Origin of the sequence: Kushneria indalinina DSM 14324 (assembly GCF_003385845.1) — a bacterium.
GTDB classification, from domain to species: domain Bacteria; phylum Pseudomonadota; class Gammaproteobacteria; order Pseudomonadales; family Halomonadaceae; genus Kushneria; species Kushneria indalinina.
Window position 1 is genome coordinate 285804 of record NZ_QRDJ01000008.1, and the last position, 56783, is coordinate 342586.

At 62.4% G+C, this 56783-nt stretch carries 52 protein-coding genes and 1 tRNA gene (2 of these 53 cut by a window edge); 31 read left to right on the forward strand and 22 right to left on the reverse strand.

Annotation, left to right across the window (positions count from 1 at the left end; genetic code table 11):
- The 4 genes from C8D72_RS12335 to C8D72_RS12350 form a co-directional block, all read left to right on the forward strand.
- Positions 1-482: the 3' end of a CitMHS family transporter gene (locus C8D72_RS12335; protein ID WP_115854730.1), read on the forward strand. Its footprint begins 886 nt before the window's first position; only the last 482 of its 1368 coding nucleotides appear in the window; its start codon lies off the left edge, out of view; the stop codon is at positions 480-482.
- A 463-nt stretch (positions 483-945) separates the two neighbouring features.
- A complete protein-coding gene (gene gltB, locus C8D72_RS12340; protein ID WP_115855118.1) occupies positions 946-5400 on the forward strand; it encodes a glutamate synthase large subunit in 4455 nt (1484 codons plus the stop codon).
- Positions 5401-5413: 13 nt separating this feature from the next.
- Positions 5414-6850 carry an FAD-dependent oxidoreductase gene (locus tag C8D72_RS12345; RefSeq protein WP_115854731.1) on the forward strand — a complete coding sequence of 479 codons (1437 nt, stop codon included), beginning with the start codon at positions 5414-5416 and terminating at the stop codon, positions 6848-6850.
- 161 nt (positions 6851-7011) lie between these two features.
- Positions 7012-7266, forward strand: a complete 255-nt coding sequence (locus C8D72_RS12350) for a hypothetical protein (RefSeq protein ID WP_115854732.1) — start codon at positions 7012-7014, stop codon at positions 7264-7266.
- Positions 7267-7333: 67 nt separating this feature from the next.
- Here the strand turns inward: C8D72_RS12350 and C8D72_RS12355 are convergent, their stop codons facing one another.
- Positions 7334-8530: an NAD(P)/FAD-dependent oxidoreductase gene (locus C8D72_RS12355; RefSeq protein WP_115854733.1), complete on the reverse strand. Its 1197-nt coding sequence runs from the start codon at positions 8528-8530 to the stop codon at positions 7334-7336.
- Between the two features lie 438 nt (positions 8531-8968).
- On the opposite strand from C8D72_RS12355, the gene C8D72_RS12360 reads away from it, so the two are divergent.
- The 10 genes from C8D72_RS12360 (at position 8969) to C8D72_RS12405 (ending at position 19172) form a co-directional block, all read left to right on the forward strand.
- Positions 8969-10282, forward strand: coding sequence for a solute carrier family 23 protein (locus C8D72_RS12360; protein ID WP_115854734.1), 1314 nt, complete (start codon positions 8969-8971; stop codon positions 10280-10282).
- Between the two features lie 142 nt (positions 10283-10424).
- Positions 10425-11141: a gamma-glutamylcyclotransferase gene (locus C8D72_RS12365; RefSeq protein WP_115854735.1), complete on the forward strand. Its 717-nt coding sequence runs from the start codon at positions 10425-10427 to the stop codon at positions 11139-11141.
- 85 nt (positions 11142-11226) lie between these two features.
- The gene (locus tag C8D72_RS12370; RefSeq protein ID WP_115854736.1) at positions 11227-11730 is read left to right on the forward strand and encodes a cupin domain-containing protein; all 504 of its coding nucleotides are present in this window, start codon (positions 11227-11229) and stop codon (positions 11728-11730) included.
- A 62-nt stretch (positions 11731-11792) separates the two neighbouring features.
- Complete coding sequence (locus C8D72_RS12375) at positions 11793-12953, forward strand: ATP-binding cassette domain-containing protein (RefSeq protein ID WP_115854737.1); 1161 nt, start codon at positions 11793-11795, stop codon at positions 12951-12953.
- Positions 12950-13585: an ABC transporter permease gene (locus C8D72_RS12380; protein WP_115854738.1), complete on the forward strand. Its 636-nt coding sequence runs from the start codon at positions 12950-12952 to the stop codon at positions 13583-13585. Before C8D72_RS12375 ends, C8D72_RS12380 begins: the two co-directional genes overlap by 4 nt.
- On the forward strand, positions 13585-14259 hold the full coding sequence (locus C8D72_RS12385; protein WP_211308847.1) for an ABC transporter permease: 675 nt from the start codon (positions 13585-13587) through the stop codon (positions 14257-14259). The genes C8D72_RS12380 and C8D72_RS12385 overlap by 1 nt, the downstream gene beginning before the upstream one ends.
- A gap of 111 nt (positions 14260-14370) precedes the next feature.
- On the forward strand, positions 14371-15339 hold the full coding sequence (locus C8D72_RS12390) for an ABC transporter substrate-binding protein (protein WP_245955246.1): 969 nt from the start codon (positions 14371-14373) through the stop codon (positions 15337-15339).
- Positions 15340-15596: 257 nt separating this feature from the next.
- On the forward strand, positions 15597-17090 hold the full coding sequence (locus tag C8D72_RS12395) for an NAD-dependent succinate-semialdehyde dehydrogenase (protein WP_170140592.1): 1494 nt from the start codon (positions 15597-15599) through the stop codon (positions 17088-17090).
- A gap of 6 nt (positions 17091-17096) precedes the next feature.
- Positions 17097-18197: a hydroxyectoine utilization dehydratase EutB gene (gene eutB / locus C8D72_RS12400; protein WP_245955247.1), complete on the forward strand. Its 1101-nt coding sequence runs from the start codon at positions 17097-17099 to the stop codon at positions 18195-18197.
- A gap of 27 nt (positions 18198-18224) precedes the next feature.
- Positions 18225-19172 carry a cyclodeaminase gene (locus C8D72_RS12405; RefSeq protein WP_115854742.1) on the forward strand — a complete coding sequence of 316 codons (948 nt, stop codon included), beginning with the start codon at positions 18225-18227 and terminating at the stop codon, positions 19170-19172.
- A gap of 32 nt (positions 19173-19204) precedes the next feature.
- Here C8D72_RS12405 and C8D72_RS12410 read toward each other — a convergent pair whose 3' ends face one another.
- Entirely contained in the window at positions 19205-20092 is an 888-nt protein-coding gene (locus C8D72_RS12410) for a LysR family transcriptional regulator (protein WP_115854743.1), read from the reverse strand.
- A 118-nt stretch (positions 20093-20210) separates the two neighbouring features.
- Here C8D72_RS12410 and C8D72_RS12415 point away from each other — a divergent pair, with 118 nt between their 5' ends.
- The gene (locus tag C8D72_RS12415; RefSeq protein ID WP_115854744.1) at positions 20211-20951 is read left to right on the forward strand and encodes an SDR family oxidoreductase; all 741 of its coding nucleotides are present in this window, start codon (positions 20211-20213) and stop codon (positions 20949-20951) included.
- A gap of 66 nt (positions 20952-21017) precedes the next feature.
- Here C8D72_RS12415 and C8D72_RS12420 read toward each other — a convergent pair whose 3' ends face one another.
- Positions 21018-21593 carry a hypothetical protein gene (locus C8D72_RS12420; protein ID WP_245955248.1) on the reverse strand — a complete coding sequence of 192 codons (576 nt, stop codon included), beginning with the start codon at positions 21591-21593 and terminating at the stop codon, positions 21018-21020.
- An 85-nt stretch (positions 21594-21678) separates the two neighbouring features.
- On the reverse strand, positions 21679-22848 hold the full coding sequence (locus C8D72_RS12425) for a zinc-dependent alcohol dehydrogenase (protein ID WP_115854745.1): 1170 nt from the start codon (positions 22846-22848) through the stop codon (positions 21679-21681).
- A gap of 230 nt (positions 22849-23078) precedes the next feature.
- Between C8D72_RS12425 and C8D72_RS12430 the strand changes: the two genes are divergently transcribed.
- The gene (locus C8D72_RS12430; RefSeq protein ID WP_115854746.1) at positions 23079-23969 is read left to right on the forward strand and encodes an NAD-dependent epimerase/dehydratase family protein; all 891 of its coding nucleotides are present in this window, start codon (positions 23079-23081) and stop codon (positions 23967-23969) included.
- Positions 23970-24096: 127 nt separating this feature from the next.
- On the opposite strand, the gene zwf is transcribed toward C8D72_RS12430, so the two are convergent.
- The 3 genes from zwf to argC form a co-directional block, all read right to left on the reverse strand.
- Positions 24097-25695, reverse strand: coding sequence for a glucose-6-phosphate dehydrogenase (zwf, locus tag C8D72_RS12435; RefSeq protein WP_115854747.1), 1599 nt, complete (start codon positions 25693-25695; stop codon positions 24097-24099).
- 111 nt (positions 25696-25806) lie between these two features.
- Entirely contained in the window at positions 25807-26622 is an 816-nt protein-coding gene (locus tag C8D72_RS12440; RefSeq protein ID WP_115854748.1) for an ion transporter, read from the reverse strand.
- A 71-nt stretch (positions 26623-26693) separates the two neighbouring features.
- Positions 26694-27650, reverse strand: a complete 957-nt coding sequence (gene argC / locus C8D72_RS12445) for an N-acetyl-gamma-glutamyl-phosphate reductase (protein ID WP_115854749.1) — start codon at positions 27648-27650, stop codon at positions 26694-26696.
- 326 nt (positions 27651-27976) lie between these two features.
- On the opposite strand from argC, the gene C8D72_RS12450 reads away from it, so the two are divergent.
- The 3 genes from C8D72_RS12450 to C8D72_RS12460 all read left to right on the forward strand — a co-directional run bounded on the left by C8D72_RS12450 (position 27977) and on the right by C8D72_RS12460 (position 30374).
- Positions 27977-28198 carry a hypothetical protein gene (locus C8D72_RS12450; RefSeq protein ID WP_115854750.1) on the forward strand — a complete coding sequence of 74 codons (222 nt, stop codon included), beginning with the start codon at positions 27977-27979 and terminating at the stop codon, positions 28196-28198.
- A 274-nt stretch (positions 28199-28472) separates the two neighbouring features.
- Positions 28473-29765, forward strand: coding sequence for a sensor domain-containing diguanylate cyclase (locus C8D72_RS12455; RefSeq protein ID WP_170140593.1), 1293 nt, complete (start codon positions 28473-28475; stop codon positions 29763-29765).
- 102 nt (positions 29766-29867) lie between these two features.
- Positions 29868-30374 (forward strand): copper resistance protein NlpE, encoded by a 507-nt coding sequence (locus C8D72_RS12460; protein WP_170140594.1) that lies wholly within the window; start codon positions 29868-29870, stop codon positions 30372-30374.
- A gap of 65 nt (positions 30375-30439) precedes the next feature.
- Here C8D72_RS12460 and C8D72_RS12465 read toward each other — a convergent pair.
- From C8D72_RS12465 to C8D72_RS12475, 3 genes are all read right to left on the reverse strand, one after another.
- Positions 30440-30529: transfer RNA gene (locus C8D72_RS12465), tRNA-Ser, on the reverse strand.
- Positions 30530-30630: 101 nt separating this feature from the next.
- Complete coding sequence (locus tag C8D72_RS12470; protein ID WP_115854753.1) at positions 30631-31368, reverse strand: DUF2076 domain-containing protein; 738 nt, start codon at positions 31366-31368, stop codon at positions 30631-30633.
- A 91-nt stretch (positions 31369-31459) separates the two neighbouring features.
- Positions 31460-32125 (reverse strand): HAD family hydrolase, encoded by a 666-nt coding sequence (locus C8D72_RS12475; RefSeq protein WP_115854754.1) that lies wholly within the window; start codon positions 32123-32125, stop codon positions 31460-31462.
- A 122-nt stretch (positions 32126-32247) separates the two neighbouring features.
- Here C8D72_RS12475 and kdgK point away from each other — a divergent pair, with 122 nt between their 5' ends.
- Positions 32248-33174 (forward strand): 2-dehydro-3-deoxygluconokinase, encoded by a 927-nt coding sequence (gene kdgK, locus C8D72_RS12480; RefSeq protein ID WP_170140595.1) that lies wholly within the window; start codon positions 32248-32250, stop codon positions 33172-33174.
- Positions 33175-33273: 99 nt separating this feature from the next.
- On the opposite strand, the gene dps is transcribed toward kdgK, so the two are convergent.
- The 3 genes from dps to C8D72_RS12495 all read right to left on the reverse strand — a co-directional run bounded on the left by dps (position 33274) and on the right by C8D72_RS12495 (position 36459).
- Complete coding sequence (dps, locus tag C8D72_RS12485) at positions 33274-33813, reverse strand: DNA starvation/stationary phase protection protein Dps (protein ID WP_115854756.1); 540 nt, start codon at positions 33811-33813, stop codon at positions 33274-33276.
- A 155-nt stretch (positions 33814-33968) separates the two neighbouring features.
- The gene (locus tag C8D72_RS12490) at positions 33969-35537 is read right to left on the reverse strand and encodes a sodium:solute symporter family transporter (protein ID WP_115854757.1); all 1569 of its coding nucleotides are present in this window, start codon (positions 35535-35537) and stop codon (positions 33969-33971) included.
- Between the two features lie 142 nt (positions 35538-35679).
- On the reverse strand, positions 35680-36459 hold the full coding sequence (locus tag C8D72_RS12495; protein ID WP_115854758.1) for an FCD domain-containing protein: 780 nt from the start codon (positions 36457-36459) through the stop codon (positions 35680-35682).
- 228 nt (positions 36460-36687) lie between these two features.
- On the opposite strand from C8D72_RS12495, the gene manD reads away from it, so the two are divergent.
- The 6 genes from manD to uxuA all read left to right on the forward strand — a co-directional run bounded on the left by manD (position 36688) and on the right by uxuA (position 43774).
- Complete coding sequence (manD, locus tag C8D72_RS12500; RefSeq protein ID WP_115854759.1) at positions 36688-37899, forward strand: D-mannonate dehydratase ManD; 1212 nt, start codon at positions 36688-36690, stop codon at positions 37897-37899.
- Positions 37900-38010: 111 nt separating this feature from the next.
- On the forward strand, positions 38011-39009 hold the full coding sequence (locus tag C8D72_RS12505) for a TRAP transporter substrate-binding protein (RefSeq protein ID WP_245955249.1): 999 nt from the start codon (positions 38011-38013) through the stop codon (positions 39007-39009).
- A 95-nt stretch (positions 39010-39104) separates the two neighbouring features.
- The gene (locus C8D72_RS12510; protein ID WP_245955250.1) at positions 39105-39698 is read left to right on the forward strand and encodes a TRAP transporter small permease; all 594 of its coding nucleotides are present in this window, start codon (positions 39105-39107) and stop codon (positions 39696-39698) included.
- Between the two features lie 4 nt (positions 39699-39702).
- The gene (locus C8D72_RS12515; protein WP_115854760.1) at positions 39703-40989 is read left to right on the forward strand and encodes a TRAP transporter large permease; all 1287 of its coding nucleotides are present in this window, start codon (positions 39703-39705) and stop codon (positions 40987-40989) included.
- Between the two features lie 45 nt (positions 40990-41034).
- The gene (locus C8D72_RS12520) at positions 41035-42534 is read left to right on the forward strand and encodes a mannitol dehydrogenase family protein (RefSeq protein ID WP_115854761.1); all 1500 of its coding nucleotides are present in this window, start codon (positions 41035-41037) and stop codon (positions 42532-42534) included.
- Positions 42535-42592: 58 nt separating this feature from the next.
- The gene (uxuA, locus tag C8D72_RS12525; protein ID WP_115854762.1) at positions 42593-43774 is read left to right on the forward strand and encodes a mannonate dehydratase; all 1182 of its coding nucleotides are present in this window, start codon (positions 42593-42595) and stop codon (positions 43772-43774) included.
- A gap of 30 nt (positions 43775-43804) precedes the next feature.
- Here the strand turns inward: uxuA and C8D72_RS12530 are convergent, their stop codons facing one another.
- On the reverse strand, positions 43805-44557 hold the full coding sequence (locus tag C8D72_RS12530; protein WP_115854763.1) for an adenine nucleotide alpha hydrolase family protein: 753 nt from the start codon (positions 44555-44557) through the stop codon (positions 43805-43807).
- A 265-nt stretch (positions 44558-44822) separates the two neighbouring features.
- Between C8D72_RS12530 and C8D72_RS12535 the strand changes: the two genes are divergently transcribed.
- The 5 genes from C8D72_RS12535 to C8D72_RS12555 all read left to right on the forward strand — a co-directional run bounded on the left by C8D72_RS12535 (position 44823) and on the right by C8D72_RS12555 (position 49945).
- Positions 44823-45401 (forward strand): NfeD family protein, encoded by a 579-nt coding sequence (locus C8D72_RS12535; RefSeq protein ID WP_115854764.1) that lies wholly within the window; start codon positions 44823-44825, stop codon positions 45399-45401.
- Positions 45402-45431: 30 nt separating this feature from the next.
- Positions 45432-46187 (forward strand): slipin family protein, encoded by a 756-nt coding sequence (locus C8D72_RS12540; RefSeq protein WP_115854765.1) that lies wholly within the window; start codon positions 45432-45434, stop codon positions 46185-46187.
- 94 nt (positions 46188-46281) lie between these two features.
- The gene (locus tag C8D72_RS12545) at positions 46282-46920 is read left to right on the forward strand and encodes a YceI family protein (protein WP_147301533.1); all 639 of its coding nucleotides are present in this window, start codon (positions 46282-46284) and stop codon (positions 46918-46920) included.
- A gap of 582 nt (positions 46921-47502) precedes the next feature.
- Positions 47503-49002 (forward strand): SulP family inorganic anion transporter, encoded by a 1500-nt coding sequence (locus tag C8D72_RS12550; RefSeq protein WP_115855123.1) that lies wholly within the window; start codon positions 47503-47505, stop codon positions 49000-49002.
- Between the two features lie 85 nt (positions 49003-49087).
- Complete coding sequence (locus tag C8D72_RS12555; RefSeq protein WP_115854767.1) at positions 49088-49945, forward strand: universal stress protein; 858 nt, start codon at positions 49088-49090, stop codon at positions 49943-49945.
- Positions 49946-50068: 123 nt separating this feature from the next.
- Here the strand turns inward: C8D72_RS12555 and C8D72_RS12560 are convergent, their stop codons facing one another.
- The 8 genes from C8D72_RS12560 to C8D72_RS12595 form a co-directional block, all read right to left on the reverse strand.
- Positions 50069-50536, reverse strand: a complete 468-nt coding sequence (locus C8D72_RS12560; RefSeq protein ID WP_115854768.1) for an excinuclease ATPase subunit — start codon at positions 50534-50536, stop codon at positions 50069-50071.
- A 96-nt stretch (positions 50537-50632) separates the two neighbouring features.
- Positions 50633-51232, reverse strand: coding sequence for a class I SAM-dependent methyltransferase (locus C8D72_RS12565; protein ID WP_115854769.1), 600 nt, complete (start codon positions 51230-51232; stop codon positions 50633-50635).
- A gap of 99 nt (positions 51233-51331) precedes the next feature.
- On the reverse strand, positions 51332-52054 hold the full coding sequence (gene fabG, locus C8D72_RS12570) for a 3-oxoacyl-ACP reductase FabG (RefSeq protein ID WP_115854770.1): 723 nt from the start codon (positions 52052-52054) through the stop codon (positions 51332-51334).
- 57 nt (positions 52055-52111) lie between these two features.
- Positions 52112-52573, reverse strand: coding sequence for a hotdog family protein (locus C8D72_RS12575; protein WP_245955251.1), 462 nt, complete (start codon positions 52571-52573; stop codon positions 52112-52114).
- Positions 52566-53744, reverse strand: a complete 1179-nt coding sequence (locus C8D72_RS12580) for a beta-ketoacyl-ACP synthase (protein WP_115854771.1) — start codon at positions 53742-53744, stop codon at positions 52566-52568. Before C8D72_RS12580 ends, C8D72_RS12575 begins: the two co-directional genes overlap by 8 nt.
- Positions 53741-54358 (reverse strand): DUF3261 domain-containing protein, encoded by a 618-nt coding sequence (locus C8D72_RS12585; RefSeq protein ID WP_115854772.1) that lies wholly within the window; start codon positions 54356-54358, stop codon positions 53741-53743. Before C8D72_RS12585 ends, C8D72_RS12580 begins: the two co-directional genes overlap by 4 nt.
- Entirely contained in the window at positions 54355-55656 is a 1302-nt protein-coding gene (locus tag C8D72_RS12590) for an NAD(P)/FAD-dependent oxidoreductase (protein ID WP_245955252.1), read from the reverse strand. The genes C8D72_RS12585 and C8D72_RS12590 overlap by 4 nt, the downstream gene beginning before the upstream one ends.
- A 4-nt stretch (positions 55657-55660) precedes the next feature.
- Positions 55661-56783, reverse strand: partial view of an MMPL family transporter gene (locus C8D72_RS12595; RefSeq protein WP_115854773.1) — the 3' end only. 1199 nt of this gene lie beyond the right edge of the window; the window shows 1123 of its 2322 coding nt (coding positions 1200-2322); its start codon lies beyond the right edge, outside the window; its stop codon occupies positions 55661-55663.

Below are 56783 nucleotides of genomic sequence, written 5' to 3' on the forward strand. Positions count from 1 at the left end.
GCCTGTCGGCGCAGTCGCGCGTGATCACGCAATACGCCCCGCAGGCCTTCAACATGGGCGCCATCATTGCCGCCGCCGGCGCCTTTCTGGGCATTCTCAACGGCACCGGCATGCTGGAAGCCATCGCTCTGGATGTAACGCGCATCCTGCCCGGTCAGGCCGTGGGTCTTTTGCACATTCTGGTCGGCATCATGGGCGTGCCGCTGGAGCTTCTGACCAGCACCGATGCCTACTACTTCGCGCTTTTGCCGGTCATTCAGCAGATTACGGGCAGTGCCGGGGTGGATCCGGTCTCGGTGGCGCATGCCATGTCGATCGGCAGCATCGTGGGCACCTTCATCAGTCCGTTTTCCCCGGCGTTGTGGCTGGCCCTCGGGCTGGCCGGCCTCGAGATGGGGCGCTATATCCGCTACGCCTTCCTCTACCTGTGGGGATTCAGTCTCATCATGATGGTATTCGGCTACCTGTTCGGCCTGTATTGAGTCGACGCATCAGACCGCTTTGATTCCTGTCGATGTCTGGCCCGGAAGTGACTTCCGGGCCTTTTGCCATCAATGGCACAGGCATGCGATCCGAAGGCAAGCCAAAAAAGGCATGGGTCATGCATAAACGGCATGGGGTGAGGCGCACTTTTACAGGGCGGCGAAGGCATTCCGGCGCCATTGCGGTGCAGACCTAACGTCTTGACAGGGTTGTCTTTTTTGGCAGGAAAGTGCTGTAACTCTTCGAAATTGAGTCGTTTTTTTCAAAATCAGAAGGGCGGCAGGGGGTTTGCCTCGCGAGCCGTCTATCGTATGCTCGAACCAGCTCTTTTCCCACCTCGGGCGCTCATGAGGCGCTGTCTGAAATAAAAATAACCGGGCAGAGTATCCTTCTTTTAGACCCATTACAACCGTGTCAATTTCTTGATGCTTCGCTTTCTAGCGTTTACGGAGAGGCATGTTCATGACAAGAGGTCTTCATCGGCCCGACGAGTTCCGTGACAACTGCGGTTTCGGCCTGATCGCCCATATGGAAGGGCAGTCAAGCCATGATCTGCTGGCCACTGCCATCGAATCCCTGACCTGCATGACCCACCGTGGCGGCATCAACGCCGACGGCAAGACCGGCGATGGCTGTGGCCTGCTGCTGGGCATGCCCACGGGCTTCATGCGCGATATCGCCCGAGAGTCCCTGCAGGCAGAGCTGGGGGACAACTTCGCCGTGGGCGTGGTGTTCTTCCCCGACGACGACGAGCGTGAAAGGAAGGCGCGAGGCGTTGTCGAGGAAGAACTCGCCGCCCGTGGCCTGGCCTTCCATGGCTGGCGCGACGTGCCCGTGGACGACAGCGTCTGCGGACCGCTGGCACAGTCCTGCCAGCCGCGCATTCGACAGATGTTCGTCTCCCCGGCCAAAGGCCGTGACAGCGATCTCGACTTCAACGTCGATCTGTACATGGCGCGCCGCTTTGCCGAGCAAAAGCTCAAGGGCGAGGAGGAGTTCTACGTCTGCTCGCTCTCCTCGAAAGTGGTCTCCTACAAGGGTCTGATGATGCCGGCGGATCTGCCGACGTTTTATCAGGACCTGGGCGATGAGCGCCTGGAAACCTCGATCTGCGTTTTCCACCAGCGCTTTTCGACCAATACCGCGCCGCGCTGGCCGCTGGCCCAGCCGTTTCGTTTTCTGGCCCACAACGGTGAGATCAACACCATCGAGGCCAACCGCAGCTGGGCCAATTCGCGCAAGGAGAACTTTGCGACCGAGCGGCTCAAGGAGATTGAAGGGCTCGAGGAGATCGTCAACACCACCGGGTCCGACTCCTCGAGCATGGACAACATGCTCGAGCTTTTGCTGACCGGCGGTATGGAGCTCTACCGCGCCGTGCGTTTGATGGTGCCGCCGGCATGGCAGAACGTCGAGACCATGGACAGCGAGCTGCGCTCGTTTTACGAATACAACTCTATGCACATGGAAGCCTGGGACGGCCCGGCCGGCATCGTTTTGACCGATGGCCGTCACGCCGTGTGCATGCTGGATCGCAACGGTCTGCGCCCGGCGCGCTGGGTGATCACCGACAACGGCTACATCACGCTGGCCTCGGAGATCGGCGTGTGGAACTACCCCACCGGGACGGTCGTGGCCAAGGGCCGCGTCGGACCGGGGCAGATCCTGTCGGTGGATACCCACACCGGTGAGGTCCTTCACACCGCCGATGTCGATGACCGCCTCAAGCGTGCCTACCCGTACAAGCGCTGGCTCAAGGAAAACGCCCACTATCTGGAATCGGCACTGACCGAGCTGGCAGAATTCCAGCCGGTGGACGAGCGTCAGCTGCTGGCGATGGAGAAGATGTTCCTGGTGACCAACGAGGAGCGCGATCAGGTACTGAGGCCGCTGGCCGAAACCGGTCAGGAAGCGGTCGGCTCGATGGGTGACGATACCCCCATGGCCGTACTGTCGCGTCAGCCGCGGCTTCTGAGCGACTTTTTCCGCCAGAAGTTTGCTCAGGTCACCAACCCGCCGATCGACCCGCTGCGTGAAGCGATCGTCATGTCGCTGGAGACCTGCCTGGGCGCCGAGCGCAGCGTGTTCGAGGCCACGCCCGATCACGCCCACCGCCTGATTCTGACCACGCCGGTGCTGTCCCCGCGCAAGTTCACCGCGCTGACCGAGCATGACGATCCGGCCTTTGCCAGCTGTCGTCTGCCGATGATGTATGACGGCGAGGCGATGAGCCTCAAAGAGGCCATCGTCCAGCTGCGCCAGCAGGCCGAAGAGAAGGCGCGCGCCGGCTGTGTGGTGCTGGTGCTCTCCGACAGTGGCCTGGAAAAGGGCCAGCTGCCGATTCATCCGGCACTGGCCGTGGGCGCGGTGCATCAGCATCTGGGTCGACTGGCGCTGCGCCCGCGCATCAATATCGTGGTCGAGACCGGTTTTGCCCGCGACGCTCATCAGATGGCGGTGCTTTTCGGCGTGGGGGCCACGGCGGTCTATCCGTGGCTGGCCTATCAGACCATGGCGGACATGTATCGCAGCGGCGAGCTGACCGGCAATCCGGCAGACGGGCGCGAAAACTATCGTCGCGGTCTGCAAAAGGGGCTTTTCAAGATCCTCTCCAAGATGGGCATCTCGCACATCGCCTCCTACCGCGGCTCGCAGCAGTTCGAGGCGGTAGGGCTGTCCTCCGAGATCATGGATCTATGCTTTCACGGCATGGCCTCGCGCATCGAAGGCACCGGCTTTGCCGAACTGCAGCTGCAGCAGGAGCTGCTGGCCCGGGATGCCTGGACGGCGCGCAAGCCGATCCGTCAGGGCGGCATCTACCGCTACGTGCACGGCCACGAGTACCACGCCTACAACCCGGACGTGGTCAAAAAGCTTCAAGAGGCCGTGCAGGAGAGCAGCTTCGAGAAGTGGAAGGTGTTTGCGGCGCTGGTTAACGAGCGTCCGGTGGCCACCATCCGCGACATGCTCAGGCTCAAGGCCGGCGCCGAGCCGATCGATCTGAGCGAGGTCGAGCCGGTCGAAAACCTGCTGCCGCGCTTTGACAGCGCCGGCATGTCGCTCGGGGCACTCTCGCCCGAGGCGCACGAGTCGCTGGCCCAGGCGATGAACGAGTCGGGCGGTCGCTCCAACTCCGGTGAGGGCGGTGAAGACCCGGCGCGCTACGGCACGATCCGCTCCTCCAAGATCAAGCAGATCGCCTCCGGGCGCTTTGGCGTGACGCCGGCTTATCTGGTCAACGCCGAGGTCATGCAGATCAAGGTCGCCCAGGGCGCCAAGCCCGGCGAGGGTGGTCAGCTGCCGGGTGGCAAGGTCAATGCGCTGATTGCCAAGCTGCGCTACGCGGTACCCGGCGTGACGCTGATCTCGCCGCCGCCGCACCATGACATCTACTCCATCGAGGATCTGGCTCAGCTGATCTTTGATTTGAAGCAGGTCAATCCGGACGGTCAGGTGTCGGTCAAGCTGGTCTCCGAGCCCGGCATCGGCACCATCGCCACCGGCGTTGCCAAGGCCTACGCCGATCTGATCACGGTGTCGGGCTATGACGGCGGCACCGCGGCCAGTCCGCTGACCTCGATCAAGCATGCCGGCTCGCCGTGGGAGCTGGGGCTGCCCGAGGTGCATCAGGCGCTGCGGATCAACGGCATGCGCGGTCGGATTCGTCTGCAGACCGACGGTGGCCTCAAAACCGGGCTGGATGTGGTCAAGGCGGCGATTCTGGGCGCCGAAAGCTTTGGCTTTGGCACCGCGCCGATGGTCGCGCTGGGCTGCAAGTACCTGCGGATCTGTCACCTCAACAACTGCGCCACCGGTGTCGCCACCCAGCACCAGGGGCTGCGTGACGAGCATTTCCGCGGCACGGTGGACATGGTCAAGAACTACTTCCGCTTTATCGCCGAGGAAGTGCGCGAGCTGATGGCCATGCTGGGCGTGCGCCGGCTCACCGACCTGATCGGGCGGGTGGATCTGCTCGAGAAGATCGAGGGCGAGACCCGCTCCCAGCGCGCACTCGAGTTCGAATCACTGCTGCATAACGACTTCGTGCCCGACGACGCGCCGCAGTTCTGCCAGGTGGAGCGCAACGTGCCCCACGACGGCGGCGAGAAAAACCTCGAGATCATGGATCTGACGCGTGAGGCGCTCGAAGAGAAAAGTGGCGGCGAGTTCCATCTCACCACCACCAACTGCGACCGCTCGATTGGTGCCACGCTGTCCGGCGCCATCGCCAAGCGCTACGGCGAGGCGGGCCTTGAAGACGCCCCGATCACGCTGCGTCTGACGGGCGTGGCCGGCCAGAGCTTCGGGGTGTGGAACGCTCGCGGGCTCAACATGTATCTCGAAGGCGATGCCAACGACTACGTCGGCAAGGGCATGAACGGCGGCACGCTGATCATCACGCCGCCGAAGGACAGTCGGTTTGAAAGCCGTCACACGGCGATCATCGGCAACACCTGTCTGTATGGCGCGACCGGCGGCACGCTGTATGCCGCGGGCACGGCCGGCGAGCGCTTTGGCGTGCGCAACTCCGGGGCCTTTGCGGTCATCGAAGGCGCGGGCGATCACTGCTGTGAGTACATGACCGGTGGGGTCATCACGGTGCTGGGCAGAACCGGGCTCAACTTCGGGGCCGGCATGACCGGCGGCTTTGCCTTCGTGCTCGATCTGGATCGCGAGTTCGTGGACAGCTACAACCACGAGCTGGTCGAGATCCAGCGCGTCAACACCGAGTACATGGAAGCCTATCGGCGCTATCTGCGTGAAACGCTCGAGGCGTATGTCGCTGAAACCGGATCCGCCTGGGGTCAGGAGATTCTCGAGGATTTCACCGAATTTGTTCGCTATTTCTGGCTGGTGAAGCCCAAGGCCGCAAGCCTTGGAACCCTTCTGGCTGAATCCCGCCGCCGGCCCGAATAAGGAGTGACGTCACATGGCAGAACAGCTCTCCAACGATTTTCAGTTTATCGATGTGGGTCGCCAGGACCCGAAGAAAAAGGAAGCGCACCTGCGCGTGCAGGAATTCGGCGAGATCTATGAAGAGTATCGCCCGCGCGACGCCGCAAGCCAGGCGCATCGCTGCCTGCACTGCGGCAATCCGTACTGCGAATGGAAATGCCCGGTCCACAACTATATTCCCAACTGGCTGAAGCTGGTCACCGAAGGGAACATTCTGGAGGCCGCCGAGCTTTCCCACCGCACCAATTCGCTGCCGGAAGTGTGCGGTCGCGTCTGCCCGCAGGATCGCCTGTGTGAAGGCGACTGCACGCTCAACGACGGCTTTGGGGCGGTCACCATCGGCTCGATCGAGAAATACATCACCGATACCGCCTTTGCGATGGGCTGGCGCCCGGACATGACCGGCGTGGAATGGACCGACAAGCGCGTGGCGGTCATCGGCGCAGGCCCGGCCGGCCTGGGCTGCGCCGATGTGCTGGTGCGCAACGGGGTCAAGCCGGTGGTTTATGACCGCTATCCGGAAATCGGCGGGCTTTTGACCTTCGGCATCCCCGAATTCAAGCTCGAAAAAAACGTCATGCAGCGCCGTCGCAAGGTGTTCGAGGAGATGGGCGTCGAGTTCCGCCTCGGCGTCAATATTGGCACCGACGTTGCCATTACCGATCTTCTGGGTGAATTCGATGCCGTGTTCATGGGCATGGGCACCTACAAGTACATGGAGGGCGGCTTCCCCGGCGAGCAGCTTGAAGGCGTCTACAAGGCGCTGGACTATCTGATCGGCAACGTGAACCACAATCTGGGCTTTTCGAACTCGGCCACCGACTTCGTGTCCCTCAAGGGCAAGCGGGTCGTGGTGCTCGGGGGCGGCGATACGGCGATGGACTGTAACCGGACTGCCCTGCGTCAGGGCGCCGACGAGGTGACCTGCGTCTACCGTCGCGACGAGGCCAATATGCCCGGTTCGCGTCGTGAGGTGAAAAATGCTCGCGAGGAGGGCGTCGAGTTTCTCTTCAACCGTCAGCCGATCGCCGTGATCGGCGAGAACGGTAAGGTCGAAGGCATCAAGGTCGTGCGCACCCGCATGGGCGATCCGGACGAGAACGGCCGTCAGCGCGCCGAGGTGGTGCCGGACTCCGAAGAGATCATCGAGTGCGAGGCGGTCGTGGTGGCCTTTGGTTTCCAGCCCCACGAGGTGGACTGGTACAGCGACCACCGCGTCGACATCGACGATCGCGGTCGCGTTCTGGCCCCGGAACAGGGCGACATGGAGATGAAGCGCTTTGCCTATCAGACCAGCAACGAGAAGATCTTTGCCGGCGGTGACATGGTGCGCGGTTCGGATCTGGTGGTGACCGCCGTGTTTGAAGGTCGCCAGGCCGCGGAAGGCATGCTGGACTATCTGCAGGTCTGATCAGGACCGCGCAGTACGCGAGGGCGTCGGCCATTGTGCCGGCGCCCTTTTTTGTTCTGAATCGGGGTGTGTTGGCGCTCGCGTCGGTGGTATGTGCGCCGCCAAATCTATACAGTGGCGCCCTCGCGACACACTGCAATGAACGAACAAGGGTAAAGAACATGATCAGGCTGGAACGCAATATTCTGGATCAGGCCAATAACCATATGCGTGAACTGGAAGATCATGTCATGGGCAACAATGACGGTGATCAGAACAAGGCGCTGGACACCAGCAGCCAGCTCAAGGCACTGCTGGCACTGGCCGAGATCCGTGACAGCGGCATGTCCGATGAGTGCGCCGGCATGCTCGAGGAAATCGAGCGCCGCTCGAAGCTTGTGATTTCAAAGCTCGAAGACAGCCGCCTGAGCCTCTAAACGTTGTACCGGGCCGTAAATCAACGGGCGCCCTGAGAACAGGGCGCCCGTTTTACGTTCCAGGGGCTCAGGCGATCCCGATGCGCCCCTTGAGCGTCTCTTCGCTCTGGGGTGACGTGTCGGCCAGCACCGCACGGGCCTTATCGAGCTTGTCCGGGTCCATGTTGAGCTGCAAAACGCCTTTTACCCTGCCGTCTTTCAGGTAATACACCACGCCCTGCTGCTGCGGGGTGGCCCAGTCCTCGACGGTTTCCAGCGAACTGTCGAGCGCACCGACGGCCTTGTAGGCCATGTCAAAGACGGTGGAGTAGAAGTACGGGGTATGATCGTAGCGCTCCTGACTGCCGGCCATGATATGGCCCACGGTGGTGCCGGACTGGTTGGCGTGATCCACGTGCTCGATGCGCTGACGGCCCAGAATCCGGTCCGGGTAGCGGGCAATGTCACCGGCGGCGAAGATGGCCTCGTCACGGGTCTGCAGCCGTTCGTTGACGACCACGCCGTCGTCGACCTCAAGGCCGGCCTGCTCGGCAAGCGCTACATTGGGCGTCACACCCAGCCCAAATACCACGGCTTCGGCTTCCAGCGTGCTGCCGTCATCCAGCGCCAGGGTGATGCTGTCACCATGGACCTGGCCGTTATCGACGCTGCGGCCGCCGAGCAGCCTGACGCCCTGGTCCAGATAGGTCTGGTGAAAGCGGCTGGCGAGCGACTTCGGAAACATTTTGCTGCCCAGCACCTCTTCGGGATAGATCAGTGTGACTCGGGTGTCGTTTTGCACCAGTGCCGCGGCGATCTCGGTGCCGATATAGCTGCCGCCGACGACCACGATATGGCGTTGCCCGCCTGAAAGTTCGCGCAGGCGGTCGTAATCGCGCACGGTGCGAAAATAGAGCACGCGATCGCCCGCCGGCAGGTCATCCAGCGTCACAACCGTGCCGCCGGTGGCCAGCAACAGCCTGCCATAGCCGTGCACTTCTCCCGAGGCCGTGGTCACGGTCTTTTCGTCACGGTTGATGCTTTCCACGCGGGTGTCGGTGTAGAGCGTGGTGTGCTCGTCCTGCTCCGGCGACATCCAGATCCTGTCATAAGTGAACTCGGGGTCGGTCCAGAGCTTCTTGGAAAGGGCGGGGCGCGTGACGGGGCCGTCGGGCTCGGCGCCCAGAATGGCAATGCTGCCCCGGTCGTCGTGCTCGCGGATACCGTTAACGGCGTTGGCGGCCACCATGCCGCCTCCGATAATCAAATAATCATGACGTTGCATATCGACTCCCTGTCGTCAGATGCTTGAGTGTTCTCCCGGCGTCCCGCCGGTCATGCCGATAGCTCAAGCGTAGTTCAGGACGGGTGGGTCTGTCGGGCATCAACCCCATCGATATCAGGGAGGCCGGAGTGGCATCCGCGCCCGCTCTGTCGTTGCTCCTGATGGCAGGCGTGGCCGACAAGAGCGCCCGATTCAATGGCTGTCTGTTCTTTTTATACCGTTGTTTATCGGTGTGGCGGACATTGTGAAGCACTTGCTTCGCCATGGCGCCCCTGTCAGCCTGGCGGGTCGTGTCGACCGGTCAGCCGCCCGGCAGTGTCGTTCGCCAGGATGGCCGGTGCCTGGTCCTGTCTCGAACCGCAGGGGAGCATCCCGACGCCCGGGGCGGTAGAATGCGCGCCGAATGGCATTTGATGACACGGCTGGAGTAGACAAGTAATGGCACAATCCTGGTTTCCGCGCTGGCACCTGGCTGACGCCAGCAAGGATGGGCTGGTCGCGCCCGATGAGCGCCTCAGCGCCGGCCAGACGCTGGTCATGGGTATTCAGCATGCGGTGGCGATGTTCGGCTCAACCGTGCTGGCGCCGCTTTTGATGGGGTTTGATCCCAATCTGGCCATTTTGATGTCCGGTATCGGCACGTTGCTGTTTTTTCTGATCGTGGGGGGGCGCGTGCCGAGCTATCTGGGCTCGAGCTTTGCCTTTATCGGCGTGGTGATTGCCGCCACCGGTTACGCCGGCAGCGGCGGCAACCCCAATATCGGCCTGGCGCTGGGCGGCATCATTGCCTGCGGGGCGATCTATGCCCTGGTCGGGCTGATTGTAATGGGGCTGGGCACGCGCTGGATCGAGGTGCTGCTGCCGCCGGTGGTGACCGGGGCGATCGTCATGACAATCGGGCTCAATCTGGCGCCGGTGGCCGTTTCAAGCGTGGTGGATTCCAGCTTTGACAGCATCATGGCGCTGGTCACGGTGCTCTGCGTCGGGCTGGCGGCGGTATTCACCCACGGCATGCTGCAGCGGCTTTTGATTCTGGTCGGGCTGGTGGCGGCCTATATTCTCTACGCCGTGGTCACCAACGGGCTGGGCCTGGGCACGCCGATCGACTTTTCGGTGATCTCGAGCGCCGCCTGGTTCGGCCTGCCGACATTTTCCACGCCTGAGTTCAGCACCCACGCGATCGTGCTGATCGCGCCGGTCGCAGTGATTCTGGTGGCCGAGAACCTGGGGCATATCAAGGCGGTCGGGGCCATGACGCAGCGCAATCTGGACCCGTATATCGGTCGCGCCTTTCTGGGCGATGGCCTGGCGACCATGCTCTCCGGGTCGGCCGGCGGTACCGGCGTGACCACCTATGCCGAGAACATCGGTGTGATGGCGGTTACCCGGGTCTACTCGACGCTGATTTTCGTCGCCGCCGCCGGCTTTGCGATTTTGCTGGGCTTCTCGCCGCGCTTCGGGGCCGTCATTCAGACCATTCCCGAGCCGGTGCTGGCCGGTACCTCGATCGTGGTCTTTGGTCTGATCGCCGTGGCCGGTGCGCGCATCTGGATCGAAAACAATGTGGACCTGGGCGATAACGCCAATCTGATCGTGGTCGCGGTGACGCTGGTGCTCGGTGCCGGTAACTTTTCGTTGAGCCTTGGGCAGTTCACGCTCGATGGCATCGGCACGGCCACCTTTGGCGCGGTGATTCTGCATGCCATTCTGCGTCGCGGTACGGCGCGCAAGACGCTGGAAGGCGATCACTGAACCGGGTCTGATACCCGATGCCCCGGGGCTGTCATGCCATCGGCGTGGGCAGGCTCGGGGCGTTGTCATGACATGTGCTTTCGTTTTCAGGCCCCGGTCGCGTTAGGCTTGATGAGATGACTGTCATGAACGAGGGCGCTTTATGAATGAACAGCCGGACGATGAAAGACCGCTGGCCATGACGCGCGAAGTGCTCGAGGCCGACCGTCTTCGCGCCCACTATGAAAAGCATCATCCGCAGGAGGCACTGGTCTCCAACGAGGCCTTTCGCGATTCGATCAACGACATGCTCTCCCACCGCCCGCCCGGCAGTGAGCAGATCGATGGCGTCTATCTGTTCGCCTATGGCTCGCTGGTGTGGAATCCGTGCATCGAGATCGAGGAACGCCAGCGTGTGCGCCTTGAGGGCTATCATCGTGACTTCTGCCTGAATCTGGAGCACGGTCGCGGCACGCCCGAGTGCCCGGGGCTGATGCTGGCGCTGGTGCCCGGCGGTGACAGCGAAGGCATGGCGCTGCGGGTCAGCGAGCAGCATCTGGCGCACGAGCTGTTGCTGGTCTGGCGTCGTGAGATGATCACCGGCGCCTACATGCCGCGCTGGGTGACGCTGGCCACCGAGGTGGGCGAGCTGCCAGGGATTGCCTTTATCGCCAACCCCGAGCATTCGCGCTATCTACCCGGACTTTCCGATGCCGATATTGTCGGCCGGCTGGCCGCGGCCCGTGGCGTACTGGGGAGCTGTCTTGAGTATCTGGACAATACGGTGGCAGGGCTCAAGGATCTGGGGATAGAGGACGTCTATCTGGGGCGGCTCCAGCGCGCTGTGCATGCCCATAACCGCACCGAGCGCACACGTTAGAACTGGTGCATATTTATCGCATGCCGATCGATTTCCTGCTGTACTTGCCAACCATGGCCATTGATACCTGACCCCTGGAGTATGCATGAAAAAGCCGCAAACCCTTTTTTTTCAGGATGATGGCGATATTCCCAATAGCGGTTACCCCACGCTGCTCTATCGCGGCATGACGGCAGAAAACGGACAATCGCTGGTGGAGACCCTCGAGGCCCTGTTCGAGCACAACGACTGGCCCGTTCAGTGGCGTGGGGGCGTATTTGATTATCACCACTTTCACAGTACGGCCCATGAGGTGCTGGGCGTCCATGACGGCGCCGCCACCCTGCGGCTGGGTGGCGAGCAGGGCGAGGACATCGAGGTCAGCGCCGGGGACGTGATCGTGCTGCCGGCCGGCACCGGGCACTGTCGTATCAGTGCCAGCAACGACTTTGCCCTGACGGCAGGGTACCCGCGCGGACAGGGGGACTGGGACATCTGTCGCAGTGGTGACAATACGCCCGCCGTACGAGAGCGCATCGAGCTCCTCTCACGGCCGGCGCTTGATCCGGTGGCCGGCGACGCCGGCGGTGTGGCCAGCGACTGGGTCTGACCCGGATCGATAGCACGCTGTCCGTTCAGGGCAGCGTCCGTTCATTTCAAGAGGATACGCCGTTGACGAACGAGTCTCGCCAACGCGCCAGCGCGGAAGATCGGGATACGCACGACAGCAGTGCCATCGTGTTTGAAGGGGTCACCAAACGCTACAGCGATGGCACGGTGGCGGTCGAGACGCTGGATCTGACCCTGCCGGCCGGGGAGCTGACCGTGCTGGTCGGCCCCTCGGGCTGTGGCAAGACCACCACGCTTCGCATGATCAATCAGCTGGAAACATTGAGTGAAGGCCGGCTTCTGATCGGCGATCGTGACGTGACCTCGGTGGACGCCACCCGGCTGCGCCGCCAGATCGGCTATGTGATGCAGCATTCGGGGCTCTTTCCCCACAAGACGATTGCCGACAACATTGCTGTCGTGCCACGCCTTCTGGGCTGGGACAAAACGCGTATTCGCGAGCGGGTGGCGGCGCTGGTCGAGCTGGTCGGCCTTGATGAAACGCTCGCCAGGCGCTATCCGCATCAGCTCTCCGGCGGGCAGCAGCAGCGTGTGGGTCTGGCACGGGCGCTGGCCGCCGACCCGCCGATTCTTCTGATGGACGAGCCCTTTGCCGCGGTCGACCCGATCGTGCGCACCCATCTGCAGGAAGAGTTTTTGAACCTGCAGCGCCGGGTGCAAAAGACCATCGTGATGGTGACTCACGACATTGACGAGGCGATGAAGCTTGGCGATCGGGTCGCCATATTTTCCCAGGGGGGAAAACTGGCCCAGTTCGACACCCCCGCCCGACTGCTTTCGGCCCCGGCAAGCGAGTTTGTCGTTGATTTCATCGGGGCCGATCGCGAGCTGCGCCGCCTGGCGCTGGAGCGTCTGGATAGCATGGAACTGGATGCCGGGCTGACGGCACCGAGAGACGAGATCGTGGCCAGGGCGCGCAGCTATCTGCAGCAGGCCGGCAGCGGCGGCATCGTGGTGCTCGATGAGCAGCGCGCCCCGCTGGGCTGGCTGGACTGGGAGACCCTCAAGCAGGCCGATGACCGGGCACGCATCGATTCACTGCCCCTGAAGGCCTGGCGTCACCGCCTTTATCTGCATGACAACCTGCGAAGCGCGCTCAATGCCCTGATCAGCTCGCCCGGCGAGGTCATGCCGGTGCTCAATGCCCAGGGGCGCTACGTGGGAGTAATCGATCAGCTGCAGCTGACAAGGCGGCTGTCATGAACTGGGGCTGGGTGGCCTCCAACAGTCATCAGATCATGGCGGCGCTTTTGCAGCACATTCAGCTGGTCGGGCTGGCCCTGCTGTTCGGTTTTCTGATCGCTTTCCCGCTGGCGCTGCTGGCGGTGCGCTGGCCGCGGCTCTACGGCCCGTCGCTGGCCGTCACCGGCGTCATGTTCACCATTCCGTCGCTGGCGCTGTTCATTTTGCTGATGCCCTTTACGGGACTGTCGATGGCGACCTCGCTGATCGGGTTGACGCTCTATACGCTGTTGATTTTGTTTCGCAATATCGTTCAGGGCCTGCGCGGTGTGTCACCCAGCGTGCGGGAGGCCGCGCGGGCGCTGGGTTATACGCCGGCGCGGCGGCTGTTTGCCGTGGAGCTGCCGATCGCGCTGCCGGTGATCGTGGCCGGCATTCGCATTGCGGCGGTGACCATCATCGGCATGGTGACGGTCACGGCGCTGATCGGCCAGGGCGGGCTGGGGCAGCTGTTCATCACCGGCTTTACCCTGAGCTTTGCCACGCCCCTGGTCATCGGCTTCGTTTTGTCGGTGGTCCTGGCAGTGGCGGTGGATCTGGCGCTGGTGGGCATCTTGTACTGGCTGACGCCATGGCAGCGGGGAGTGCGCTGATGAATAGTGATTTCATGACGCTGATCGCCGGCGTCATCGACTGGTTCTCTCAGCCCATGAACTGGCAGGGGCCCGGCAGCATTCCGGAGCACGTTCTTGAACACGTCACCTATGTGGTGATCTCGACGTTGATCGGGGCGGCCATTGCGCTGCCGATCGGCATCGGCCTGGGGCACAGCGGGCGCGGTGGGCTGATGGCGATCAATATCTCCAATATCGGCCGCGCCATTCCTGCCTTTGGCGTCATTATTCTGGTCTTTCTGCTGGCAGGCTTCGGCGTGATCCCGGTGATCGTGGCGCTGGTCGCACTGGCGATCCCGCCGATGGTGACCAATAGTTTCGTGGGCATGCGCGAGGTGGACCCGGCCGTGCGTCAGGCGGCCGTGGCGCTGGGCATGACCGGCTGGCAGCGGCTGTGGCAGGTCGAGCTGCCGATCGCCATGCCGCTGATCATGGCCGGGGTGCGAACGTCTGCCGTACAGGTCATGTCGACGGCCACGCTCGCCGCCTACGTGGGCCTGGGCGGGCTCGGGCGCTATCTGATTGACGGTCTTGCGGTGCGCGATCTCTCCCAGGTGCTGGTCGGCGCGATACTGGTGGCCGTGCTGGCCATCGTCACCGAACTGCTGCTGGCGGGCGTCCAGAGGCTGATCACGGCCAAAGGGCTGCAATAACGGGGTACGTGCAATAAGGGTGCACAAGGCGCCGGTCTGGGCCAGAATCGACAGGGCCGATGATGAACACAAGGGATGAACACAAGGGATGAACACAAGGGAATGAATGACATGACCAAAGGGACCATGAACATGGGCAGCGGCTGGAAGCTGGGCCTCGGAGCGCTGGCACTGGCGGCGCTGGCCGGGTGCTCGGGCGGCGATGATGACAATGCCGAGGAGAATACCGCACAGACCGGCGGCAATGATCAGGCCAGCCTGACCATCGGCTCGACCAACTTCCCCGAGCAGCTGATTCTGGCCAACATCTACGCCGATGTGCTTCGAGGTGACGGCGTCAATGTGACCACGCGTCTCAATCTGGGCTCGCGCGAGGTGGTCTTTCCGGCGCTGACCAACGGCGAGATCGATCTACTGCCGGAGTATACCGGCGCGCTGATGACCTATCTCGATCAGGACGAGGCGCACGTAAACTCCCGCAGTCCGGAAGACGTGATGTCGGCACTGCGTGAGGTACTGCCCGATGGCATCGAGGCGCTGGACGCTTCACCGGCCGAGGATCGTGATGCGCTGGTGGTCACGCGTGACACCGCCGATCAGTACGGCCTTGAAACCTTTTCCGACCTGGCCCCGGTCTCCGGAGAGCTGACGCTGGGCGGGCCGCCGGAAACGCGCACCCGTGATGTCGGTATTCCCGGGCTCAAGCGGGTCTATGACATCGAGTTTGCCGGGTTCCGCTCACTCGATGCCGGCGGGCCGCTGACCCGTGGCGCGCTGGCCAATGGCGATATCGACGTGGCACGCATGTTCTCCTCCCAGGGGGCGATTGCCGAGAACGACTGGGTGGCACTGCGTGATGACAAGGATCTGGAGCCGGCCCAGAACATCGTGCCGATCGGGCGTAGCGAGGCGCTGACCGATGAGATGCGCGACAGCCTCAATCGCGTCTCCGCGGCACTGTCGACGCAGGACCTGCAGGCCATGAACCATCGCGTCGAGATCGACAAGGACGACCCGGCCGAGGTGGCCAGTCAGTGGGTCGATGAGCACATGGACAACGACAGCCAGACTGCGAACTAAACGCGGGCTCTACTCTACCGTGGCTGATCGCGCCGCCCTTCTGGGCGGCGTTTTTGTGTCTGCACGCTTGCATGGATCCCGGGTCTGCACCGGCATCGGCCAAAAAAACACCAGGTTGCACCACGCACAAGGAAAAAAATTCACGGCAGCAGGCGGCGGGACAGAAAAAAGACCATCGCTGAATCTGTCACGCTGGAAGGCCGGTGGCGGCAGGGCTCTTCATGGCCTGTTATCACCCGCCCTTTAGACGTGCATCCATGACGCGCCTGCGTCCAGGAGGTGACATGCAGCTCAACGACCCACGCCTTTTTCGCCAGCTCGCCTATATCGATGGACAGTGGACGGCCGGCGCCAGCAACCATGATGAGGCCGTACTGGACCCGGCCAACGGTGAAACCCTGGGGTTTTGTGCGCTGCTGGATGCCGAACAGATTACCCATGCCGTCACCGCGGCCGAGCGCGCCTTTGCCGGCTGGCGGGCGCTGTCGGTGGATGAACGCGGCCGACATCTCCATCGCTGGTATCAGCTGCTGCATGAGCACCGCGAGGATCTCGCCTATCTGATGACGCTGGAGCAGGGCAAGCCGCTGAGCGATGCCCGCGGCGAGGTGGATTACGGCGCCAGCTTCATCCAGTGGTTTGCCGAAGAAGCGCGCCGCGCCTATGGCGTGACAATCCCGAGTCATATTCCCAATGCGATGCTGGGCACGCTCAAGGAACCGGTAGGGGTGTCGGTGATGCTCACCCCCTGGAATTTCCCGCTGGCGATGATTACCCGCAAGGCGGGTGCGGCACTGGCCGCCGGCTGTCCGGTGATCGTCAAGCCGGCCAACGAAACGCCGTTTACGGCGCTGGCGCTGGCCGAGCTTGCCGAGCGTGCCGGCATCCCGCCGGGCGTCTTCAACGTGGTGACCGGTGAGCCTGCCACTGTTTCCGAGGTGCTGTGCACCGACGATCGGGTGCGCTCGGTGTCGTTTACCGGCTCCACGCGGGTCGGCAAGCTGTTGATTCGCCAGAGCGCCGGCACTGTCAAGCGCATGTCGCTCGAGCTCGGAGGCAATGCGCCCTTTATCGTCTGCGAGGATGTGGACGTCGATGAAGCGGCCCGGGACGCGGTGGCGGCAAAATTCCAGACCGCCGGCCAGGACTGCCTGGCGGCCAATCGCATCTTCGTGCATCGGCGCATTTATGATCGCTTTCTGGAGCGTTTTGCCGTGCACATGAAAGCACTGAAGGTGGGCAGCGGCATGATGGCGGTCGATATCGGCCCGCTGATCCATCGCCGGGCCGTGAAGGCAGCGCATGCCATTGTCGAGGACGCCGTGAATCAGGGCGCCCGGCTGGTGGCGGGCAACCAGTCGATGGCACCGGGCGCCAACTTCTTCATGCCCACGCTGCTGGCCGATATCACCCCGGGGATGCGCGTCTTTCGCGAAGAGACCTTCTCGCCGGTGGCAGGCGTGTGCGCCTTTGATGACGACGAGGCGGTCGTGGCGGCGGCCAACGATACCGAATACGGTCTGGCGGCCTATGTCTACAGCAACGACGTCAAACGCATCTGGAAGATGATGCGCGGGCTCGAGTACGGCATGGTCAGCGTTAACACACTGAAGATGACCGGTGCGCCGATTCCCTTCGGCGGGGTCAAGCAGTCGGGGCTGGGCCGCGAGGGCGGCGCCCAGGGCCTAGAAGAATATCTGGACACCAAATACTTCTGTCTGGGCAACATGCCGGGCCCGTCCGGTAGCTGAGCCGGTATGGCTGAATCGGACCGCCTTGAAGCGTTCCGGCCCATGCGCCAGGGTGAACGATTCCAGAGTGGAACACCGTGGCGCATTCGCCTGTCATTGACCGAGAGCCTCATGAACTGCCATCCCGTCACCCTGCACGATATCTATCTGGCCCGCGCCCGCCTTGCGGGCCAGGCGGCCCGTACACCGCTGGTAAAATCCGTGGCGCTGTCCCATCGCTTTGACGCCGAGGTCTATCTCAAGCTCGAGACCCTGCAGCCCAGTGGGGCCTTCAAGCTCAGGGGCGCGCTCAACGCTATCGCCGCACTGGATGAGACCACGCTGGCACGCGGTGTGACCACGGCCTCGACCGGCAACCACGGTCGGGCGGTGGCCTGGGCGGCGTCCCGGCTGGGGGCGCGCGCCATCATCTGTGTCTCGGAGCTGGTGCCGGCCAACAAGGTCGCCGCCATCGAGGCGCTGGGCGCCGAGGTGCGTACGGTCGGGCGTAGTCAGGATGATGCCTTCGTGGAAGCGCGCCGGCTGGTGAAAGACGACGGCATGACGCTGATCGAGCCTTTCGATGATCCGCTGATCGTGGCCGGGCAGGGCACCATCGGCCTGGAGCTGATGGAAGATGTCCCCGGGCTTGATCGGGTGCTGGTCGGCCTTTCCGGCGGCGGCCTGCTGGGCGGTATCGGCCGCGCCGTGCGGGCGATCAACCCGCAGGTGCAGGTGACCGGCGTGAGCATGATGAACGGGGCGGCGATGATCGAGAGCCTGACGGCCGGCCACCCGGTCGCGGTCGAGGAGGTCGAAACGCTGGCGGACTCGCTCGGCGGCGGTATCGGTCTGGACAATCGCTGCACCTGGTCGCTGGTGCGCGAGGTGATGAGCGATCACTGTCAGGTCAGTGAGCCCGCCATCGCCCGCGCCATGGTGCACTTTCTGGAAACCGAGAAGATGCTGGTGGAAGGGGCGGCCGTGGTGGGTCTGGCCGCGCTCGAGGAGCACGCCATCGATATTCGCGGTGAGAAGGTCGCGCTGATTGTTTCCGGCAGCGGCGTGGACATGGCCACCTGGCAGCGGGCAAAAGCCATGGTCGAGAAGCACATGGTCGACACTTGAACCAACAGACAGGACACGGGAGCGGGCATGGAGCTTTACAACCGCACGCAGATTCAGGACGTCGTCACGCTTGATCACGCCGCACTCGACGCCGTTGAAACCGGCTTTCGGGCGCTGGGACAGGGGGAGGTGGTGCAGCCGCCGATTCTGTCCATGGCGATCGAGGAGTCCAACGGCGAGGTCGACGTCAAGACCGCCCACATTCGCGGCAACGACCGCTTCGCCATCAAGGTCAGCCCCGGCTTCTTTGATAACCCCTTCATTGGCCTGCCGAGTCTCAACGGGCTGATGATCGTCTTCTCGGCCAAGACCGGGCTGGTCGAGGCGGTGCTGTTTGACGAGGGCTATCTCACCGACATCCGCACCGCGCTGGCCGGGGCCATTGCCGCGAAGCATCTGGCGCGCAGCGACAGCCGACGTGCGGCCGTGCTCGGCGCGGGCGTTCAGGCCGAGCTGCAGGTGGCGGCGCTCAGGCTGGTGCGCGATATCGACACCGTCGATGTCTGGGCGCGCGATACCGACCGCGCCGAAGCGTACGCGGCGCGCATGCGCGAGCGCTTTGACGACCTGACCGTCAACGTCCATGGCGACATCGAAAGCGCCTGCCGTGAGGCGGACGTGATCATTACCACCACACCGTCGAAATCGCCGCTGCTGAACGCCTCGCACCTGCCCACGGGCGTGCATGTCACCGCCATGGGCTCGGACAGCCCGGACAAGCGCGAACTGGACGAATCCGTAATGACCCGCGCCGACGTGTTCGTGGCCGATACCCGCGCCCAGAGCGAGACCAACGGCGAGCTCAAGGCCTGGGCCGGCCGTACGCCACCCTTTGAGGTGCGGGAGCTGGGGCAGGTGATTGCTTCCGGACAGTCACCGCGCACGACGCGTGATCAGATCACAGTGTGCGATCTGACCGGCACCGGCGTACAGGACACCGCCATTGCCGGTTTTGCACTGACACGGCTGATGTAAGGGCTGTCATCCCGGATTCGATGTCTGGCGGATCAGTCCGTCAAGGAGCGCGCTGCGAGCCAGTCAAGAAAGACGCGCAGGCGCGGCGAGAGCTGGCGGTCTCGTGGATATAGGGCGACGACCGGGGAGGGAGCCGAGGCATACTCTGAAAGCACTTCGACAAGCCGTCCGGCGGCGATATCGTCAGCCACGTGATAGCGCGGCACCTGAATGAGGCCAAGTCCCAGACGCGCAGCGCTGACCATTGTTTCAGCACCGGTCGTAATGAGCGCGGCGGGCAAACGCCGTGTCACGGTTCGGTCATCGATTGTCAGCTCAAGATCCATGGGGGCCCCGGTCTTCGATGACAGGAAGGCCACCACGCGGTGACCTTCCAGCTCATCAGGAGTCGAGGGCGAACCGTGGCGTTCCAGATACTCCGGTGCGGCAACGATGGTCTCCGGCAGCACCCCCAGGCGCCGGGCGATGAGATCGCTGTCGGCCGGCTCGGTGACACGCACGACGCAGTCGACGCCCTCGCGAATCAGATCGACCAGACGGTCGCCTTCCGACATGACGAGCTCGAGCTGCGGGTGGGCACGAAGAAAGTCCGGCAGGGCCGGCAGCAGAAAGTGGCGAGCCAGCGTGCCGTGAACATCCACTCGAAGCCGGCCCTTCACGTCGCCGCCGGTGAAAGCGCCCTCGGCATCCTCGACCTCGCCAACGATGGCAAGGCAGCGTTGATACCAGGCCTCTCCGTCCAGGGTTGGGGCGACCACCCGGGTGGTACGATCCAGGAGACGCACGCCAAGTCGCGTTTCCATGCGCCTGACGGCGTCGGAAATCGTCGAGGCCGGCATGCCAAGGCTTTCGGCTGTCCGCCGAAAGCTGCACGTTTCCGCCACGCGAATGAAGACGCGCATCTCGTCAAAGCGATCCATTGTCCGGTTTCTCCGAATGCTCCTGCCGGCAGGTCGGCATTTATACGCTCCAGACCGCGTGCCATTCTTGGGTCAGAGAACCAGCGAGCACGTCCGACAGAAAAAAGGAGATCATCCCATGACCGAGCAAATCCTGAAAATCGCCCTGGTGACTGGCGCCTCTCGCGGTATCGGTGCCGCCATTGCCAAACGTCTGGCCGCCGACGGTTTCAATGTGGTGGTCAACTACTCGGGCAGCGAGCAGGCCGCTGTCGAGGTCGTGTCGGCCATTGAGGCGGCCGGTGGACGAGCCGTGGCTGCGAAAGCCGACGTGTCCGATCCGCAACAGGTGGCACGACTTTTTGACGAGAGCGAAGCGGCCTTTGGCGTGCCGAGCGTGCTGGTGAACTCGGCTGGCGTCATGCAGCTGGCACCGCATGCCGACAGCGACGATGTCCTGTTCGACCGGACCGTAGCCATCAATCTGAAAGGCTCCTTTCTGACGATGCGCGAGGCGTCGCGGCGAATGGCCGATGGTGGGCGAATCGTCAATCTCTCCTCCTCCGTGGTAGGGGCGAAGCTCCCGACCTATGGCGTCTATAGCGCAACCAAGGCCGCGATCGAGGTCATGGGCGATGTGCTGTCCAAAGAGCTTCGAGGGAGAAATATCACCGTCAATTCGGTGGCGCCGGGGCCCACGGCAACGGATCTGTTTCTGAAGGGCAAGACCAACGAGCAGGTCGAGACGCTTGCGAAGGGCAATCCGCTTGAGCGGCTGGGCCGGCCCGAGGACATCGCCAGTACGGTCTCGTTTCTGGTCGGCCCGGAGGGCGGGTGGATCAACGGTCAGACGCTGCGTGCCAATGGTGGCATGGTCTGAAGGAAAGGGGGACGGCAAACCGCCCCCTGGCGTCATGGGGAGACCATGGGGCAAATGACGGTCGGATCAGTCGGCGATGCGCGGCTCACCGGGCTGATAGCGGGGCATGGGCAGCGCGTCGCGCATGTCCGCGGGCGTCTCGAAATCCTTCGCGATACCGCGCATCTGTGCGACCGGTTTGGGGAAACCCGAGCGGCGGCTGTAGTCGGGCGTGATGCCGCCCATGTACGCATGGCGTCGGTGCAGTTTCGCGGCACACCAGCCTTCCAGCGCCGTGACGGCGCCCAGTGCCAGCATGGTGTTATCAATAGTGCTTCGATGCACGTGCGGCTCGCGGCGCACCCAGGCCAGCGCCGCCAGATCCAGCGCGTCACCGGCGAGGCGGAGCTTGAGCGCCGGTGCCGGGTTGTCACTCAGAGCGCCCAGTCCGGTCACGATCTGTCGCACGCCACAGGCACGTACCCAGTTCTCATGGCCTTCGACACCCAGCGCGCGCGTCACGCGCCCCGGCATGAACAGCTCCGCCAGTCCCAGACCTACGCCGGCCCAGCCGAGCACGCGGGCCAGCCGGTCGTTGCCATCCATCGAGCGTGGGCCGCCATGATCGCCCGGGTTGGCAGACAGGTGATGCGATGTCGTCATTGAAGCGTCTCCCTTTGCCTTTTGACGTGTTTTTTGACGAGCGTGCCTTTTGAAAGGGGAACAGGTTCTAAAGGAGAACCAGGGCTCATGGCTTGAGGACCACCTTGATGCAGCCGTCCTGTTTTTCCCGGAAGGTTTTATACATGTCCGGCCCCTGGTCGAGTCCCATGCTATGGGTGATGACAAACGACGGGTCGATCTGGCCGTCATCGATACGGGCCAGCAGGTCATCGGCCCAGCGCTTGACATGGGTCTGGCCGGTGCGCACCGTCAGCCCCTTGTTCATCAGCGCGCCGATGGGCATCTTGTCGACCAGCCCGCCGTAGACGCCGGGAATCGAGATGACCCCGGCCGGACGGCAGACGTAGATCATCTCGCGCAGCACGTGGGCGCGATCACTTTCCAGCATCACGGCCTGCTTGACCCGGTCATAGACGCTGTCCAGCGAGCGGGTGGCATGAGCTTCAAGACCGACCGCATCGATGCACTTCTCCGGGCCCTTGCCGCGGGTCAGCTCATTGAGCCGCTCCAGTACGCTTTCATCATCAAAGTTGATCGTGATGGCGCCGCCGGCACGGGCCATGGCCAGGCGCTCGGGCACGTTGTCGATCATGATGATCTGCTCGGCGCCGAGCATGATGGCGCTGCGTACGCAGAACTGACCGACCGGGCCGGCGCCCCAGATGGCCACGGTATCGGTGGGCTGGATGTCGCACTGCACCACGGCCTGCCAGCCGGTGGGAAAGATATCGCCCAGAAACAGCACCTGCTCATCGGTGAGCGTGTCCGGCACCTTGATATGGGTATGATCGGCAAAGGGCACGCGCACGTACTCGGCCTGGCCGCCGGCGTAGCCGCCGGTGAGGTGCGAGTAGCCAAAAAGTCCGGCACCGGCATGACCGAAGGCTGCGTCGGCCAGGGCGCGATTGCGGTTGGAGCGTTCGCAGACCGAGAAGTTGCCGCGACGACACTGCTCACACTCACCGCAGGTGATGGTAAAGGGCACCACGATACGATCGCCAACCTTGAGATTGCGCGTCTCGCTGCCGACTTCCATGACCTCGCCCATGAACTCATGGCCCAGTACATCGCCGGATTTCATGGCCGGAATGAAGTGGTCATAAAGGTGCATGTCGGAGCCACAGATGGCGCAGCTACTGACGTTGACGATGGCGTCGCGCGCATCCTCGATGGTGGGGTCGGGTACCGTGTCGTAGCGAACGTCGTTCTTGCCGTGCCAGCAAAGCGCCTTCATGGCGTGGCCTCCCTGTCAAAACGAGCCGAAGAATCAGCGCCGTCATGACGGCGCCGCGGGGCAGGAAAAGGGTACCTTTCCAATCTGGTCCAGTACGCCAGGGGGCACAAGGCAAAGAACAGGGGAAGGTATTAATGCCGGATAAGAAAGGGACAAAAGGTGTTGCTTACTGGCACATCGAACCGCGCCTTGCCAGGGTGTCATGACTGCTTCATTAACCGGGAGAACCCATGCGCATTCTGTTTACGGGTGGTAGCGGCAAGGCCGGCCGACATGCGACCGCTTATCTTCGCGACCAGGGCCACCGGGTCACCAATCTGGACTGGGCGACGTCCGATACGCCCGGCATCGCGCACCTGACGACCGATCTGACCGACGCAGGCCAGGTCTTCAATGCCTGCCGGGCCTACGCCAGCCCCGACGAACTGGAGCCGGGCACCGGCGTGCCGCATTACGACGCCATCGTCCACTTCGCGGCCATACCGGCCATTCTGCATCGGCCGGACAATGAGACGTATCGCATCAATACCCTGAGCACCTACAACGTGCTGGATGCCGCCACCAAACTGGGTATCCCCAAGGTGATTTTCGCCTCCAGCGAAACCACCTATGGGGTCTGCTTTGCCGATGGCGAGGTAAAGCCGGCGTATCTGCCCGTGGACGAGGAACACCCCACCGTGCCGCAGGACAGCTACGCCATGAGCAAGGTGGTCAACGAGGTCACCGCGCGCTCTTTCCAGGCGCGCTCGGGAATCGACATCTACGGCCTGCGCATCAACAACGTGATCGAGCCGCATGAGTATCGCGAGAAGTTTCCGGCCTTCATGGAGAATCCCGCCCTGCGCCGCCGCAACATCTTTGCCTACATCGATGCCCGCGATCTCGGCCAGATGGTTGATTGCTGTCTGAAAACGGATGGTCTGGGTTACGAGGTGTTCAATGTAGCCAATGATGATCTATCGGTGAGTCTGACAAGCCGTGAGGTGATCGAGCGTTTCTACCCGGAGGTGCCGCTCAAGCGCGAGATGGGCGAGTTCGAGACCTTCTACAGCAACGAGAAGGCGCATCGTCTGGTGGGTTTCACGCCGAAGCACTCCTGGAGGGACGAGCTGGGGCAGTAGAAAAATCTGCCGGACGCCTTTGATGGGTCATCGCGGCTTTTGGCATCAATAAAAAGGGAGCGTGCGGTTGAGCCGCACGCTCCCTTTTTTCTGCCCGATCAAAAGGGCGCGATTATTTCATCTGATGCTATTGCCGTCTTGAACTGCCCGGTACCGGTGCCACGCCCGGCCCCGTCACTTCGCCGATCTTGTGCCAGGTCCGGCCATCACGCTCGAGCAGCTCGTCGGCGCTCTGCGGGCCCTCGGAGCCGGCCTCATAGCCTTCGACGCTGTCGTCCTCGGCCCAGGCGTCCAGAAAGGGCTGAACGGCGCGCCAGCTGTTTTCGATCGTGTCCACACGCTGAAACAGCATCTGATCGCCGGTCAGGCAGTCATAGATCAGGGTTTCATAGCCGGTGGCGGCGGGCAGGTCGAAGAAGTCCTTGTAGGCAAACCCCATCTTGACGGTATCCATCTCCAGCTCCGGCCCGGGGCGCTTGGCCTGGAAGTCGAACCACATGCCCTCGTTGGGCTGCAGCTGAATGATCAGCCAGTTGGAGGTCAGCCGGTCCACGTCGGTGCCGCGGAACTGGGCGTAGGGGGCCGGCTTGAAACAGATGGCGATCTCGGTATCGCGCGCGCTCAGACGCTTGCCGGTGCGCAGATAAAAGGGCACGTTCACCCAGCGCCAGTTGTCGACCATCATCTTCATGGCGACATAGGTTTCGGTGTTGCTGTCCTCCTCGACATCGGGCTCGTCCCGATAGTCGGGGACATCCTCCTCGTTAAGGTGGCCGGCGTGATACTGCCCGCGCACCGAATTTTCGCGCACCTCCTCTCTGGGCCAGGGACGCAGGGCGCCCAGGACCTTGGCCTTTTCGCTGCGCAGGGCATCGGCGCCGAAGGCCGCCGGCGGCTCAATGGCCACCATGGCCAGCAGCTGAAAGAGGTGATTGGGCACCATGTCCCGCATGGCACCGCTTTTTTCATAAAAGCTGCCGCGCGTTTCAACGCCCACGGTCTCGGCGGCGGTGATCTGGATATGATCGATGTAGTGATTGTTCCAGAAGGGCTCGAACAGCACGTTGGCAAAACGGGCGACCAGGATGTTCTGCACGGTCTCCTTGCCCAGAAAGTGGTCGATTCGATAGATCTGCTCTTCCTTCATGACCTCCAGCAGCTGAGCGTTGAGCGCCTGGGCCGACTCGAGATCATGGCCAAAGGGTTTTTCCACCACCATGCGGCGGTAGCGGTTATTTCCCTCTTTCATCAGATCGGCCTGGCCCAGCTGACCTGCGATCTCGCCGAAAAAGCGCGGTGCGGTGGCGCAGTAGAAGATGGCGTTATCGCTGGTGGCTTCCTCAAGCTGGGTCCTGATCTGCGCGTAGATGTCCGACTCGGTGAAATCGCCCTGAAGATAGTGAATACGCTCGGCAAAATCCTGCCAGTGCGCTTCATCAATCTCCTGGCCGCCGCCTTCGGCATGCTTGTCGGCGGCCTTGTCGGCGATGAAATCCTTGAGATGGCCGCGAAAGCTGTCGTCATCGTGCTCGGCAATGTCGACGCCGACAATGTTCATGCCGCGGTCAAGCAGGCCGTCGCGGTCCAGGTTGTAAAGTGAGGGCACCAGCAGTCGTTTTACCAGATCGCCGCTGGCGCCAAAGATGAACATGGTGGTGTCGTCGGCCGGTGGGGCCGCCTTCTGGTGCTGCCCGTCCTCTTGATGCTGATGGTCGGTCTGGGTCATGTCATCGCCTTGTGCTTGGGTGCATGTGGACCGGGGGCAACGCGTCACTCCCCTTCTATAAAGCGTAATGCAAATGCGACGTTATGCCTCATGGATCAGTAAAGGCCCGGGTCATGAATCGTCGTCGGGGCGTTTCGGGTCATCAGGCGGGCGCCGGGCAGGGGGCTCGGGGGCGTCATGCAGTCGATCCAGGCGCTCACGCAGCTCGCGTACCTCGCCGGTCAGTTCGCGAATCTGTTCATGCAGAGCGCGGGTCATGTCGCGCTGAGCACGCGCCTCGCGGGATTCGCGTTCGCTGTCGTCGGCGATGAAGATCGAGCTGATATAGGCGGCAAAGCTGCCAAAAAGCCCCACGCCGCCGATCATCAGCATGACCGCTACCACCCGGCCCAGAGCCGTGACGGGATAGTAATCGCCATAGCCCACGGTGGTGATGGTTACGATCGCCCACCACAGGGCTTCCTCGGCCGTATTGATCGGGCTTTCAGGGTGGGGGCTTTCCACCATCAGCATGGTGATGGCGCCAAAGGCCACCAGCAGGACCGTGGCGGTGGCGACCGAGGCGAATACACCTTCGGCGCGGTTGCGAAACAACAGCCGCCAGATCATCTCCATCGACTTGATGGCCCGCAGTACGCGCAGCACCTGCACCACACGAAACATGCGGGCACCCTGAAAAAAACCGGCCGGGATACAGGCCAGCAGATCGATCCAGCCCCAGCGCATGTAGGCCAGCTTGCTCTCGGCGCGAATGAAGCGCTGACAGAAATCGATGAAAAAGAACAGGCAGACAATGTAGTCCATGTACTGCAGCAGGCGGGAAAGCTCTGGTGGCAGCGTCAGCAGCAGGTTGACGGCCATGGCGGTGATGACATAGATCGACAGCACCAGAATGAACAGCTGGAAGGGGGTGACGCGCTCTTTCATCAGGGGTTTCCGTCATGCCTGAACCGCGAATGTCCTCCCGAGGCGCCTGCTGCACCACGGGAGGCAGGGCATTATCCGAGGCGGCGAGACAGGCCGGTAGTTTCCTCCAGCCCCAGATGGATATTCATGTTCTGCACGGCAGCCCCGGCCGCACCCTTGCCCAGGTTGTCCATGCGGGCAACCAGCGCAAATCTTTCCTCGTTGCCAAAGACACACAGATCGACGCGGTTGGTGTCATTGCAGGCCGTGACGTCAAAAAAGCCGCCATCGAGCGCGTCACTGTCGCGGGCCGACATCACGTGCACGAAGGGGGCACCGTCGTAGTGGGCCTGCCATGCGCGAGTAATGCGCTCAATGCTGGTTCCCTCGGGCAGGTGCGAGCCCTGAAGCGGAATGTTGACCGACAGCCCCTTCAGGAAATTGCCGACGATCGGGGTGAATACCGGCGACCGGTCGAGGCCGCCATGAATGTGCATTTCCGGCAGGTGCTTGTGGGAGAGTGTCAGGGCATAGGGGCGTGGCGCAGCCAGCGAGCCGTCCGTTGCGGCCTCAAACTCGGCGATCATCTTCTTGCCGCCGCCGCTGTAGCCGGTCAATGAAAATGCCGAGAAGGGGTAGTCAGTCGGCAGCAGGCCGGCATCGATCAGCGGGCGGACCAGCATGATGAAGGCGCTGGCATGACAGCCCACGTTGGCAATGCGCTTGCTGGCGCGGATGCGCTCGCGCTGGCCCGGCGTCAGCTCCGGCAGTCCGTAGGTCCACTCGGGATCGGTACGAAAGGCAGTGCTGGCATCGATCAGGCAAGTGTCGGGATTGTCGACCATGGTGGCTGCCTCCCGCGAGGCCTCATCCGGCAGACAGAGAAAGACGACATCGGCCTGATTGATCAGACGCGCGCGCTCGTCACGGTCCTTGCGGCGGTCGCTGTCGATACGCAGCAGTTCGATATCCTCGCGTGCCTGCAGATAGTCAAAAATCCTCAGGCCGGTCGTGCCTTCCTGGCCATCCACAAATACCCTGAACGTCATGGTTTACCTCACGGGAATGATGATATGAAGCTGTTGGCTTGTTTCATTGTACGCCTTCAGTACCGGTGTGCACCCGAAGGCGGCATCGCATGCTCCTCGAGGCTCCTGATGATTGGAAGCCAGCTGTACTTAATCGCTGATCAAATCCATGATCAAGAAATATCATTGCCCGATACGGGAATTAAATCAGATGATTAAACGGTGCAAATATTGGGTTTCTGATACAAAAGCGTCTGGCGAAACGTGACTCGTGACTTATAGTCATCCTTGCAAATAAGGAACCTGCCTGACAATAACGGACATGATGCTGCCGGGGAGAAGTCATAATGTCTTTCAACTATCTGGTAAGAAAACAAAATGGTCGATGGCTGGTGTGTGATGACAGAGACCAGATCATAAAACGCTTTTATACCAAGCGTACTGCTGTCCAATGGGCTGAAAAAAGGGCCCTGGCGAGCCATGGCAGTGTCAAGGTATGCAAAACGGATGGTCGCCAGGATTATATCTTCAATCAGCAGCAGACCGAGCGTGTTTCCTCACGTCTGTAGCCCGGGCTGGCAGACGCTGTCCTGAAGCCTGCCTGGTCATTCTTTCGACTGGTAAATGGTACTGGTTTTTGTCATTCCCTCTCTCTGTTTCTAGCCCCCTTGTTTAATGCCCCGGTACGCCACTCGGCCATATGACTTGTGCCATTTGCACCCTTTGCACTGAATTTTCACGTTAAAAATGATTAATGCATTAATCAGACAGGAAGTACGGGGGCGCGGTGTTCATAATGTGACCATGAGTAATGTTTATGTGAAAAAAGGTAATTATTGCGCGATGAGCCATAGTCTGCCGCCCACCGAAGATTGCCCGTCCATTGAGGCACTCGATAAGCTGAACATCGCAGCACTGGTCTACCGGTGTGGCGAGCGCATTACGCTTGAAGGCGCCAATCACTCTGCCAGAACCCTGCTGAATCATTTTGCGCCTTTCGAGGAAGAGGAGCCCTGGCAATGGTGTCCCGATGAAGAAGGGCACCACCCTGCTCATTACTGGCACCTTGATGAGGAGGCCTCCGGACAGGGGCAGGCGCCCCGCGTACGCTGGCTTCGCTTCAATGACAGCGGGCGGCGCATGGCGCTGGGTCTGACCGGCTGTCGATTGAAGGACGACGGGAAGACACGTCGGGTCATGATGGTGCTGCAGGACTGTACTCAGCAGATCGTTCAGCATGAAGAGCTCCGGCGCAGCCAGGAGCGCATCTCAAGCATCATCAATGCCACGCCCATGGGCATCTGCGTGCTGACCGAGGATGGCCGCTTCGAGATGGTCAATCCGGCCTACTGTCGCTTTCATGGCTATGAGGAGCATGAGCTGATCGGTCGGCCCTTCTCTGTAGTGGTGCCCTACAGCAGTCATCAGTATCTGCGCCGTCAGCAGCCCGGCGCGCTGGACAGCCGACATGGGCACACCCGACAGTTTGGCGAGTGCGAGCTGGTGGCCCGCAGCGGCGAGCGCCATACGGTCATTGTCGAGAGCGTACGCATCGAGGGCGAAGATGGCCGGCCGCGTGATGTGGTCTTTCTGGTCGATATCAGCGAGCGCAAGACGCTCGAGACGGCGCTGGAAGAAAAGAATGTGCGTCTTGAGTATCTTGCCACGCATGATGAGCTGACCGGTATTCGCAATCGCCGGTTTGGCGTCAGCAGTCTCGAAGCCGCACTCGAGCAGGCCGAGCGTCAGGGGATGGATATCAGCGTGGCCCTGCTCGATATCGACCATTTCAAGCGCGTCAACGATGACTACGGACACACCGTCGGTGACCAGGTTCTTCAGCAGTTTGCCGAGGTGCTGTCGCGTCAGCTGCGTGCTGGCGATATCCTGGTGCGCTGGGGCGGGGAGGAGTTCATGCTGATTTTACCGGGGATCGACCCGGGCGGTGCGCTCCAGGCGCTCGAGCGTCTGCGCCAGAGCCTGTCGATGGAGTATCTCAGCCCGCGTGGGCTGCAGATCACCTTCTCGGCCGGGATCGTCAATGCGCGCGGCATGAACAGCAATGATCTGGTAGAAGGCATGGATCAGAAGCTTTATCAGGCCAAGGGGCGTGGGCGCGACCGAATTGTCACCTGAACGCCACGACAGTCTGGCGCGACTCGACTACGTTTGCCTGTAGTCATGTGTGGTCAGGACTCGACAAGAGTTGGGGTAGTCAAAGGCAAACGGGGGCGCGTCATGAAAAAAGCTTTTTCCAGAGGCATCATGCTGGCGGCAGCAGGTCTGGCGCTGGCGGGCTGCAGCCAGCAGCCGCAGGTGTCGTCGGCACCGCAGGTCATGTCCGTGGCCGAAAGCTGGCAGGGCGTGCTGCCCTGTGCCGACTGCGAGGGCATCGATACCGAGCTGACGCTGGTATCTTCCGGCATGACCGGCTTTGGCGCGACCTATACGCTCAAGCAGCGCTATCTGGGTCGTGATAACGAGCGCGATGTTCAGACGCGTACGGGCGACTGGGTCGTGACACGTGGCAATCAGGTCGATCCGCAGGCCGTGATCTATCGACTCGATCCCGAAAGTGACGAGCGCTGCATGAGCTTTCAGGTCATCGGCAACGACCGCCTGCGCCGGTTGAACTGCAACGGCCAGCCCATCGATACCACGCAAAATACCGAGTTGCGCCATGTGGCCGAGCCGGTACAGCCCGCCTCGGGGACGTCGGCGCAGTCCATGCCGTATCAGGGGTAGGCGGTTCGAAAGGGGCTGAACATCGCGCACAAAAAAACCGGCCACAAGGGCCGGTTTTTCATGTCTGGCGGAGAGGGAGGGATTCGAACCCTCGGTGGGCGTAAACCCACTCCGGTTTTCGAGACCGGCGCCTTCGACCACTCGACCACCTCTCCGAAGGCCGCATATGGTACGCACATCGTGGCAGTTTGTCCATCCCGCCGTGAGGAGAAGGGGAGGAAGGCCCCGGTTGGCACTGACTCAGGTCCTGCGGTAATCAGAGTTCATCGAAGTCGTCAAAGCCGCCGGCATCACCGCCGAAAAATGAGCTGTCATCCTGAAAGCCGCCGTCGTCATGAGGCCCATCGGCCGGAGCATCGTAACCGGCCGGCTCGAAGCTGCCCTGATCACCGCCGGTATCATCGCTGGCCATTTGATCGCCCTGATCATTCTGACCGTCAGTGCCGACCGGGTCGTTGATGGCATCACCCATCTGATCGCCGTCGTGACCGTTGAACATGCCCATCAGCATGTTGCCCAGCATGACCCCGCCGGCCACGCCGGCCGCCGTTTGCAGGGCCCCGCCCAAAAAGCCGCCGCCGCGCGTGGCACCGCCTTGCATGGCATTGCCGGGGGCGTTTGATGCCGGGCCGTTGGTCTGCCAGTTCTGTCCCGGGCCAGCAGCGGCCGTGCGGCCTGACGCGCCCGAGGGGCGGCCTTGCTCGGCGGGTTTTTCATCCTCCTGACCGGCACCGAAGATACCGGCCAGAAAGCCACCGCTGCTGCGCTTCTCGCTTTTCTGCTTCTCCAGCGCCTCGACGCGGGCGTTGAGACGCTTGATGGCGGCTTCCTGTACCAGGATGGTCTGCGCCATGTAGTAGGGCGCGCCGGGCTGCTCATTAACGTGGTCGTCAATGCGCTTTTGCGCCTGTTCGTCACGCTCGCCGGTCTGCGCCTCGGCTTCCTTGAGACGGGAAAACAGACCGTCGATCATTTCCTGTTCGCTGCGTGCCATGGGTTTTCTCCCTGTTCCGGCAATACATGAGTCTGACAATACATGGGGTCAATAATGGCTTTGACCACCGCCAGGCGCCATGGTGCCTGAATCAGGCCTGATTCAGCGTTTGCACCAGCGCCGGTAGATCCTTCATGTGAAGGAGTTCATGCGCCCGTTCAGGCGTCTGTTCTTCCTCGGGGAAGTGATTGATATGGGCCACCTGCATGCCGGCGTCCAGCGCGGCCGTCACGCCCACGGGCGCGTCATCGATGACCAGACACGCCTCGGGGGCCACGCCCATGGCGCGGGCTGCATGCAGGAAAAGCCCCGGATCAGGCTTGAAGTGACCCACTTCGTAGGCTGAAAAGAGGTGATCACCGAAAAAGCGCCCCAGTCCGGAGACTTCCATGGACTGGCGAATCTTGTTCAGCGGCCCGTTGGAGGCCACACAGCACAGATAGTCCGGTGCCAGGACTTCCATGGCCGCCTCGATACCGGCAATGATCTGCAGGTTATCCTTGAGACCGGCCATCAGACGTGCGCGCATGCGCGTTTCGGTTTCTTTTTTTACCGTTTCGTCCACGACGCCATGGCGCTGCTCGAGTGCCGCCACGATGTGGGCATAGACCACGCCGCGAAATTCATTCATGTAATCGCTGGCGGTAAAGGGCAGACCGGCTTCGGGCAGAGACTGTGCCAGAACGTCGGCCAGCAGGGGTTCACTGTCGACCAGCGTGCCGTCGCAGTCAAAAATCAGACATTTGATGCGTGCCATGGGGGCTCCTGAAGCTGTTCTCTCGGGAATATCATGAAATTTGGGGAATATCGGTATCGCTTGAGTCATACCAGCTTCGGGTGCATCGTCGCAAAACACAATGCCGGAAAGGGAGAACCATCTTGTCATCAACCATCGCACTTATGGGCGAGTGCATGATCGAAATGCATGGTCGGCCGGGCCAGTCCATTCATCAGACCTTCGGCGGCGACAGCTTTAATACGGCGGCCTATCTGGCCCGCCTGGCAGGCAAGGCGCTCAACGTTGAGTACGTGACGGCGCTGGGCAGTGACGGCTTCAGCCAGGCCATGCGCGAGCGCTTTACGCAGGAAGGGGTCGGTACCAATAACGTGCGAACCCTTGAGACGCGCCTGCCAGGGCTTTATTTCATCGAAACCGATGAGACCGGCGAACGGCGCTTTCACTACTGGCGAAGCGAGGCCGCAGCGCGCTTCATGTTTGATGGCGAGGAGGGTGAGCAGCTGCTAGAAGGGCTGGCCCACCACAAGACGCTTTATCTCAGCGGCATTAGTCTGGCCATCCTGACCGCAGAAGGGCGTGAGCGGCTGCTGGCACGACTGCCGGCGCTGCGCGAGCGCGGTGTGACGGTGGTGTTTGACAACAACTATCGCCCCCGGCTCTGGCCGAACGCCGAGAGTGCCCGTCAGGCCCATCAGGCGCTGCTGGCCCAGGTGGATCTGGCCATTGTCACCTTTGAAGATGATCAGGCGCTGTTTGGCCTTGAGACCCCCGAGGCCCTGTTTGCGTTTTATCGCGACCAGGGCGTGGGCGAGATCGTGATCAAGCGCGGCGCCGAAAGCTGTCTGATCGAGTGTGAGGGCGTGCGTCATGAAGTGGCCGGCGAGCGGGTCGAGAAGGTGGTAGACACTACGGCGGCGGGGGACTCCTTCAGCGCCGGCTATCTGGCCTGTCGCCTGACCGGTGGCGATGTCGAGCAGGCCGCGCGCTGGGGCCATCGGCTGGCGGCCACTGTCATCGGCCATCGCGGCGCCATCATCGATGTCGAGCACATGCCCGACATGCCCTGAGGCGGCTGTCGATACGGCATAAAAAACGGGAGCGCCCCATGGGGCGCTCCCGTTGTCATTTTCAGGACCCGAAATGTGCCCGGGTCAGGTGCCTTTGACTCAGGCGCCTTCCTGCATGTGGGCCTCGATGAACCACAGGTTGCTGTCGAGCGTGCGCGAGACACCGGTCAACAGGTCGGAAGAGTCGGCATCGCCGAGCTCGTCGGCCTCATTAATGGACTTGCGCACCGTGGCACCCACCCCGGCGTAGTGATCGGCCAGCGCCTTGAGATGATCCTCGATGCGGTGAATGTTGGCCGGATAGCTTTCCAGGCTGGTGTTCTTCGAAACCTGTTGCACCGTGCCCAGTGCCGTGCCACCCAGCTGGACCAGACGCTCGGCGACTTCATCGACGTGGGCATCGATGCCGCTTCTGAAACCGTCAAGCATCTCGTGGACGGCGATGAACTGCGGGCCCTTGAGGTTCCAGTGGGCCTGCTTGATCACCAGCGCCAGGTCGATCAGCTCGGCCAGTCGAGCATTCATGACCGCCACGATCTTTTCGCGCTCGCCTTCGGGGATATCGTTGCGCGTCGGATAAAGCGTCGTTGCGCTCTTCTGGTTGGCATCCTTGATGTTGCGCGTGCTGGCACTGCTCATGAGTCACATCCTTTTGTCGAGACCAGTGAAAACGGCCCGCTGTTGCCGGGCTGGGTGGCGTGTTGTCATGGCACGCCATCGCAATCTGCTTATAAGCAATTTTGGTATGTCCTGCCCCGATATCAAGGCTGAGTTCAGCTATCGAGGCGATTGAATTACCCAAAAAGGCTCGGCAGCCAGACACTAAATCCCACGATGATTATAAAAAACGCGCCCAGTATCGCGATTGTGGGCACATGAAGATCCAGAACGGGTCGGGGCATGACCTCGCTGTGTGTGCGGCGCTGTGTCACGGCGCTGACGATCAGGGCGACGACGAGCATGGCTACGGCCCCGGTCACGTTCCACCAGAACCAGAAAAGCTGCGGCACATAAAGCCACAAAAAGGCGTTGAGGCCGACGCCTGCGATCAGCCCGCAGTTGGCCCCGATACCGTTGATGCGCCGGATCAAAATGGCGGCCAGAAACGTAGCCAGCATCGGCCCGAAAAAGAGCGAGCCCACCTTGTTGATCGCCTCAATGATGGTCGAGGCGATGTTGCCGGTAAAAAAGGCCAGCGTGATGCAGACCACGCCCCAGAAGATGGAGGTAAGGCGGGAGAGGCGCATGTAGCGCTTGTCGTCGATGTCGCGCCCGCGCACGAAAAGATCCTCGACGCTGGCCGCCGACAGTGAATTGATTGCCGAGCTGACCGAGGACATGGCCGCTGAAAAGATCGCCACGATCAAAATGCCGGTCAGCCCGGCGGGCAGATAGTCGCGCATGAACAGCGGCACCATCAGATCCGGCTCATCGGCGGGCACCAGGGCGCGAAATTCCGGATGCGTGACGGCCAGCGTCCCCAGCACCAGCCCGAGCAGGCAGTAGCACAGCGTGACCGGGAAGCGCAGCAGTCCGTTGGCCAGCAGGGTATGACGCACGGTGCGCGCGTCGCGGGCGGACAACAGCCGCTGGGCCTGGCTTTGATCGGCGCCGTAGTAGGCGGCGTAGAGAAACAGCCCGCCAATCACCATGGGCCAGAAGCCGAAGCCGTTGTTGCCACTGCCGATGCCGAAGTCATCAAAGCGCACGGTTTCAAGACGTGCCGGATCCACGTTGGCCATGAACACGTCCCAGCCACCGATCAGCGACAGGGCAAACACCAGACAGACCACCAGCCCGATCACCAGCAGCACCATCTGAATCACATCGCCGTAGACCACGGCCTTCATGCCGCCCTGATAGGAATACACCAGCGTGACGACGCCGATCACCACGATGGTGGCCCATAGCGGCAGGCCGATGGCATGGGTGAGGATCAGTGCGATGGCGTAGACCATGACGCTGGTGGCAAAGGCGCGCGAGAGCTGAAAGACAAGGCTTAGCAGGATACGGGTGCTGCGCCCGAAGCGCTTTTCCAGATAGCCGTAGATGCTGACCACGCCGGCCGCGTAGAGGGTTGGGAAAAAGAGCACGATCAGGGCAATCATCGCCAGCGGTACGGCGAATTCATAGGTCAGCCAGATCAGGCCGCCCCCTTCCTTCATGCCGACAAAGGCGGGCGCCGAGATGAAACTGACGGCCGACAGCTGTGTGGCTGCCGCCGACAGCGACAGCGGAAACCAGCCAAAACCGCGGCTGCCCAGAAAGTAATCCTCACCGGAGTGCTGGTGCCTGAACACCTGCCCCAGCAGCAAAAAGCCGCCCAGATACGCCGCAATCACCGCATAATCCAGCCAGACCATGTCGCCCTCCCGTCACGGTCAGCACGGGTGCGCTGCCGTTGATCCGTATTGTTGTTTGCCGTGCTGCCGCTATCTACATTAGGTCAGATGCATGGGGCTGGCGACCCGGACATGGGCCGTAATCCATGGGAAAACAGGGACGTCAGGAGGAGGAAGACTCGATACCACGGGTGAAGAGATAGCCGTCAAACCCCGGGTCATCGGTATCGGAGTGGGTAAACAGCGTATGCATGACGTGGTCAATATGGGCCCACATCGCGTCATGAGCGCCGCCGCGGTCGCGTTTTTTAAGACAGGCAAGAATACGGTCATGATCATCCAGCCAGCTGCGACGATAGGAGAAATCCATGATGCGTCCGTGCAGCCGTCGCCACATGGGGCTGCGGTCACGCTGCTCCCATAGGCGGTTGACGGCGTCTTCCAGCAGGGTGTTCTGACTGGCCCGCGCGATCAGCAGATGAAAGGCCCGGTCAGCCTGATCAGGCGCATTGGTCAGCTCCTGCCCGCCGATGGAGGTCTCCAGCGCCTGACGCTCCTCGGCCAGCAGCGTCGACAGGGCGCGAATGTCGCCCGGCGTCACCAGTTCGGCCGCGGCGGCGGCCACGGCGCTTTCTACCACCTGACGCGCCTTCAACAGCTCAAAGGGACCGATATCCTCGACCGGTGAGGGGGGCGACTGTGCTGGGGAAAGGGCCGGCTCGCGGTTGTCGGCGGGCGCGCAGACATAGGTCCCCGACCCCTTGCGTACCGCCACGCGCCCGGCCAGTTCGAGCATGATAAAAGCCTCGCGCACCACCGTGCGACTCACGTCAAAGCGCTCGGCGTATTCGCGCTCCGTGGGTAGACGGTCGCCGGGGCGATAGCCGTCACGGTCGATCTGCTGACCGATCTGCTCGCCAATGATCTGATACTGTCGGCGCATCCCGACCTCCCTGATGGCTCAAGCCCCTGAACGCCGCGATCCATTCGATGATCGTCGGCCTGATGTGGCATGCCAGTTTCACCACGATGTGCTGATACAGCCTACCTGACAACACTTTAAAGCGCGCTGTGAAGCTTTGCGACGCTGATGTATACCAATGTCTATTTGGTATGCCAATCATAATACAGGTAGCCTGGCGTCATTGATGTACACAGGTAGAGAACCCTTATGAAGATTGTGGATGCACGCGTCATCGTGACCTGTCCGGGTCGAAATCTGGTCACACTAAAGATTGAAACCGATGAAGGGATCTACGGCATCGGTGATGCCACGCTCAACGGTCGTGAGCTGGCGGTAGTGGCCTATCTCGAAGAGCATGTGGCGCCGGCGCTGATCGGACGCGACCCGTCAAGCATCGAGGACATCTGGCAGTTCTTCTACCGCGGAGCCTATTGGCGCCGCGGGCCGGTCACCATGTCGGCGATCGGTGCCGTGGACATGGCGCTGTGGGACATCATGGGCAAGGCCGCCGGCATGCCGCTCTACAAGCTGCTGGGTGGCAAGAGCCGCGAGCGGGTCATGGTCTACGGCCACGCGACCGGCCATGACATCGAAGGCTGTCTGGAAGAGGTCCAGCGCCACGTTGATCTGGGCTATCGCGCCGTGCGCGTGCAGTGCGGCATTCCGGGCATTGCCTCGACCTATGGCGTTGCCAAAAAGGCCGGCGAGCGCTATGAGCCGGCCGATTCGAGCCTGCCCAGCGAAAACGTCTGGAGTACCTCGAAGTATCTCAACCACGTGCCCAAGCTGTTCCAGGCCGTTCGCGAGCGCTTCGGTGACGACCTGCACATCCTGCATGACGTCCACCACCGCCTGACGCCCATCGAGGCGGCGCGACTGGGCAAGGAGGTCGAGCCCTATCATCTGTTCTGGCTCGAGGACTGCGTGCCGGCCGAAAATCAGAGCGCCTTTGGCCTGATTCGTCAGCACACCACCACGCCGCTGGCGGTAGGGGAGGTCTTCAACTCCATCCATGACTGCCGCGAGCTGATCGAGTCGCAGTCGATCGACTACATCCGCGCCACGCTGACCCACGCCGGCGGTATCACGCACGTGCGTCGCATCGCGGCACTGGCCGAGCTGTATCACGTGCGTACCGGCTTTCATGGCCCGACCGACCTGTCGCCGGTCTGCATGGGCGCGGCGCTGCATTTCGATACCTGGGTGCCCAACTTCGGCATTCAGGAGCACATGCCGCACAGCGAGGAGATCGAGGAAGTCTTCCCGCACGCCTACCGCTTCGAGGATGGCCACTTTACGCCGGGCGAAGCCCCCGGCCACGGCGTGGATATCGACGAGGCACTGGCGGCGAAGTACCCCTACAAGCGCGCCAGCCTGCCGGTCAACCGGCTCGAGGATGGCACGCTCTGGCACTGGTAGGCCGATGGCGTCCTGCCTGGAAACGAGCAGGGTGATAGATACGGGCTGCCGAGCAGCCGATGATCCCACCGCTGGATTTTGATCAGGGCCCGGGCCCTGCAGGAGCAAGGTATGTCGATGCATCAATTGTCTCGTCTGCGTCTGTCGCAGCTCATCAGTGCCGGCGTGCTGGCCGCCGGTGTCATGGCCATGGCCATGCCGGTACAGGCCGCCGACTACACGCTGAAGTTCGGCCATCTGGCCAACGAGCAGAACATCTGGAACAAGGCCGCCATGCACTTCAAGGAGCAGGTCGAGGAGAACTCCGACGGCCGTATCGAAGTGCAGGTCTATCCCAACGAGCAGCTGGGCAACGAGATGGACATGATCAACTCCATCCAGCTGGGCACCGCCGATATCACCATTACCGGTGAAAGCCTGCAGAACTGGGCGCCCAAGGCCGCCATGATGGCTGTCCCCTACGCCTTTCATGACAGTGACCAGCTGGAAAGGGCGGTCGACGGCGACATCGGCAGCGAGATCGAGGCCCAGATCACCGAGCGCACCGGACTGGTCCCGCTGACCTGGTTCGAGCGCGGCGCCCGTCAGCTGACCGCCAATCGCGAGATCAAGACACCGGATGACCTGAAGGGCCTGCGTCTGCGCGTGCCCAACGTGCCGCTGTTTGTGGACACCTGGCAGGCGCTGGGGGCACGGCCTACGCCCATGGCCTTCAGTGAAGTGTTCACCTCGCTGCAGCAGGGCACCATCGATGGTCAGGAAAACCCGCTGTCGCTGATCGAGAGCGCGAGTCTGTCCGAGGTGCAGGACGTCGTGAACATGACCAACCACGTCAGAAGCTGGATCTATGTCGTGATCGGCAAGCGTCAGCTTGAAGGCATGCCCGATGATCTGCAGCAGGTGGTGCGCGAGGCCGCCGGCGACATGCAGAGCTATGAGCGTGAGCTCTTTGCCGAAGACCAGACACGCCTTGAGCAGGCGCTCAAGGACAAGGGCATGACCTTTGTCGAGGTCGACACCCAGGCCTTTGCCGACAAGGCCATGCCGGCCATCAAAAAGGCGCTTGATCCCGAGCAGACCGAGCTTCTCGAGCGCATCGAACAGCTCTGATCGCTGCCGGCTCGTCGTCGAGCCATGGTCAAATCGCTGATCCTCACGCCTTCCGGACATCGTGTTCGGAGGGCGTGCCAGCAGGGAGAGACAACGTGAGTGACACTGAAAAGCGGGCCAGCGAGGCGCTGGAGGCGCTCGATGTTCTGGGGCGGGTGCCACGTCTGGGCGGGGTATTCGGCACTCTGGTCAACGTCATGGATCGAATACTCGCAACGGTCGCCGGGCTGATACTGGTGGCCATTGCCGGCGTGGTGATCGTACAGATCCTGGGGCGTCTGATACTGCCATCGGCACCGGTCTGGACCGAAGAACTGTCGCGCTATCTCTTTATCATGATGATTGCCGTGAGTGCCGGGCTGGTCATGCGCCGTGGCAAGCACATCAGTCTGGAGCTCTTTCATCATCGTTTCGGCGTCAGGGGCGCCTGTCTCTATCAGTTGTTGATGAGCGTTGTGCTGGTCGGCTTTGCCTGGCTGATCGTGCCCTATGCATGGCAGTACGCCAGCATCGGCGCCTTCCAGACCTCGCCGGCGCTCAAGGTATCGATGCAGTGGGTCTTTGGCGCCACCGTGGTGCTGTTTGCCATGGTCATTTTGTATGGCGTGATCGGTGCCATAGAAGCCGTGGCCGGGCTTTTGGGCCTGTCCCGCGACAACAAGGCAACGCCCGGCACCGGGCAGAGGTAGCACCATGGAAGTATTGATGCTGTTTGCCGTATTTTTTGCGCTGCTGTTTGCCGGCATTCCGATCGCCTTTGCGCTCGGGATCTCCTCGGCGGCCTATCTGTTCTTTGCCGGTATTCCGCTGACTATCGTGCCCCAGCGCATGTTTGCCGGCATGGACTCGTTTGTTCTGCTGTGTATTCCGGGCTTCATTCTGGCCGGCAATCTGATGAACGTGGGCAACATCACCGAACACATCGTGCGCTTTTCCAACGCCGTGGTCGGTCACATCCGCGGCGGCCTGGGGCTGGCCAACGTGGGCGGTTCGATGATCTTTGGCGGCATTTCCGGCACCGCCGTGGCCGATGCCGCAAGCGTCGGCTCGGTCATGATCCCCGGCATGTCGAAAGCCGGCTATGACAAGCCCTTTGCCGCAGCCGTGACGGCGGCTTCCTCGACAATCGGCCCGATCATTCCGCCCAGCGTGCCGATGATTATTGTGGGGTCGCTGTCGGGTATCTCGGTCGGTCGCATGTTCATGGCGGGCGTGGTGCCGGGCATTCTGCTGGCGCTGGGCATGATGATTACGGTGTATGTGCTGGCGGTCAAACGGGGCTATCCGAAGGAGAAGCGCGCCACGCTCAAGGAGATTCTGATTGAGGGCAAGAGCGCGTTCTGGGCGCTGTTGATGACCTTCATCATTCTCTACGGGATCATCGGCGGCTTCTTTACGCCGACGGAGGCCTCGATCGTGGCCTGTATCTACGCGATGGTGGTGGGCATGTTCGTCTACAAGGGGTTGAACTGGCGCAATCTGCCAAAGCTGTTCGTGGATGCTGCGCTGACCTCCGCCGCGCTGATGATGCTGGTGGGGCTGGCCAATCTGTTTGGCTGGATCCTGACCAGTGAGCGCATTCCGCAGATGATTGCCGATGGCATCCTGGGCATCAGCGAGAACCCGCTGATGGTGATTTTGATTCTTAACCTGATTTTGCTGTTTGTCGGCACCTTCATGGAGACCATCGCAGCGCTGATCATCCTGTTTCTGGCGCTGCTGGGCGTGGCGACCGGCGTCGGCGTGGATCCTGTGCACTTTGGCATCATGGCGGTACTGAATCTGATGATCGGTCTGACCACGCCGCCGGTGGGCATCTGCCTGTTCGTGGTGGCAGGGATCGGCGAGATCCGCATGAGTGAAGTGGCCCGCGCCATTATCCCGTTTCTGCTGTGCAACCTGGCGGTCCTGTTGCTGGTGATGTACATCCCGGCCATTTCGCTGTGGCTGCCCAATCTGGTCATGGGACCGGCGGGATAACGTGGTGCCCGGACCCGCGCGGACGCCACAGACAAGGAGAGATTGATGAGTTCATCCGACAGCCACGACGCTCCCGAAGTGGTGCGCATTCCCTCCGGGCACGCGCCCGAGCGCATCGGGATTGTGCATCTGGGACTCGGCGCCTTCCATCGGGCCCATCAGGCGCAGGTGGTGGAGCAGTGTATCGCCCGCGGCGAGCGTGAGTGGGGCATCTGCAGCGTCAACATCCGCGGCAATCGCGTGCTGGTGGAGACCCTGCGTGACCAGGGGTTTCGCTACCATCTGGCCGAGTATACCGACCGCGCCCATGTCGCTCTGCGCGAGATTCGTGCCATCAGCGAGACGCTGTTTACCGGCATCGATCAACAGGGGCAGCAGGGGGAAGACCTCCCCGCGCTGCTGGATCGCTTGAGCAACAGTGATACCCGCATCGTCACGCTCACGGTGACCGAGAAGGGCTATTACCTGAGCCCCAGTGAGGGGGCACTGCTGAGCGAGGAGCCAGCCATTGCCGCCGATATCGCCCACCCCGAGGCCCCGCGTACGGCGCCGGGCATTCTGGTCGAGGCGCTGGCGCGTCGCCGACAGGCCGGCATCCCGCCGTTTACGGTGCTCTGCTGTGACAACATGCCGGACAACGGCGAGCGCACCCGTCGGGCCGTGGTGGCCCTGGCCGAAAGGCGGGATACCGAACTTGCCGAGTGGATCGACACGCAGGTGGCCTTTCCTTCCAGCATGGTGGATCGCATCGTGCCGGCCATGGACGACGAGGCCTTCGAGCGCCTTCAGGTGCTGGGCTGTGACGACCCCGCGGCCGTGGTCAGCGAGGCCTTCCTGCAGTGGGTGATCGAGGATCACTTTCCCCAGGGCCGGCCCGACTGGGGGCAGGCCGGTGTCGAAATGGTCGAGGATGTGGCGCCGTTCGAGACCATGAAGCTTCGCATGCTCAACGGTGCGCACTCGCTTTTGGCCTATACCGGCCCCCTGATGGGGCTGGAAACGGTCGCGCAGGCGGTCGCCGATCCGCTGCTGCAAAAGCTTTTGCGTCGCTACATGCTCGAGGAAGCCGCACCAACGCTATCGATGCCGGCAAGCGTGTCGCTGGAAGGCTACGCCGACGCGCTGATGACGCGCTTTGGCAACGACAGTCTGCGCCACCGTCTGCATCAGATCGCCATGGACGGCTCGCAGAAGCTGCCCCAGCGCTGGCTGCGCGGCGGTGAGCAACGCCTGGCCGACAGTCAGGACGAGCAGGCGCTGGCCGCCACCGTATTCGGCGTGGCGGCGTGGATTCGCTATACCCGCGGCGTGGACGAGCAGGGCCATGCCTACCCGGTCAGCGATCCGATGGCGGATCAACTGGCGCAGTGCCATGGCCATGAGCGCAGCGCGGATCGGGCGGCTGCCGCCATGGCAATCGAGGCGATCTTTGCCCCCACGCTGGTCAGCGCGCCGCGCTTTAATGATCAGGTGCGGCAGGCGCTGGAGTCCATCGAGCGCCTCGGCATGCGCGCGGCGCTCGAGCAGCATCTGGCCGGCCTTTGAGTCGTTTTCAAAGGACTGCGTATAACTTCAGGATTTACAGCAGAGGGAGATAAAGGGCATGGAACATACCTGGCGCTGGTTCGGCCCTGAAGACCCGGTAACGCTTTCAGAAATTCGTCAGGCCGGTGCGACGGGCATCGTCACCGCCCTGCACGGTCACGCCCCGGATACCCCCTGGTCGGTCGAGGCCATCCGGGCGCGACAGCAGCTGATTGAAAACGCCGGGCTGTCATGGTCGGTGGTAGAAAGTGTACCGGTACCGGAGGCGATCAAGCAGGCGCTGGATGCCGAGGCTCGCGACCGCGCCATCGAGGTATTCTGCGCAACGCTGGAAAACCTGGCGGCCTGCGGCATCGATACGGTGTGCTACAACTTTATGCCGATTCTGGACTGGACGCGCACCGAGCTTGAATGGCCGCTGGAAGCGGGCGGGCTGGCCCTGCGTTTTGACCAGACAAGTTTTGCCGCCTTTGAACTGTTCATTCTCGAGCGCCCCGGCGCCCGGGCACTGTACAGCGAGGCTGAAATCGAGGCGGCGCGACAGCGTTTCGAGGGCATGGAGGACACCGCGCGCGAGCGGCTGGTCACCACTCTGATCGCCGGGCTGCCGGGCGCCGATCAGCACTACACCCTGGCGCAGTTTCTTGAGCACCTGGGGGCGTATGAGGCCATCGACGAGGATCAGCTACGCGCCAACTATCGTCATTTCCTGCAGGCCGTGGTGCCGGTGGCCGAGCGCCTCGGGCTGCGTCTGGCGGTACACCCGGATGACCCGCCGCGCCCGCTGCTGGGCCTGCCGCGCATTGTCTCGACCGCCGAGGACGCGCGCTGGGTGCTCGATCAGGTCAAAAGTCCGGCCAACGGCCTGACGTTTTGTACCGGCTCCTATGGCGTGCGCGAGGACAATGATCTGGTGGCAATGGCCCGCGAGTTCGCCCCGCACATTCATTTCGTGCATCTGCGCGCCACGCGGCGCGACGTCGATGACCCCTTGAGTTTCATCGAGGCGGGCCATCTGGACGGCGATGTCGACATGGTCGGCGTGATCGGCGAGCTGGTCAGAGAGGAGCGACGCCGCAGGGAAAGTGGTGGTGCCCGCCTGCCGATGCGACCCGATCACGGTCATAAGCTCTGCGACGACAAAACGCGCCAGACCAACCCGGGCTATCCGCTGATCGGCCGTTTAAAGGGGCTGGCCGAGCTTCGTGGCGTGGAGTGCGCCGTGCAGGCACTCGTTTAGCCGGCCGCATGACGGCCGGGGCGTTCGGGGTCAGGAGGAGAGCATGCGTACCGTGCGTCGCCACAGGGCGCGCGGCGCTCTGGCGGCCCGGCGTAAATGGCGGGTGCGGTGACGGCGCAACGCCTTTGCCGGCAGGCGATAGCTCATGCCTTCCTCGATGGTGTATCGGCAGGGGTTGCAGAGCCCACAGGGGGCGCTGTCGATGGGGCTGTAGCAGAACCAGGATTTCTCCAGTGCGTCGATGAAGCCATGACGCTCGGCCTCAATCTTCATCTGCGTCTTGGAGACCTCCAGCAGGGGAAAGTCGAAAAAGCGGAAAATGGCCTCGTCGGTCTCGATCCGATCATCGAATGTCCAGCTGCCCTCCTCGGTGGCCACCACCTTGCCCTTTAAAAAGTAATAGGCCTTGTCGTCCACATGGACGCTCAGCTCCAGGTGCTTGATCCCTTCACTTTTGGCATAGCGGGCCAGCCAGTCGTACTGGCTGCCCAGATGCGCCTGCTGCGTCAGCCGGTGGTAGGCCGCGCTCAGCTCGGGATCCTCCGGAATTTCCGTGACCGGCGTAATCCGCAGCGGCTCGATTCGGGCGGCGGCCTCGGGATCGATCCCGGCCAGCGTCGCGCGCACCTCGGAAATGGCCTGAAGCTCGCGCAGGCTGGAGCCCCGGCCCAGATCGACGATGTAGTGCGGCACCACCGTTGTTTGCTCGACCATTGCGGCCCAGAGGACCCGATAGGTCGAGTCCCAGCCGCCTGTCCACAGCACCTCTATCCGGGATCGCATAAGGACTCCATAAATTGATGTTGATGAAAGCGTCCTGAAGCTAACGTATATCAAGGTAAGCTCATTAGGCCGTTTCGCGCGCTCTGGGAGGTCGCGCCCAGAAAGATCAAGGGCATGCCGGTCAATACGCGTTACCGGCCCCGGCCTGCCACAGGACGATCACGGGGGCTCATCCTTTCCGGCGATTCGTTCAGACACAACGCAGTCGGCAGGTGTACCCTGTTGATCATGGATAACTGATGCAGTGCGCCTGCCGGGAGGTCTAATGAAACCTGCACCCCGCATACTGATCCTTCTCCTCCTCTCGCTGGTGGCGCTGCCTGCCTGGGCAGCCACGCCGCTGGCTGCCCAGGACGGTGTTCTGATCCTGCTGCTGGGCCTTTTGCTGATCGGTATCGAGGCCATTACACCGACCTTTGGTGTGGTGGGGCTGCTGGGGCTACTGGTCTTTGTGGCCGGCGCTTCAATGATGGTCAATGCGGGGCTGTTGCCCGGTGGAGATAGCGCTTTGGGTATGGGACTGGTCATTGCAGCCGCACTGCTGCTCGGCGGCTTTTTGCTGTGGGTCGTGATGCGCTTTCTGCGCTTTCGGCGCATTACACCGATGGGCGGGCGCGAGGAGGTGATCGGCGCCGTGGCCGAAGCCACCCGTCACTTTACCGAGCATCACCAGGGCGACTATCACGGCTACGTCCGCGTTCAGGGCGAGCGGTGGCAGGCGCGCAGCACCACCCCCGTGGCAGAAGGGGAGCAGCGCCGGGTCAGCGATGTGCACGGCCTGGTGCTGCTGCTGGAGCACGACGCAATATCCTCCGCGGATCAAATCACATCCACGCCCGAGTAATCCTACCAGGCCCTTTCAGGGAGACGTCGCATGCTGACCTATCTGATTCCCGTTGTTGTCCTTGTTTTCATTCTTGCCGCTTCGGTGAAGGTGCTGCCCGAGTACAAGCGCGGGGTGGTGTTCTTTCTGGGGCGCTTTCAGGGGGTGAAGGGGCCGGGGCTCTTTTTCATCGTGCCCGTGATCCAGAAGATGGAGACCGTGGACCTGCGTACCGTCACGCTGGATGTGCCGGGACAGGACGTGATCTCCCGCGACAACGTCACCGTGCGGGTCAACGCGGTGGTCTATTTCAAGGTGGTCGACCCCGAGCGTGCCATCATTCAGATCGAAAACTACGGCATGGCCACCAGCCAGATTGCCCAGACCACGCTGCGCTCGGTGCTGGGCAAGCATGATCTTGATGAGATGCTTTCCGAGCGCGACCGTCTCAATGACGACATTCAGACCATTCTTGATCAGCAGACCGAGGCCTGGGGCATCAAGGTGTCCAACGTCGAGATCAAGCAGGTCGATATCAGTGAGGACATGGTGCGCGCGATTGCCCGTCAGGCCGAGGCCGAACGTGAACGTCGCGCCAAGATCATCGCTGCTGAAGGGGAAATGCAGGCCTCCGAGAAGCTGGTGGAAGCCGCTGATATCATGTCGCGAAATCCGGCCGCCCTGCAGCTTCGCTATCTGCAGACCATGAGCGACATGAGCAACAAGAATGCCTCGACCATCGTGTTCCCGCTGCCGCTGGAAATTACCAAAATCTTTGAGCAGATGCGTGGCGCCAGTAAAGACTGAATCACGATGCTGATGCGACAGTCATGGCGCAAACATCGTTAATTTAATCTATGCTAAAAATGCTATATCAAGAATCATCGAGGGAGAGAGTTACGTGCAAAAAACGACCGTATTGAGTGCTGCCGTGCTGGCAGGCATGCTGAGTGCCGCACCGGTCATGGCCGATCAGCAAAGGCCGGAAACCGACGATATCAACGATGTGCCGGCCGGCAATTACATGATTGATCCGCTGCACTCCAAGATCACCTGGGGCGTGGATCACTATGGCTTTACACGCTATGAAGGCCAGTTCGTGGATCTGTCCGGCTCCTTGAGACTTGGTGAAGACGCCGCCGACAGCAACCTGAACATCGAGATTCCGCTGGACAAGGTACTGACCGGTAGCGGTCTGACCGAGCACCTGCAGGGTGAGGATTTCTTCAACAGCGAAGAATACGGCACGGCCACCTTTACCTCGACCAGCATCGAAATCGATGGTGACGATGAAGCCACGATCACTGGCGATCTGGCGCTCAACGGTCAAACCCATCCGGTCGAGATCGATGCCGAGTTCAATCGTGGTGCGGTCTACCCCTTCGATGAGAAATATCACATCGGTTTCAGCGGTGAAACCACGATCAAACGCAGTGACTACGCGATCGATTACCTGATGCCCACCGACGACGAGCAGGGCATCAGCGATGAGGTCACGCTGCGCATCGAGGCCGAATTCGTGCCCGAGCAGGATCAGTAACCGCTGTATCAACGGGGCGTAACGCGTGCTGTGCCCCGGCTTCAAGGGTCGTGATCCTGACCGATCACGGCTCTTTTTTCGGCCAGGTGTCAGCAGGGAGTCAGGCCATTTCGGGATGCACAATGCATGTCCTGCTGTTAGACTGCGCCGCAATTGATGACCTCAACAATGAGTTGAAGCAATGATCTCGATGCCTGTCACGACCCTCTGGCGCCTTACGCCACCCTGAGCCTTTCAGGGATTACCGCTCACCCGAGCGGCGCACTCGCACGAGTGCTTTTGTCGTGACGTCTCCGGCGTCAAATCTCCGTATTTTTTGAAATCAATGTCGTCATCTCGCCGGGTGCTGCCACTCGGCTCCATGTTCCTGTCATGACATCGACAGGACAATGACGTTTTAAACATCGCGGGGCGTTGTCGAGACCCGCCGTTCATGCCGCTTATGGCCTGTGTAACAGGCACCGCGACATGACAGGCCATCTACCTTCGGAGCTCGAATGCATGATCTCGGGGCTTCGATCGCAATAGCGTGCGCCTTGCGCAGGCGCCATGAATTTTCAACCGCAAAAGGGAAAGATGAGCATGACAGGCTCAATAAAACAGAACTGGTTTTCCAACGTGCGTCCTGACGTTCTATCAGGGCTGGTGGTCGCACTGGCACTGATCCCCGAGGCGATCGCCTTTTCGATCATTGCAGGTGTCGACCCCCAGGTCGGGCTTTATGCCTCGTTTTCGATGGCGGTGGTGATCTCGATTACCGGCGGCCGCCCGGCGATGATCTCGGCCGCGACCGGCGCCATGGCACTTTTGATGGTCACGCTGGTACGTGATCACGGCCTTGAGTATCTGCTGGCCGCGACCATTCTGACCGGCCTTTTACAGATTCTCTGGGGCTATTTAAAGCTGGCCAACCTGATGCGGTTCGTCTCTCGCTCGGTGGTGGTAGGCTTTGTCAACGCGCTCGCCATTTTGATCTTCATGGCCCAGCTGCCGGAGATTACCGGCGCCAACGCCACGCTGACGGTCTACGCCATCATGCTGGGCGGGCTTGCCATCATCTATCTCTTTCCTTACGTGCCAAAGGTGGGCAAGGTCATTCCCTCGCCGATGGTCTGTATCGTGCTGATGACGACCGTGGCCATGCTCATGGGGCTTGATGTGCGTACCGTAGGCGATATGGGCAGCCTGCCCGACAGCCTGCCGGTGTTTCTGATTCCTGATATTCCGCTCAACCTCGACACGCTCATGATCATCTTCCCTTATGCCCTGACGCTTTCCATGGTGGGGCTTCTGGAGTCGATGATGACTGCCACGATCGTGGACGATCTGACCGACACGCCCAGCGACAAGAACCGCGAGTGCCGCGGGCAGGGGATTGCCAACGTGGCGACCGGCTTTCTGGGCGGCATGGCCGGTTGTGCCATGATTGGCCAGACCGTCATCAATGTGAAATCCGGCGGTCGGACCAGGCTGTCCACCATGACCGCCGGCGTCGGGCTTTTGATCATGGTGGTCTTTCTGGGGCCGCTGGTGGCGCAAATCCCGATGGCCGCGCTGGTCGCCGTCATGATCATGGTCTCGATCGGCACCTTTGACTGGGGCTCGATTCGCGACCTGCCCAAAAAGCCGCTGACGACCAACATCGTCATGCTCGCTACCGTCGCCGTGACCGTGGCAACCCATAACCTGGCCATGGGGGTGCTGGTGGGCGTGCTGCTGGCGGCGCTGTTCTTTGCCAACAAGATCAGCCGTATCCTGCAGATCGACAGCACGCTTGCCGAGCAGGGCGGGGTGCAGCAGCGTGACTATCACGTGCGCGGTCAGGTCTTTTTTGCCTCGACCACCCGCTTTGCCGATGCCTTTGACGTCAAGGAAGGCGTGGACCGGGTACATATCAACGTCACCCATGCCCATTTCTGGGATGTCACGGCCGTCGAGGTGCTCGACCGGATCGTCATGAAATTCCGCCGCGAAGGCATCGATGTCGAAGTCGTGGGGCTCAACGAGGCCAGCCAGACCATGGTTGATCGCTTCGGCGTGCATGACAAGACCGATGGCATTATCGAGCCGGGTGGTCACTGAGCGGTATGTTTACGAGCCCGGGCGGCGGCACTGACGCCCGGGATGAGCCACAATCGAACAACGACACGCGTTTCGGGAGACTCTCATGAGCAGAACCATCATTGCCTGCTTCGATGATCAGGCACGTGCCGACAGCGCCATCGGTGACTATGCGGCCTGGGCGGCGCGCCAGCTCGGCGCGCCCCTGTGTCTTCTCCATGTGCTGGAACAGAAGACCCTCACTCACGAGGACTATTCCGGCCAGATCGGACTGGGGACCCGGGAACGCATGCTGGAGGAGCGGACCGAAGAGGAGGGGCGGGTCGCCAGACAGGCCCGCGAAGAAGGGCGCCGGATGCTCGAGGCACTCAAGGCGCGGCTGACGGATGACACCCTGACCCCGCAGCTGCAGCAGCGTCACGGCGCCCTGGCCCCCACCCTGCGCGAGCAGTGCACCAATGAGGATCTGCTGGTACTGGGACGCTGTGGTCACCAGCACAACCATGGTGAGGGCAGCACCTCACTGGGGGCGCATCTGGAGGATCTGGCGCAGCACCTGGATGTGCCCATGCTGATTGCGCCGGAACGCTTTCAGGTACCGGCACGCGCCATGGTCGCCCTGGATGGCAGTGAGCGCGGGCTCGAGCAGCTCTCGCGCCTGGTGCAGTGGGGCTGGCTCGAAGGTCTGGAAACCCATGTGGTGCATGTCAGCGAGCCGGCCGATACAGGCCCGGCCGAGCGCGGCGCTGAACTGCTCAACGCCGCAGGGCTCAATGCCCGGGCGGTGACCCTTGAAGGGGATGCCGGGCGCAAGCTGCCGGCCTATGCCCGCGAGCAGGAGGTCGATCTTGTGGCCATGGGCGCCTACGGGCACAGCTCGCTGCGTCGTTTTCTGATGGGCAGCAAGACCCACACGCTGCTGGAAGCCATGCCGGGGGCCGTGCTCCTGATGCGACACATCTGAAGCACGCTGGCCCGGCGACGCGGGTTATCCGGCTGAGTCAGCGGGATAGGGAAGAATGCAAAAAGGGAGCCCTGCCTGGGCTCCCTTTTTCAGGCCGAAAAGCGTTGACACGTGCTTAAGGGCTTACTGGCCGAGCGTGACCATGTCGCCCTTGAAGGCCACTTCCGTGACCACGTTGCCGGCACGGCACTCATAGCGCTGACTGTCCGGATTGGCGCGCTGTTCGTAGTAGCTGGTGATATTGACGATGGCATCGGCCCCCACCTGGCGGGCGCGATCCTGCAGGGCCAGCAGCGACTGAAGGGCGGCCAGACGGCAGGACTCCGCATCGGTACGCAGCGCCGCCCGCACCTTGTTGGAGCTGTAGAAGCCGCCACGGCGGGTCTGGATGGCCGGATGCTGCTGATCGGCAAAGTAGAGCCGGATCGAGGGATCGAGCTTTTCCTGCGCTTCAGGCTGGGTCATGACCTCGGCCAGCGGCTGCATCAGAAAGGTGTTGCGTGCCTGTGCAGGGCCTGCCGTGGCCAGCATGATCAGGGCGCCCGTCATGGCCGCGGCCATGGAGACTTTAAAGGGCAGGTGGAAGGTCATCGAACATCCTCCGAGAGGTATCAAAAAGGCAGGGTGCACAATGTAGCCTGTCACACACGTTTGCGAAAGACCGCGCCACCGGCGCACCTTTGATGATCAGTCTGAAAGTGGTTTGCGAAAGGCCTGAAAACAGTGCTGGTTGCGCGGCAGGGCGACCACCCGATGCGCGTCCAGACCCGGGACACTGACAGGCTCGAGTCGATTGATGGCTGGAATATCCCTGGGGCCGACCCGGTTATAAGGTGGTTGGTCGTTCCAGCCCAGCAGCAAAAGGCCGCCCGGTCGCAGGCAGTCCACGCAGGCGCCAAAGGCGCGCTCGACATCGGCCTGCTCATTGAGTCCCCAGCCCAGCACGCCGTTGCACAGCACGGCGTCGAGCGCTTCATGAGCAATGTGCTCACTCAGCGACGTCAGGTTGCCCACGATATGGCTGTCGCCGCCAAAGGAGCGCTTGGCCGCGTCCAGGTCGATGGTCGTGACTTCGGCCTCGCCCAGCAGCGCCGGGTAGTGATGGGTATACCAGCCACAGCCCACCATCAGGACACGCTGGATGCTCTCATCGCGTGCAATGGCCGGCAGGATGCTGTTTTCAAGCATGATGCGGTCACGATAGGGATAGCGCAGTCGTACACCGTGGTGATCCAGCGTACGCAGGGTCGTGGCCGTCCAGTCATACAGCGCTGCCTTGAATGTCATGCGGCGTCTCTCTGATTATTGTCGTGATATCATACGAAACACGCGAAGGCCGTGCCCTGCCTGACGCCGGTCTGAAAAAGCACAATCAGAACAATTTTTTCAGAAAAGCCCGCCGTTGACGGCAATCACCTGACGGGTCACGTAGCTGCTGTCGCCGGAGCACAAAAAGCTGATGACGCCGGCGACCTCCTCGGCTTCCCCCATGCGCTGCATCGGCACGATCTGCTTGATGTCGATATCGACACTGTCGGTCATGTCGGTATTGACCCAGCCGGGTGCGATACAGTTCACCGTGATCTTTCGTTTTGCCAGCTCCAGCGCCAGTGACTTGCTGGCCGCGATCAGCCCGCCCTTGGCCGCGCCGTAGTTGACCTGGCCGCGATTGCCGATCACGCCGGCCGCCGAGGAGAGCACCACGATGCGCCCGGACGTTCGGCGCTGGATCATGGGCATGACCAGCGGCCTGAGCACATTATAGAACCCGCCCAGGTCGACATTGAGCACGCTGTCCCACTGTGTGTCCGTCATGCCCGGGAAGGGCGCATCCTGATGAAAGCCGGCATTGAGCACCACGCCGTAGTAGGCGCCGTGCTCGGCGATATCGGCTTCCAGGCAGGCGCGGGCCTCGTCGCGCGCGCCCACGTCAAACTGCAGAAGGCGCGCCTGGCGCCCCATGGCGATAATCTCATCGGCAACCGTGCGCGCCTGCGCCTCGCTGTGGCGATAATGGACGACGATATCGAAGCCGTCGCGGGCCAGACGCAGGGCGGTGGCCCGGCCAATGCCGCGACTGGCGCCAGTAATCAGGATGGTCTGTGACATGTCACGTTCCGATAAAGGGTGTGGAAATGAAAGGCAGTGCCCGGGGGATGGCGAGCGTTACACGGCAGCCGTTTGCAGCACGCTCAGATTGGCCCGTGCCAACCAGTGATACTCGGGGTTCTCGCCGGGCCGATAGAGCACGCCGTTGAAGGTGCCCAGGCCGCTGTCGGCGAGGGTGTCCACGCTTAAGCTGATCGCCAATGGCTGATCAAGAGGGAGATGATCAACCCGGGCCTCGAACCGGCGCGCGCCCAGCAGCATGCCCTGGCGGGGTGTGCCGCCCTCCCGGGGCTGCAGGGTCGACCAGGCGGCCGAGGCCTGGGCCATCCACTCCAGCGCCACCTGCACCGGGATGCCACGCGGTTCGGCAAAAAGATCCCCTGATGAGGGCGTGACGGCCACCACGATGCGCTCGGCATCAGCGTCCACCACGTGATCGAGCAGACACATCGGCCCCTGATGCGGCACCAGCGATGCCATGGGCGGCCAGCCGGGCTGCTCAGTACGGGACTCACCCATCGCTGCGCTCCAGTACCAGGGCGGCGTTGTTGCCGCCAAAGGCAAAGGCGTTGGAGAGCGCCACGCGCGGCTGTCCGGTGGTATCGGCATCTACCAGCGACAGCGGCATCAGCGTCTCATCAAGCGCTTGATCATGAACGTGGCGCGGCAGGAAGCCGTGTTCCAGCGCCAGCCAGCAAAAGGCAGCTTCAAGTGCACCGGCGGCGCCCAGGGTATGGCCGGTCAGCGCCTTGGTCGAACTGGCCGGCGGCGGGTGCTCACCGAACACATCATGCAAAGCCAGCGCTTCCATGGCGTCGTTGTGCGTGGTGGCCGTGCCATGCAGGTTGAGATAGTCGATTTCGCCAGGGCTGCGACCGGCCATGTTGAGTGCCTGACGGATGGCGGTAATGGCGCCCTGGCCGTCCGGTGCCGGTGCCGAGATGTGGTGGGCGTCCGAGCTTTCGCCGTAGCCGGTGAGCTGAACGCCGCCGGCCTCGCGGGTGACGATGAACAGTGCCGCGGCCTCGCCGATATTGATGCCGCACCGATCCCGGGTAAACGGCTGACACGGCGCATCGCTGATCGCTCCCAGGGCGTCAAAGCCGTGAACGGTCAGGTTGCACAGGGTGTCGGCGCCGCCGGCAATCACGGCGTCCGCCTGCCCGGACAGCAGCAGTCGGCGCGCCGCACTCAGCGCCCGGGCACCGGAGCTGCAGGCCGTGGAGATGGTCCAGGCCGGCCCCGACAGCCCCAGATGGGCGCGAATGAAATGCGCCGGCGCACCGAGCTCCTGATGGGCATAGCGATAGCGCTCGTCAAAGTCGTTGCCCGGTCCGGTGCGGGCAATGGCGGCCTCGGTTTCCGAGATGCCTGAGGTACTGGTGCCCATGACCACCGCGATACGGTGCGGTGCATGACGCGCCAGGGCCTCGTCAAGCTGTGGCCCGAGCGCCTTCAGCGCCGTGGCGATCAGCCGGTTGTTGCGGCTGGCGTGCTCGACAGGCCAGGCGTCACCCGAAACCAGCGCCGCCGTGACATCGCCCAGCGCCAGCATGCGGCCGGGCGTGTAGCGTTCGCTGACCGTCAGCCCGCGCCGCCCGGTGGTCAGCGCGTCGATAATGGTGTCGTGATCACCGCCGAGGCTGCAGATCACGGCAGGGGATGAGAGTCGACAGTGCGCGGATGTCATGGGGTCTCTCCGGCGTTGTTGTCATCGCCAAAGGGCGTGATGACCATGCGATAGCCGATCTGAAAATCGGTCAGCACGTCATGGGTCTGATCCACGGGTGTGTTGATGGTATCGATACGGGCGATAAGCGTGTCGCCATCGAGAATTTCGCGCACCCGGCCATGCTCGAAGCGCTGGTCGCGCACCTGCCAGGCACTGCCCTGAAAGGCGTCCTGTAGCTCAGCCTCCGAGCGCAGGCTCCACTCCAGGCGCTGGACAAACCACTTCGCCGGGAAGGGCGGCTTGTCCATGATTGACTGGGTGTAGCGCGCGCCCTCGTCATCACGGATCAGGGTGACAAGACGCTGGCCGGTGGGCGTGGCGATCACCACGCGCAGGCCTTCCGGGGAGAGACGAATGACCGACAGCAGCGTCTGCGCATCGCGCGCATCGTCAAAGGGCGTGATGGTCAGTTTGCGCTTGAGGGTTTGCGCCTCGCCCTCCCAGCCGGGCGCGGTCCGGGGCGCCATGGCCGGGGCGCTGCAGCCGGCCAGCAGGGCTAGGATCAGCAGGAGCGCGCAGGGCCACAGGCGGCGCGCTGAAAGCGAGTGTGGCAGAAAGGGCAGTGCTGTCATGCGGCGTGTCCACACAGTTGGGCCAGGGTGTCGAGATGGCGACGCGGCTGGCTGACGAAGGGGTTGTCGTCATCCCATGCGTAGCCTGCCAGTACGGCGCTGATCATGCGTCGCAGGTAGGCCGGCGGCTCGGGATGGAAAATGATGGCCGGCAGGCGGCCGTCATACCAGGCCTCCACGAAGGCGCGGAAGGTATCGATACCGTGGCGCAGCGGGCGCTCGAAATCCCCCTGCCAGTCCGCGTCACCGCCTTCAAGCTGCGCCCTGACCAGCGGCGTAGCCAGGTAGGCCGAGCGCACCGCAACGGTGACGCCGGAGGAGAAGATGGGGTCGAGAAACTCGCCGGCGTTGCCGAGAATGGCATAGCCCGGGCCGGTGAGGCTGGTAACGTTGCGGCTGTAACCGCCCAGCGAGGCGACGGGACGATGGGGCCTTTCAACATCAAGCCAGCCATCAAGTTCACTAAAGGCATCAAAGCAGGCCTGAAAGCCCGGCGCTTCATCCGTATCAGGCCCGGTCAGGTGTGCCAGTTCGTCAGGCGCGCCGACAAAGCCGGTTGAGGCGCGGCCGTTGGCAAAGGGAATGACCCAGTACCAGACGTTGGCACGGGCGTGCAGTCCGATCTGGATCTTGGTGCGGTCAAACGCGTACGTCTCGCAGGCCTCCGGCTTGAGCGGCAGATGGGTAAAAAGGGCTTGTCGCTGCGTCAGATGCGTCTCTTCCAGCGTGCCCTCAAGGCGCGCCAGCACCTGGGCCAGACCGCTGGCATCCAGCACGAAGCGCGCCTTCAGCCGCCATTGCTGGCCCTGTTCATCGCAAATGGTCAGCGCCGGCGCGTGCCGGTCGCTGTCAAAGGCCATGACCCGCTGGCCGAAGCGCACCTCGGCGCCACGCGCACACGCCGCCTCGATCAGGCGCTGATCAAAGTCGGCGCGCTCGACCTGCCAGGCCTGCCCGGTGCCCTCGCTCGATTTGTCCTCGAAATCGATATCCACTCGCTGGTCGCCGCGCACAAAGCGGGCGCCGTTTTTCATCTGATAGCCGGCATCGGTGATCATGTCGGCAAGGCCGGCGCGCTCAAGATCCATCAGGCACTGTGGCAACAGGCTTTCGCCGATGGAAAAGCGCGGAAAGTGCGCCGCCTCGATCACAAGGACGCGATAGCCGGCGTCGGCCAGCATGGCCGCTGCGACGGCACCGGCCGGCCCGGCGCCGATCACGGCCACATCGGTGTCCTGCTCGGGGGTCCCTGTTTCAGACATCATGGTCTCGGTCAGGCGTGATGCAGAAGTTGTCATGGCGTTATCCATGGTCATGGGCATTGTCATGAGGTGTGGTCTGATCCGGCGGCAGGCGGTGCTGCACCAGCGCCGTGAGCAGCCAGACGCTGGCCAGCCCGATCAGGGTGGTCATGCCGATGTGGTGCAGTACCGGCGTGGCACTGAAGGCCAGCAGGCCAAAGGCCAGCAGACTCGAAATGATTGACAGCGTGATCGCAAGCCAGGCGTGATGCGCTCTGGGATGTTCCTGCATGAAGATGCCGGCGTCCAGCCCGATGCCCAGCACCAGCAAAAGCGCCAGCTGATGGAACAGATTGAGCGGCACCCCCAGCAGGGCGTAGAGCGTGAGCACGGTCAGGATGGCGCCGCCGGCCGGGGCGATGACCCGCCAGGTGCGCCACCGATAGCGCAGCGCCAGCAACAGGGTCAGCGCAACAAGGGCGCCGGCGACCCACTGCGCGATCTGACGGCGCAGCTCGCCCAGCACCGCGCTGATCTGCTCGACCCGGTCGACCAGCTCGATGTTTTCATCACTGCGCGCAAGGCTTGCCAGCTGCTGGCGCGCACGATCATCGATGCCGCCGTTGAGCGTGATCATGCCACCCACCTGGCCCCGGTCGATCTCGCCAAGCCACAGGCGCTGGTCGCTCTCGCCCAGCGGGCTTGCCAGCCAGTGATCCAGCGTCAGCGGGGGGGACTGCTCCAGGGCTTCCAGGGCGCGCTCGTACAGGGCCGGCGGCAGCCCGGCCGAGGCATAGACCTGATCGAGCTGCTGCTGATAGAGCGTGCGGGTGCGCTCAAGGTTGGTACTCTGACGTGACCGGGAGGGCACGCGCTCGGCCAGACTGGTGTAGCCGCCCAGATGGCCCTCCTGCATCAGCGACTCCAGCAGGGGATTGAGCGATTCGACGCGGCCGAGAAAGCCTTCGGTGTCGTGGGCCATGACCAGCAGATAGACGGTGCCGGTATCGCGGCCCAGCTCGCGTTGAACCAGTGCCTCATCGCCCAGCAGCTGCTGTGAGGAGGTGTTGATCAAGCGCAGGCTGTCATCGCCCTGCAGGCGCACGCCGGCAATACTGATGGCCACCAGTGCCAGTACCAGCGCCAGCCGCGGCCCGAGCCGGCCGCGTAGCCGGTCGAGTACC

What these genes read in the sequence shown, in the direction of transcription:
- uxuA (WP_115854762.1), top strand. Translation starts at nt 42,593, where the DNA reads ATGGAACATACCTGGCGCTGGTTCGGCCCTGAAGACCCGGTAACGCTT.
- C8D72_RS12380 (WP_115854738.1), top strand. Translation starts at nt 12,950, where the DNA reads ATGAACTGGGGCTGGGTGGCCTCCAACAGTCATCAGATCATGGCGGCG.
- C8D72_RS12385 (WP_211308847.1), top strand. Translation starts at nt 13,585, where the DNA reads ATGAATAGTGATTTCATGACGCTGATCGCCGGCGTCATCGACTGGTTC.
- C8D72_RS12415 (WP_115854744.1), top strand. Translation starts at nt 20,211, where the DNA reads ATGACCGAGCAAATCCTGAAAATCGCCCTGGTGACTGGCGCCTCTCGC.
- C8D72_RS12555 (WP_115854767.1), top strand. Translation starts at nt 49,088, where the DNA reads ATGAGCAGAACCATCATTGCCTGCTTCGATGATCAGGCACGTGCCGAC.
- C8D72_RS12460 (WP_170140594.1), top strand. Translation starts at nt 29,868, where the DNA reads ATGAAAAAAGCTTTTTCCAGAGGCATCATGCTGGCGGCAGCAGGTCTG.
- C8D72_RS12505 (WP_245955249.1), top strand. Translation starts at nt 38,011, where the DNA reads ATGTCGATGCATCAATTGTCTCGTCTGCGTCTGTCGCAGCTCATCAGT.
- C8D72_RS12590 (WP_245955252.1), bottom strand. Translation starts at nt 55,656, where the DNA reads ATGACAACTTCTGCATCACGCCTGACCGAGACCATGATGTCTGAAACA.
- C8D72_RS12390 (WP_245955246.1), top strand. Translation starts at nt 14,371, where the DNA reads ATGACCAAAGGGACCATGAACATGGGCAGCGGCTGGAAGCTGGGCCTC.
- C8D72_RS12425 (WP_115854745.1), bottom strand. Translation starts at nt 22,848, where the DNA reads ATGAAGGCGCTTTGCTGGCACGGCAAGAACGACGTTCGCTACGACACG.
- C8D72_RS12395 (WP_170140592.1), top strand. Translation starts at nt 15,597, where the DNA reads ATGACGCGCCTGCGTCCAGGAGGTGACATGCAGCTCAACGACCCACGC.
- C8D72_RS12495 (WP_115854758.1), bottom strand. Translation starts at nt 36,459, where the DNA reads ATGCGCCGACAGTATCAGATCATTGGCGAGCAGATCGGTCAGCAGATC.
- C8D72_RS12350 (WP_115854732.1), top strand. Translation starts at nt 7,012, where the DNA reads ATGATCAGGCTGGAACGCAATATTCTGGATCAGGCCAATAACCATATG.
- C8D72_RS12410 (WP_115854743.1), bottom strand. Translation starts at nt 20,092, where the DNA reads ATGGATCGCTTTGACGAGATGCGCGTCTTCATTCGCGTGGCGGAAACG.
- C8D72_RS12490 (WP_115854757.1), bottom strand. Translation starts at nt 35,537, where the DNA reads ATGGTCTGGCTGGATTATGCGGTGATTGCGGCGTATCTGGGCGGCTTT.
- C8D72_RS12535 (WP_115854764.1), top strand. Translation starts at nt 44,823, where the DNA reads ATGAAACCTGCACCCCGCATACTGATCCTTCTCCTCCTCTCGCTGGTG.
- C8D72_RS12365 (WP_115854735.1), top strand. Translation starts at nt 10,425, where the DNA reads ATGAATGAACAGCCGGACGATGAAAGACCGCTGGCCATGACGCGCGAA.
- C8D72_RS12345 (WP_115854731.1), top strand. Translation starts at nt 5,414, where the DNA reads ATGGCAGAACAGCTCTCCAACGATTTTCAGTTTATCGATGTGGGTCGC.
- fabG (WP_115854770.1), bottom strand. Translation starts at nt 52,054, where the DNA reads ATGTCACAGACCATCCTGATTACTGGCGCCAGTCGCGGCATTGGCCGG.
- C8D72_RS12530 (WP_115854763.1), bottom strand. Translation starts at nt 44,557, where the DNA reads ATGCGATCCCGGATAGAGGTGCTGTGGACAGGCGGCTGGGACTCGACC.
- C8D72_RS12540 (WP_115854765.1), top strand. Translation starts at nt 45,432, where the DNA reads ATGCTGACCTATCTGATTCCCGTTGTTGTCCTTGTTTTCATTCTTGCC.
- eutB (WP_245955247.1), top strand. Translation starts at nt 17,097, where the DNA reads ATGGCTGAATCGGACCGCCTTGAAGCGTTCCGGCCCATGCGCCAGGGT.
- C8D72_RS12430 (WP_115854746.1), top strand. Translation starts at nt 23,079, where the DNA reads ATGCGCATTCTGTTTACGGGTGGTAGCGGCAAGGCCGGCCGACATGCG.
- C8D72_RS12470 (WP_115854753.1), bottom strand. Translation starts at nt 31,368, where the DNA reads ATGGCACGCAGCGAACAGGAAATGATCGACGGTCTGTTTTCCCGTCTC.
- C8D72_RS12585 (WP_115854772.1), bottom strand. Translation starts at nt 54,358, where the DNA reads ATGACAGCACTGCCCTTTCTGCCACACTCGCTTTCAGCGCGCCGCCTG.
- C8D72_RS12565 (WP_115854769.1), bottom strand. Translation starts at nt 51,232, where the DNA reads ATGACATTCAAGGCAGCGCTGTATGACTGGACGGCCACGACCCTGCGT.
- C8D72_RS12405 (WP_115854742.1), top strand. Translation starts at nt 18,225, where the DNA reads ATGGAGCTTTACAACCGCACGCAGATTCAGGACGTCGTCACGCTTGAT.
- dps (WP_115854756.1), bottom strand. Translation starts at nt 33,813, where the DNA reads ATGAGCAGTGCCAGCACGCGCAACATCAAGGATGCCAACCAGAAGAGC.
- C8D72_RS12550 (WP_115855123.1), top strand. Translation starts at nt 47,503, where the DNA reads ATGACAGGCTCAATAAAACAGAACTGGTTTTCCAACGTGCGTCCTGAC.
- gltB (WP_115855118.1), top strand. Translation starts at nt 946, where the DNA reads ATGACAAGAGGTCTTCATCGGCCCGACGAGTTCCGTGACAACTGCGGT.
- C8D72_RS12440 (WP_115854748.1), bottom strand. Translation starts at nt 26,622, where the DNA reads ATGAAAGAGCGCGTCACCCCCTTCCAGCTGTTCATTCTGGTGCTGTCG.
- C8D72_RS12360 (WP_115854734.1), top strand. Translation starts at nt 8,969, where the DNA reads ATGGCACAATCCTGGTTTCCGCGCTGGCACCTGGCTGACGCCAGCAAG.
- C8D72_RS12560 (WP_115854768.1), bottom strand. Translation starts at nt 50,536, where the DNA reads ATGACCTTCCACCTGCCCTTTAAAGTCTCCATGGCCGCGGCCATGACG.
- C8D72_RS12450 (WP_115854750.1), top strand. Translation starts at nt 27,977, where the DNA reads ATGTCTTTCAACTATCTGGTAAGAAAACAAAATGGTCGATGGCTGGTG.
- C8D72_RS12355 (WP_115854733.1), bottom strand. Translation starts at nt 8,530, where the DNA reads ATGCAACGTCATGATTATTTGATTATCGGAGGCGGCATGGTGGCCGCC.
- C8D72_RS12575 (WP_245955251.1), bottom strand. Translation starts at nt 52,573, where the DNA reads ATGGGTGAGTCCCGTACTGAGCAGCCCGGCTGGCCGCCCATGGCATCG.
- zwf (WP_115854747.1), bottom strand. Translation starts at nt 25,695, where the DNA reads ATGACCCAGACCGACCATCAGCATCAAGAGGACGGGCAGCACCAGAAG.
- C8D72_RS12475 (WP_115854754.1), bottom strand. Translation starts at nt 32,125, where the DNA reads ATGGCACGCATCAAATGTCTGATTTTTGACTGCGACGGCACGCTGGTC.
- C8D72_RS12370 (WP_115854736.1), top strand. Translation starts at nt 11,227, where the DNA reads ATGAAAAAGCCGCAAACCCTTTTTTTTCAGGATGATGGCGATATTCCC.
- C8D72_RS12520 (WP_115854761.1), top strand. Translation starts at nt 41,035, where the DNA reads ATGAGTTCATCCGACAGCCACGACGCTCCCGAAGTGGTGCGCATTCCC.
- argC (WP_115854749.1), bottom strand. Translation starts at nt 27,650, where the DNA reads ATGACGTTCAGGGTATTTGTGGATGGCCAGGAAGGCACGACCGGCCTG.
- C8D72_RS12420 (WP_245955248.1), bottom strand. Translation starts at nt 21,593, where the DNA reads ATGACGACATCGCATCACCTGTCTGCCAACCCGGGCGATCATGGCGGC.
- C8D72_RS12580 (WP_115854771.1), bottom strand. Translation starts at nt 53,744, where the DNA reads ATGACATCCGCGCACTGTCGACTCTCATCCCCTGCCGTGATCTGCAGC.
- C8D72_RS12515 (WP_115854760.1), top strand. Translation starts at nt 39,703, where the DNA reads ATGGAAGTATTGATGCTGTTTGCCGTATTTTTTGCGCTGCTGTTTGCC.
- C8D72_RS12455 (WP_170140593.1), top strand. Translation starts at nt 28,473, where the DNA reads ATGAGCCATAGTCTGCCGCCCACCGAAGATTGCCCGTCCATTGAGGCA.
- manD (WP_115854759.1), top strand. Translation starts at nt 36,688, where the DNA reads ATGAAGATTGTGGATGCACGCGTCATCGTGACCTGTCCGGGTCGAAAT.